This window comes from Rhizobium sp. Leaf262 (assembly GCF_001422245.1).
Lineage (GTDB): Bacteria > Pseudomonadota > Alphaproteobacteria > Rhizobiales > Rhizobiaceae > Agrobacterium.
Genome location: NZ_LMMM01000019.1, coordinates 169748 through 226834 on the forward strand (window position 1 = coordinate 169748; position 57087 = coordinate 226834).

The window sequence follows — 57087 nt, forward strand, 5'->3', positions numbered from 1 at the left end:
GCGCAAGGCGAAGGCAAACGTCATCGGCGTCATCGGCCTTGTGGAAAACATGCCCGACGGTAATGCGCAACGTCCGGGCGATATCGTCACCTCAATGTCCGGCCAGACCATAGAGATCATCAACACCGATGCCGAAGGCCGCCTCGTGCTGGCGGACGCGCTCTGGTACACCAATGATCGTTTCAAGCCGAAGTTCATGATCAATCTGGCGACGCTGACCGGCGCGATTACCGTGGCACTTGGCAATCTTCAGGCGGGGCTCTTCAGCAACGACGACGCATTGGCGCAACAGTTAACCCAGGCGGGCGAAACGACCCAGGAGAAGTTGTGGCGCATGCCGCTCGGCAAGGACTACGACAAGATCATCGACTCGAAATTCGCGGACATGAAGAACAGCTCGGGTCGTCTGGCCGGTTCCGTGACTGCTGCCCAGTTCCTGAAGCGTTTTGTGGGCGATACCCCGTGGGCACATCTGGATATCGCCGGCACGGCCATGGGATCGCCGCTGACCGAGATCAACCAGTCCTGGGGTTCTGGTTACGGCGTGCGTTTGCTCAACGAACTCGTCCGCGCGCATTATGAGGATTGAAGAGTGACGCAGAAGCCGGTACGGGCGTTCTGATGACAGAGATACTGTTTTACCATTTGACGGAATCGAAACTGGAAGACGCCCTGCCGCCTCTTCTGGAGAAGTCGCTGGAACGTGGCTGGAAGGTCGCGGTTCAGACGGCAGGCCAAGAGCGACGCGATGCCCTTGATGTTCATCTTTGGACCTATCGTGACGACAGTTTCATGCCACATGCCACCGACGCTTCAGAACGGGCCGCCGATCAGCCCGTTTTGCTGACGGCTGCGCCCGAAAATGCCAATGCCGCGAATGTCCGCTTCATCGTCGATGGCGCCGAGCCGCCGGCGCTCGAAAGTTATGAGCGGATCGTCTTCATGTTCGATGGCTATGATGCAGGCCAGCTTGAGGGCGCGAGGGCACAATGGAAAAGGCTGAAAGCCGAAGGTCATGTGTTGACGTATTGGCAGCAGTCACCCGAAGGTCGCTGGCAGAAGAAGGCGTAAGTGAAAGCAAAGGCGTGGTACTGGGGGGAAGCATAATGGGGCAAGTGACACCATTTTCGAATGATGAAGCCACGCGCCTGATGGTCGTGCGCGAAATATTGCCCTTGTCCGGTGAACCGGCAGAGGAACTGGCAGCGCTCTCCGGCCTCGCCAAAGACATGTTCGGGACGTCGCGGGCAGCCGTTCATATTCTCGATGACCACTGGATGCACATCGTCCATCAGGCTGGCGAACAGATCGGCGAATGCGCGCGTGATATTTCCGCCTGCAATGTCGTCGTCATGAACAACGAGACGGTGGTCATTCCCGATCTTGCTGTCGATCCGAAATGGCGTGCCATGCCTTACGTCGTGGCGAGCCCCAATATCCGGTTTTACGCAGGTACACCGATCGAACTGGAGCCGGGACTGGCCGTCGGCGCCTTCTGCCTGACGGATACCAAGCCCCGCCAATTCAGCGAAGAAGAGCAGATGAGCCTCAAGCGGTTTGCAACGCTCGCCGGTGCGTTGCTGAGACTGCAGCGCGCGAACTTCACGATGAGCCTTGCACAACGCGAGTTACGGGATGCGGCTATGACCGATCCGCTGACGGGTTTCTTCAATCGCACGGCACTGGAGCTTGTTGTCGACGACCAGCTTGGCGAGGCGCTTCGCGGCAATGGCACATTCGGTGCGCTCTATCTCGATATGGATGGCTTCAAAGCCATCAACGATACACTCGGACACGCTGCAGGTGACGCGGTTCTACAAGAATCGGCAAACCGCATCCGCGCATCGATTCGGACGCAGGATACCGTCGTCCGCATGGGCGGAGACGAGTTTGCGATCTTCGTTCCCAATCCCCAGGCACCGGAAACGCTTGAGAAAATAGCCGAACGGTTGTTGATCGCGTTTCGCGATCCCTTCCACATCGACGGCAGTCAGGTCGTGGCAAATCTGAGTATTGGCGGTGCACTTGCGCCGCAGGCAGGCGCGGACAGATCCACATTGTTGCAGCGAGTGGATGAGGCGCTTTATCAAGCCAAAAAAGAAGGGCGCAACCGTTTTATCAGTCGCACCCTCTGATATTTCCAGTCGAACCAGATCAGTCGAAGAACGAGTCCACGAATTTGTGGCGGCCGAGAAGGAAAGCGTCGGCAACGTGCATGAGGGGCGCGAGGTCCACGTCGGACGTGCCAGATTTGATGATCTCGGCGAAGCGTTCGTAAAGGGCAGGGTACTCACGCTCCGGCTCAGCCATTTTCAGGTCACCATTGATGGAAAGCTTCGCGCCGCCTTCCGACAGGACCATCTGCCCGGCGTCGGTTTCAGCGATGATGTCCCAGCTCTGTTTGCCGGTCTGGCGCCAGTCGAATTCGGCATGGACCTGCAACTGCGTCACGTCCGAAAAGCGGATATCGGCAGCAATCGGCGCATCGCGATTCTCAGGGAATTCAAGCGTCGCCTTGGTGATGAACAGCGCGCGCGGCAAGATGTGGGTGATGATCGACAGGGCATTGATGCCGGGATCGAACACACCGAGACCACCCGCCTGCCAGATCCAGTCCTGATTGGGATGCCAGTGTCGAACGTCTTCCTTCCAGATGACGTGGACGCTGTTGATTTTGGTCGAAGCCAGAAAGCTTTTGGCGGCTTCTACGGCAGGCGCGTAACGTGAGTGCCAGCTGGCAAACAGCGAAAGTCCCTTGGAATCGGCCAGACGCACCAGATCCTGAACTTCCGACAGCGTCGCACCCGGTGGCTTTTCAAGGAAGACATGCTTGCCAGCGTTCAAAGCAGCGAAGGCAGCGGTGTAGCGATACTGCGGCGGCATGCAGAGCGAAACGGCCTGCACATCCGGCGCTGCGTCCAGCAGCGCTTCGATAGTGCCGTAGGATGGAACGCCATCCACCGTGCCATGGCGGCTGGCGGTGGCGACCAGATCGAAATCCGGATTGGCTGCAATGGCTGGAAGGTGCTGATCGCGAACGATTTTGCCAACGCCGACGATGGCGAGCTTGGTAGCTGACATGAAAAGAGAACCCGTCTGAATGTTTCACTCGAATAATAGTACTTTATCGAGTTCTAGCAGAAACCCAGACGTCGGCAAGGGTGCTGCGTATAGTAGGTGACGCTGCGGATTCTAAAGGCTGTGGGCTGATATCATCCTCCCTCATTCCTGTGCTTGTCACGGGAATCCAGCCAGCCCAAGTCGTGGGCTGAAAAGACTTCTCTCCGCCGCGCAGACGCGCGACGACTGGATTCCTGTGACAAGCACAGGAATGAGGGAAGTCGTGATTCTGGCTTGTGTCGTCTACCGCGGCAACGTAACGGCTTCCCGCTTTTCAGTCCAGCGAGGCAACAAGCAGCGGTTTGTGGGCCGGTTTCTTGTAGATCAGATGCACGACCTTATATCCTTCCGCCTTCAACTGCGTCAGCAGGGCGGGCAGCATGGAAGCTGTGCGTCTATGGATATCGTGCATGAGAATGATGCCGCTGCCGCGATGGCGAAGGGCCGCCATGGTGCGGGAGGCGACGACGGCGGGCGAATCCTTGAAGTAATCTTTCGAATCGATCTGCACATCCATGATGACCATGCCGTGATCCGTGATCAGGCTGCGCAGGCGACCATTATCCGCGAGATAAGGGAAGCGGAAGAAGGACGCGTCGGTGTCCGTGGCCTTGGCAACGGCATTGGCACCCTTGGACACTTCCGCCAGAGCGCGGTCGAACGAGACGCTGCGCAGGTTGGCGTGGCTGAATGTGTGGCTACCAACGCTGTGACCCTCGGCCACGACCTTTTTGGCGATGGCCGGGTGCGCCTGAGCCATCTCGCCCACCATCAAGAACGTCGCTTTGACACCAAACTCATCCAGCGTCGCCAGAATGCTTTCCGTCCGGCCCGGCACCGGGCCATCATCGAAGCTCAACACCACTTCCTTATTGGCAAGCGCAATGTCCTTCAGCGACGAAACCTCGATATCCCGCCCGGCAAGACCGGTGGGGTTGCGAGGGCGCATCCATGCCGCTGGCGAAAGCGCCACGGGATCATTCGCCTTGAGCGACTGGCCAGCGGGCATGGTCGCTGCAAAGGCTGTCTTCAGCGAGCCATCGGGCTGTGGTTTGCCAGCACAGCCAGCGAGACATGCGGCAATAGCTGCGGGAAACAGAAGGGAAAAACGCATGGCGAGGCTCGCAGCAAATCAGTGTGGGATTGCAACGAGCTTTCGTTGATTATGGTTAATAGGCGGTTACTGGCGGCAGGCCACGCCTAGAGAACGTCAATTTTGTCCAGAAGTCTCACGCCACTGCCTCGGATGATCTGGACAGGAAGGTCCATATCGACCTCTTTCGCTTTGGCGCGAAGTCTCCCAAAGGCAACGTCGAACCTTCTGCTGAATGGGTCGCCCGGCGCGGGATCGTAGAATTGCAGAACATCCATGCGGGAGATGGTTCGCGAATCATGCTGCGCGAAAAACTCCATGAGAACTGTTTCCTTGCCGGAAAGCTGTATGCCCGTGCCGTCGGGTGCCACCAGTCTTTGTCGTTTTCGATCCAGCAACCAGTTTGAAGCACGGCTGCTTGACCGTGAAGGAGGGAGCGCTGCCGAACCGTCATGCCTTACGCGTTTGACGAGATTGGATGCTGCACTCGCCAGTTCTTCGCTGTCCACCGGTTTGGTAAAATAGAGATCGGCTCCGCTGCTATAGCCACGCAACTTATCCTCCCGCGTGCACAGGGCTGTGAGCATGATCACGCCGATGTCTTTCCGCTCCGCAAGTGAGGCAGCAAGATCAAATCCGTTCACGTCAGGGAGATTGACATCGAGAATGGCGACATCGAAGCTGTTTTCGGCAAGCAACCCCCTGAATTCCGCACCGCTGGATGCCTCGGTGACGTCGAATTCCCGCAATCTCAGGTAGTCGGCAAGACCTAACCTTAAATCCCTGTCATCCTCAACCAGAAGGAGTTTGGGTTTGCGTTGGGCTACTATTTCTTTCATAATGACGAATACCAATATCAGTCTTCAAATATTGAGGATACCCTCAAGGTTTAAATTTACGGCTGATGTCCATCAGCTAAGTCCATACGATGGGGTTTCAATCCCGGGCGATGTTCAAAGTGCCGATCCATAATAAAATCAATTAAAAATCATAAGATGAAGCTGTGTTTATGACTGCCTGCCGACGCAAAGACAAGCTCCTGTCTATATCGTTTTCGGCGTTGCTTCAAATTTTGTTGATGATGTGCGTCTTTTGCCTTGTGAATGATGCGTATGCCCGTGACGAAGCTTCACCCACGTTGCCGCCGATCGATGGGCACCTCTCCATTCTGGAAGGCAATATGGAGCCTCTCGCATTTTCCGACATGCTGATGCCCGAAAACCAAGCGAGATTTCGCTTGGTCGAAGGTCGAGGTATAAATCGCGGTTACACGACGAAGCCACTCTGGCTGAAACTGGATTTGCCAGCGGTCACCGATGGCCGCGCCATCCTCAGCTTTTCGCCAAACTTTCTGGATTTCGTAGATGTCTATGTGCAGCCGCCCGGACAGGGTGGCGGCGCAAACACCTTCGAGCATTACGCCTTCGGTGACCATCGCCCCCTGCCGGTGGATGGTATTTCTTCCGTTGCGCCTTCTGTCCGACTTGATTTCAAGGCCGGACAATCGACACTGGTTTACGTCCATATCCTCAACACGAACTCCTTCACACAAGTCAACATGCGGCTGGATCCGGTCGAAAGCCTGTCTCTGCGACAGGTTGCGGGCGGCCTGGTTTTTGGCCTGTGGTTCGGAGCCATGGCAGCGTTGATGCTGACGCAACTCGTCTTTTACCACTTTGACCCGAAAGCGCGGTATCTGCTGCTGGCATTGAGTACGCTTGGCGTCATGCTGGTCTATGTCGCAAATCTCGGCCTCAGCCGTGTTTTTCTCTTTCCGAACAACGGGCCGGGCAACGACGTCTTCCTGGGGGTAACGGCTTGGGGTGGGTTCAGCGCCAGTGCGATGGTATACGCCTCCATTCTGTCTTTGCGGAGCAGAGCCAGAATGCTTTATCCGGTCTATGTGCTTTTTACTCTTATCGGTCTCGTCGGGATGGGCTTTGCGCTGGCGGGCAAAAACATACTGTTTGGTCCATTTGGAACCGTCGCAGGCGTGCTGGGCGCGTTGCTGACAATGATTATCGGTATCCGGCAGATGAATGTGGATGGACAGGCCAGCAGACTGGCTGCCGTGGCCTTTACGCTGGTGGGGCTGGGCGCATCCATTTCCATGCTCCAACGGTTTAGCATGACCAGGCTGCCCGATTGGGTGTTTTATGCCTACGGCCTGTCTGCGCTTATCCAGACGCTGCTGCTGACAGGAGCCAAGGCGATCCGCCTGCGCAATGCGGAAAGCCTGAACAAATCGCTGCAGATGAAAGCCCTTCATCAGGCGCAGGCATCGGAAAAGGCGGCTGTGAAGCTTGTTGAGGAGCGGACACGAGAACTGGTGGTCGCCCGACAGGTTGCCGAGGATGCCCTCAAAGCCGAAACGGACTCACAACTGCGGCAGGTTCGTTTTCTGGAGGTCGTCTCGCACCAATATCGCACGCCGCTTGCTTCCATACGGTCGAATATCGATGGTATTGCGCTGTCCTTGGGCGATGGTGATGGCGCGAACAAAAACAGGGCCGAACGCATCCGTCGCGCCGTTACGCGTCTGGTCGAGGTCCTGGAAATCAACGTCGCGCGCAGCCGCCTTCAAGGGCCATCATTTCGCCCGCAGATGGAACAGAAAAGAGCTGGCGAAATCGTGGAGGCAGCCTTGCAGCGTGCGCACGATCTTCTGAACGCCCCCGACATCGATCGGAATGTCGAGCCGGCCGCCGCTGAGACGTATCTGTATGTTGACGCCGACATGCTTGAACTCGCAATCGTCAACCTTCTGGAAAACGCTGTCAAATACAGCGCGAACAACGGGGCTGGCAGCATAAATCTGTCGCTTGTAAAACGGTCAGACGATATCGAAATCAGCGTTGAAGATCACGGCGTAGGTATTCCGGCGGCAGATTTGCCGCATGTCTTTGACAATTCCATACGCGGCGCAAACGTCGGACATGTCGAAGGATCGGGACTGGGGCTGTTTCTGGTTGCCAAAGTCGTTGACGCGCATCAGGGCCGTGTTGAGGTAAGCAGCCACGAAGGCCAAGGCACCGTGATTCGAATCATCCTGCCAACATTGCGTGTATGATCCCGATTTAAGGTTGCTGCGGGTTGCGGATAGCATGCCTTCCGTCGCCAGAGCCGCAGCAAAACACACTCTCTTTATAAGTGTAACTTCCGCGACACGGTTTTTGTTACATGGCGTTACGTAGCGTTACGTAGCGTTACACTAAATATCTGCGCCCCGAGCCAGAATTCATTAAATTTGCTCGTAATGCGCGAGGGGATTTGCGCATGCGGCAAGAGGCCGTTTCGACTTTTGAATTCAGGGGATATGGATGCGCGGAAATTCAGTATTATCGGCCAATGCTATGCGGCGGTCCAAGGGTGTGGGTGCCATAAGCCGCGGTGCCCTGCTCGCTTCTACGGTGCTGCTGACGATGCCGCATCTGGCGATGGCGCAAACCTACGATACGACCGGGAATGTTATCCCTGATGGAACAAGCTTTTCGACAAATGTATTCGTTGGCCAAGCAGACGGAGCCATTGCAGATATTATCGTGAACAGCGGGACACTTACCAGTCCTTATGGTGATATTGCATGGGGCATTAATAGTATCGGAACGGCGACTGTTACTGGTGATGGCTCGGTCTGGACGAACACGGGCTATCTCAATGTCGGTGTCACCGGTACCGGCACGCTCAATATCGAGGCGGGCGGTCAAGTAACGAATGCTTCTGGTTTTATCGGGGACAAAAATAGCAGTGTGGGTACCGTTAATGTAACGGGTGAAGCGTCGTCATGGACGAATTCCGACGATCTCATTGTTGGCAACAGTGGCGCGGGTACTCTCAATATCGAAGCTGGCGCTCATGTCGGAAGTGCGACGAGTTATATTGGTTCAAGAACTGTTGGTAATGGAACGGTAAACGTCACAGGGCAAGATGCTACATGGGCCAATTCTGGTAACTTGTTCCTTGGCTCTAGTGGGACGGGCACACTGACGATTGCCGATGGCGGCGTTGTATCCGTGGGAACGGAGCAGCCAGAAAGCGGTTTCAACGGCACTGTTTTCATCGCGGATCAAACTGGTTCGTCTGGAACGTTGAACATCGGCGGGGCCTTTGTTGAAACTGCTGGTACCGCAGGTACTTTGAATGCTGCTGCCGTTCAGTTTGGTGCGGGTACAGGGCAGATTTTCTTTAATCATAGTAATGAAGTCTATGATTTCTCTGCCGATATCATCGGTAAAGGCGATATCTTCCACATGTCCGGTGTAACGACGCTTTCAGGCAACAGCTCCGGTTTTACGGGGCTGACTTACATTGACGGGGGGAAGCTCCACGTCACCGGTTCGCTGGGCGGACAGGATGGTTCTATTGGACACCAGAGCGACAGCACTGGGCAAGTCGTAGTCTCAGGTGCAGGATCAACCTGGTCTAATTCCGGTGGTCTGATCGTCGGCACTCACGGTTCGGGTACGCTGACCGTTGCCAATGGCGGTGTCGTATCAGTTGGAACAATGCAGCCCAATTCCGGCCACGACGGTACTCTTACTATCGCAAATCAGACTGGGTCGACCGGAACGCTAATTATCGGTGCAGCTGCTGACGAGGATGCCGCTGCCGCGGGGACACTGGAAGCCGCTGGTGTCTCTTTCGGGGCAGGGACGGGTAAAATAGTGTTCAATCACACCAATGGTGGATACGAGTTCTCGTCCGACATCTCGGGCAACGGTACCATCAATCATATTCACGGTAATACCAAATTCACTGGCGATAACACGCAATTCACCGGAACGACGAATGTAGAGGGTGGAACTCTCCATGTAGTTGACGTGCTGTCAGGGACGACGAACGTCAATGGCGGCGAGTTGGATGTTACGGGTCAACTCCGAGGTGGATTGAATATCACTGCCGGTGAGGTAACCGTTTCCGGCACTGGCAGTATCGAGACTGAGGGTTCGATTACTATCGGCAGCAACAGCAACTCAAATATTTCCACCGGGTTGGTCGTAGGCGGACGCGGTGAAATTCCAGTGGCCCCTGGTAGCGTGACGGCACAAAGCATAGATTTAGTCGGTCCTAACTCTTTTATTCTGTTCAACCACGCGGACCAAAATTATGATTTCGACACTCCCATAACCGGTAACGGCACTATTGCGCATTTGGCAGGCGTCACGACCCTGTCGGGTAACAATAACGATTTTTCTGGCACCACATACGCTTATGGCGGGACGCTTGTCGTGACTGAGGCACTTGGAGGGCAGGTTTCCGTTTATGGCGGAACGCTGGCCGGAACGGGCCATGTCGGCGAGACTACTGTTAAAGCAGGCGGCATTCTCTCGCCTGGTCTGGTTTCCGCGATGGAGATGAGACGTGATAGTGGTTCTTCCTCCAATTCGTACAAAATTGGCACATTGCATGTGGATGGAAACCTGACGTTCAACGCCGGCTCTACCTACGCAGTCGATCTGAGCTCAGAGCCATCGGATGACGTGATAGATAACGCTAACTCATCGAAAATCGTATCAAAAAGTGATAGGGTCATCGTTAATGGCAATGTCACAATAAATGACGGCGCTAAGCTCAAAGTAACGGCTCTTGACGAGGATACAAGCTACAAGACCGCCAAGAACTATCGAATTATCGAGACCTTGAACCACAGTTTGACGGGTGAGTTCACCGATATCGATAAGACCAATTCACCCTTCCTCAATGTCACTACGACATACGAAAACAATAACGCGTATCTGACTGTGAAAACGTCGGATTTCGTGTCGGTCGCGAAGAATCCCAACCAGCGTTCGCTTGGTGCCGCGCTGGATTCGCTCGACCAGTCTGGTGAGTCCCTGAAGCTTTATAACAGCCTCGCCGTACTGGATGAGAGTCAGGTTCAGAAAACCTATGAGCAGCTTTCCGGTGAAGTCTATGCCACGGCGCAAGGCGCTTTCACGCAGACCAATCGTGCGGTCAACACGGCCCTCAACAGCCGTGTTCGCTCGGTAACGGACGGAGTGGCGGCTCCGTCCTCCCTGGCGCTCGGTTATGCCGAGGAAGAGAAAGGCCCGGTCAAGGACGATCGTTTCGCTGCATACGAAAACAAGAAGTCGTTCGACACGGACCGTTTCGCGACCTGGGTCAATGGCTTCGGCTCGTGGGGTAAGGTCAGTGGCGTCGATGGCAGCAGCGATACGGATGTTTCCAATGGCGGCGTGCTCGTCGGTGGCGATGTCGGTTTCGGTGAAAATACGCGCGTCGGCGTTCTCGGTGGTTACAGCCGGTCGTTCTTCAGCACTGACAGCAGCAGCGGCAACAGCACCAACTATCATGTCGGCACCTATGCAGGCACGAAGATCGGCGCGGTTTCGTTGCGCACCGGCGCGAACTACACATGGCACGATGTCGACACCATGCGCTCCATCACGGCGCTCGGCCAGTCGCTCTATGGTGACTATGATGGATCGAGCTTCAACATCTATGGCGAACTCGCGTATCGCATCGAGGCAGGCAAATCTGCATTCGAGCCCTTCGCAGCACTCGCTTATAGCCGCACGAAGACGGACGGCTTCACCGAAACCGGCGGCCCTGCTGCATTGACGGTGGAATCCTCGGCGATGAACACGACCTACACCACGATGGGTCTGCGCGCATCCTCTGACTTCGAGGTCGGTGGCGTTGCCTCTGTCGCTCGCGGTACGCTCGGCTGGCAGCATGCCTTTGGAGACATCGATCCCGTTTCCACGGCGCGGTTTGCAACCGGTGACAGCTTCTCCACATCCAGCACGCCGATTGACCGTAACACGGCTCTGCTGGAAGCTGGCTTGGACTTCACTGTCACGCCATCCTCCACCGTCAGCGTCAGCTATAACGGCCAGATCGGCTCCAACGCCTACGACCACGGCATGAACGCCAAGTTCCGCCTGAAGTTCTGATAGGGCTGCGGCACAGAGGCTCGACGAGCTTCACGACATTCTCCACGACCGCCTGTTCAGCGAGCGGTCGTGGAGACCTTGTAGCCGGGTCGACACAGTGCGATTGTCGATCTAAGTTTGCATAAGAAAAGGGGCGGTGCTTTTGCGCCGCCCCTTTGTCGTTTGGGGTATAGGAAACGGATAGTCGGGTCCTATCCCGCCATTGCCTCTTCATACTCGCTGGAAAGCATCAGCCACTGTTCTTCGGCGTCCGCCAGCTTGCTGGCTGCTTCGCCCCGTTCCTTGACCTTTTGCGCGGCCTTGGCAGGTGCCTTTTCGTAAAGGGCTGGGTCGCCAAGCTCTTTATCGAGTGCCTGAATCAGCTTCTCAAGCTTTGCCGTCAAGGATTCGATATCGTTGATCTTTTTCTTGAGCGGGGCGAGTGAGGCGCGTTTTTCGGCATTCGCCTTGCGTTGATCTGCTTTCGACGCGCCGTCTACGACGATTTCAATTTTTTCGTCTTTTTTTTTACCCGAGGACACGATGAGATCGCGGTACTCATCCATGTCGCCTTCGAAGGTCGTGACCGTGCCGTTGTTGACCAGCCAAAGGCGGTCAACGGTGGCTTCGATGAGGTGGCGATCATGCGAGATGAGGATGACGGCGCCGTCGTAGTCGTTCAACGCCTCGATCAGCGCGCGGCGGCTGTCGATATCAAGGTGGTTGGTCGGTTCGTCGAGGATGAGCAGGTTTGGCGCGTGGAAGGCGGCAAGACCCATCAGCAGCCGCGCCTTTTCACCACCCGACAAATCCTTGGCGGGCGTTGCCATCTTTTCCGTGGCCAGACCCATCTGCGCCACGCGGGCGCGCACCTTGGCTTCCGGTGCCTGCGGCATCAGCTTGCGCACATGCTCGACAGGGTTATCTTCCGGCACCAGATCGTCCAGCTGGTGCTGGGCGAAGAAGCCGATTTTCAGCGATGGCGCCAGCCGCAGATCGCCCGCTTCGGGCGCAAGACGACCTGAGATGAATTTGGCGAAGGTGGACTTACCGTTGCCGTTGGAACCCAGCAGCGCGATGCGGTCGTCGTTGTCGATGCGCAGGTTCAGGCCCTTGAGGATCGGCTTGCCGGGCTCGTAACCCACGGAGCCACCATTTATGGCAACGATGGGTGAGGCTGGCTGCTTTTCCGGTTCCGGGAAGGTGATTGGCTGGACGTGGTCCTCGATGACGGAAGACACCGTACCCATGCGCTCCAGTGCCTTCACGCGGCTCTGCGCCTGCTTGGCCTTGGATGCCTTGGCCTTGAAGCGGTCGATGAAGCTTTGCAGATGCTTGCGCGCCGCATCGTTCTTGGCTTTCGCCTTTGTCTGCAATTCGTCGGCTTCGGCCTTCTGGCGCTCGAACTGGTCATAGCCGCCGCGATAGAAGGTCAGCTTCTTCTGGTCCAGATGCACGATTGCGTTGACGGCGTTGTTGAGCAGATCGCGGTCATGGCTGATGATGATGACGGTGTAGGGATAGCGGCGGATATAATCTTCCAGCCACAGGGTGCCTTCAAGGTCGAGATAGTTGGTCGGTTCGTCGAGCAGCAGCAGGTCCGGTTCTGCGAAGAGAACGGATGCCAGCGCCACGCGCATACGCCAACCGCCGGAGAATGAGGAGGCCGGGCGAAGCTGGGCATCCTGATCGAACCCCAGACCGGCCAGAATGCTGGAGGCGCGGGCTTCCGCCGAATGCGCGTCGATATCCACAAGCCGCATCTGGATTTCTGCGATGCGGTGCGGGTCCGTCGCCGTTTCCGATTCAAGCATCAGCGCCGCGCGTTCCTTGTCGGCAGCCAGAACGATGTCGATCAGGCTTTCTTCCGTTGCCGGAGCTTCCTGCGCCACCTGGCCCATGCGGGCGTTCTTCGGAATGAAGACTTCGCCGGTCTCGGCCCCAAGGTCACCGGTGATGACGCGAAACAGCGTGGACTTGCCCGCGCCATTGCGGCCGACAAGCCCAGCCTTCGTGCCCGCTGGAAGCGTCACGCTGGCATGATCGAGGAGGAGGCGCCCGGCAATACGGGCGGAAACGTCTGAAATCGTAATCATGGCGCCGTTTTGGCCGAACTCACTGCTGAACGCAAGAGCGCGAAAGCCACAGTTTCAACGGTTTATCCGCCGATCTGCATGAGGTAGCTGTTGCGTGAGCGTTGGGCCACTTCGCGGCAATAGGGAATGACGCAATTGCGTGCGCCGCTGCGGGCCGCCAGAAGAGCCAGCTCCGCATGGCCGTATAACTCCGCAGCGCTGGCAGTGCCCTCGGATGCGGCCACGCCCATGGAAACGGTCAGATGTTCACCGTCACCTTCTTTCGTGGCGAAACGCAGATTTTCAACCGTATGACGCAACCGTTCTGCAATGCTCTGAGCCGTGCTTTGCGAGACGCCGGAAAACAGAAAGGCGAAGTCATTGCCGCCAATGCGAGCGACGAAATCATCCTTCTTGATCGACTTGCGGAACAGCGCAGCCAGCCGTCGCAACGCCTTGTTGCCAGCGGCGGTGCCGTATTTCTCGTTGATGTCCCGGAAGCGGTCGACATTCACCAGCACGAGGCAGTTGGAGGCCTCGGCTTCGCCCTGAAAGATTTCGGCAAGTTTTGCCAGAAACGCGGCGCGATTGGGCAGGGTGGTCAACGCATCCTTCAGGGATGCCGTTTGCAGCCTGCGTGCGCTGTTTTCCTGCTCACGGATTTTCTCCAGCCCGTGGCGCACGAAATTATGCAGGCTTGCCTGTTCGTGATGAATATCCAGAAGAAGTTCCGCAAGATATTCCTGAGTGGTGGCAGAGGCTGGGCGGTCGGAAATGGAGGCGAGCAAAGCTTCGGAGCGTTCCAGAGATGCGGCAAGCCGCGCGGAGATCTGCTCGATTGTGCCGGCCACTTCCGTTGCCGCGTGGGCGGCGGCCATGCGCGAAAAGCCGGGAAGGTTATGCTTCTGGCCGATCATATCGACATCATGCTGCTGCGGCGAATTACCCAGCGCCAGAATATCGCGGCCCATGGCGGCATTGTGCCCGGACAGGACTTCGAAGAACAGCTCGTAATTGCGTGGTAGCGGCGCAAGATTCATCTTGGCAATGAACTGCGTGATCTTGGTGACGATCAGGCCGCTTCTGGATGTATCCCGGCTTTTATTGCTGGCTGGTAGTGTCATGCCCCCGCATCTCCATACGTGCCATTCGCCGCAAGCGCCCGGCGATCTCAAGCTCATCAGCATCTATTGTTCGAGACACTTTAAAATACCCTAAATGAGGCATACCAATTGTAGGTGGTGGGAGCATCTGCAACGGTGATGCGTCCCATCAGTATTCGTCATTTGATTGTGCGCCGACCCGCTGATTTGATGGCGCAGAACTTCACAATGGAAGGACCGGTCATGACATCCAGAACGCTCTATTCTCTCTGCGGCAGCGACGACACACGCCCGTTTTCTCCCCATTGCTGGAAGACGGTTCTGTCACTAGCGCATAAGGGGCTGGACTTCGAAGAACGTCCGCTGGCGTTCACGGCCATTCCGGGCGTGGAAAATGGCTTTTCCACAACGGTGCCGATCCTTCGCGATGGTGACCAGTTGGTCAAGGACAGCTTCGAGATCGCACTTTATCTCGATGATGCCTATCCGGATGCGCCATCGCTGTTTAACGGAGAGGGTGGAAAATCACTGGCCCGTTTCGTTGAAAGCTGGTCGCAGACCACGCTGCACCCGGCCATCGTCAAAATAGCGGTTCTCGATATTCACGACATGCTGGACGAAACCGACCGTACCTATTTCCGCGAAAGCCGCACCAAGGCACTGGGTCGCACGCTGGAAGAGGTCATCGCCCATCGCGATGCGGAAATCGCCGCTTTCCCGGCAAAGCTAGAGCCGATCCGTCGTATGTTGAGCTTCCAGCCCTTTATTGGCGGCGAAAGCCCGCTGTTTGCGGATTACATCGTCTTCGGCGCCCTGCAATGGGCGCGGGTGACCTCCGGCATCGATCTGTTTGCCGAGAAGGATCCGGTGCGGGACTGGTTCGAACGCTGCCTGGATTTGCATGGCGCGAAGGGACGAAGTGTGACAGCGGCGTGAAATGTGACACGCTGTTGGTCAAATCCAGCCATCCCCCTTGTTTTCGGGCCTTCGGGCGGGTAAACACCGCCCACTTTCTTCAAGAATAAGGAAACGGACATATGGCGATTGAACGCACATTTTCGATGATCAAGCCGGACGCAACCAAGCGTAACCTCACGGGTGCCATCACCAAGGTATTCGAAGACAACGGCCTGCGCATCATCGCATCCAAGCGCGTCTGGATGAGCAAGCGCGAAGCAGAAGGCTTCTACGCCGTTCACAAGGAACGTCCTTTCTTCGGCGAACTGGTTGAAGGCATGACATCTGGCCCAACCATCGTTCAGGTTCTGGAAGGCGAAAACGCAATCCTCAAGAACCGCGAAATCATGGGCGCAACAAACCCTGCCAACGCAGACGAAGGCACCATCCGCAAGCAGTTCGCGCTGTCCATCGGCGAAAACTCCGTTCACGGTTCGGATGCTCCTGAAACCGCTGCTCAGGAAATCGCCTACTGGTTCGCAGAAACCGAAATCGTCGGCTGATTCAGTTTGCGAGGCGGCGGAATCGGTTTGTGAGACGGCTGCTTTAAGTTGATGAAATGAATTGGAAAACGGGGCCGAGAGGCTCCGTTTTTTTGTTGTCGTGTGCGTTTGTTGTTGGGCGTTTTGCCGTGTGGCTTACCCCCCTCTGGCCTGCCGGCCATCTCCCCCTCAAGGGGGGAGATCGACTCGTGGCAACGCTATCGGCAATCTTGAGCGTTGCATGCAAGGTGGCGAAGGAACGTCTTGCTGATCTCCCCCCTTGAGGGGGAGATGGCCGGCAGGCCAGAGGGGGGTAAGCCACACGGCAAAACGCCAGCCAATTTCAGCCAGCCGGACACCCCTCAACCGCCCCCATATCCACACTCCCATCCGTCTTGAACACCTCCGGGTTGGGCGTATAGAGCGGCCCCACCACCAGCGGCTTTGCGGGCAGCAGCGACTGGTCCGTATCGGACGTGATGCTCGTTTCTATCGTCTGCATGACATGCCCGTCCGGCGCTTTCAGCTTTATCGTCACCTTATACGGACGACCTTCTTTCACGCATTCCACCGGCAGGCTTTGCAGGACGATTTTTGGGCTTTTGGGGAACAGCTTCTCCGTCACGGCAAAAGCCTCTCCACCGCGCGGGTTCTCAAAGCTGGCTTCTATGGTGCTTCCGTCTTTGATGGGGGATGTCGGCTGAAGCGTCACCAGATAGGTCGCCGTGGCCACGCGATAGTTGAAGACGAACATGCGGCCGGACAGGCTAACCACGTCTCGCTGATCCTCCCGGTGGCAGGCCGACAGCAAAAGGGCGGCGGTGATGAGAGTGGCGAGCCTCTTCACGATGCCGTCTCCTTCTTGCGCCGATAATGCTTGGCCGCCTTGTGGCGGTTGCCGCAGACCGCCATGTCGCACCAGATGCGGCTGCGGTTCTTGCTGCGGTCTATGAACAACCAGCCGCAATGGCCGCAAATCCGCAATCGCGTGCGATCCGGCCCGGCCATGAGGTTCAGCACGGAACGGGCCGTGGCGGCTTGAAGGCTGTGCGTGTCCGGCGCGTTTTTGAGGGCCGTGGCTGAGGTGGTGAGGAGATCGGCAAGCAGGGCATTGTCGTCCTGTCCGGTTTCGATCAGTTGACGGAAATACCGATCGGTCGCTTCCCGAAGTTGGATCAGATGTCCTCGACTGGCTGCGGATGGCGGGGCAAGGGTAGGGAAGATGTTCCGTTCCGCCGAAAGCCGCGTTGCCGCTTCACAAAAACTCTCCAACTGCTCGGGCACAGCAAAGCGGTCCACGGATTTCTCGTGGTCGAAGCGCAGGATGACGCTGTTGGCGACATCGAGCGCCAAAGCTCCTCCGACAAAACGATGTGGTGTCCAGTTGAACGTCATATCGCAATTATAACTATCAAAAGCAATTTTACCAGTTATAATAAATGCGGGAGAGGGTTGGGCATGGCTTACTTTCTACAGCAGCTTTTGAATGCGGCTCCGGTGGCTGCGCTCTATGCGGCCCTGGCCTTCGGCTATGCCATCGCCTTTTCCATCACCAAACGGGCGGATGTGACTTACGGCGCCATATTCGCCTTCGCGGGTCTGACATGCCTGTTGTTTGCGGATTTTGGTTGGAACCAGCTATGGCTCATCCTACCTGCGACTTTGGCGCTTGGTGCTGCGGCGGGTGTTTTTGGTGGCTTGTGGGCTGGCGTTTTCATCGGGCGCGTGGTCATGCGTCCGCTGGCCAGTGCATCCCCCAATGCGGTCACGGTCGCGTCCATCGGGGCGCTGATTGCGCTGATGGAAAGCGCGCGGCTGGCGGCAGGCACGCGCTCGCTCTGGCTGCCACCCATTCTCAATGATCCGATTTACGTCTGGCGCAGCGCGGATTTCGCCGTGACCACAACGCCGATGCAGATCATCAATTCTGCAGCGTTTCTGATGTTGGTCGCCGTTGGATATATTGTTCTGCAAAAATCCAGCGCAGGACGGCACTGGAAGGCCGTATCAGAAGATCCCTTCGCCGCCTCGCTTCTCGGCGTCAATGCGGGGCGCGTATTCCTGGTGTCCTACTGCGCAGCCGCATTCGTCGCCTCCATCTGCGGTGTGCTGGCAACGTTCTATTACGGCAATATGGATTTCGGCGCTGGACTGGTGTTCGGCCTGAAGGTGGTGCTGATTTCCGCTGCGGGTGGCTATACCAGCCCGCTGAAATGCGCAGTTGGGGCCGCGGTCATCGGCTTTGCCGAAACATTCTGGGCGGCTTACGGACCTGTCGCTTGGCGAGATGCGGCGGTGCTGTTGATGCTGGTTCTGTGGCTCATCGCCATGAGAAGCGAGCAGGAAGCGCCTTAGCGCCACTTATCCTTGGCGCTTTCATCGACATCCTTGGCGGATATCCACTCGCCAGATTTTCCGTCCTTGCCGTGCTCCTTCTTCCAGAAGGGCGCGGAGGTCTTGAGATAGTCCATCATAAAATTAGCGCCATCAAAGGCGGCCTGCCGGTGGCGGGATGCGGCGATGACGAGGACGATGTTTTCGCCGGTCGCGATCTTGCCATAGCGATGGATGGCGGTGAGGCCGAGAAGCTGGAAGCGTTCGATGGCGAGCCTGGCGATGCGTAGCATCTCCGCTTCGGCCATGCCGGGGTAATGCTCCAGTTCAAGAGCAGAAAGAACCCCGCCATCATCGCGGCACAGGCCGGTAAAGGTCACGACCGCACCGATGGTCTTGTCTGTCTGCGTCAGCGTCCTCGCCTCGGCAGCGGCATCGAAATCCTCAGCCTGAACGCGGATGATTGGCTCAATCGTCACGGCTTAACCACCCGTCATCGGCGGAAAAATGCCGATCTCGCGGGCGCCTGCAATGCTTTCGTCGTGATCGATATGTTCTTGATTGACGGCAACGCGGATGACATCGGGAAACTGCAGGGCGGCTTCATAGTCTTCGCCGAGCGTCGCCAGATATTGAATGAGTTCGCCCGCCGTCGTCACGCTTGGCGGCAAATCAAGCTCTTCCTCGGACTTGCCGATCCGCTCCCGAACCCAGGCGAAATAGACGACACGGACCATCACTCTTCATCCACGATGTGCTTGAGGCCCGCTTTGAAATAATCATAGCCGGTGTAGATCGTCAGCGCCGCTGCGACCCACAGCAGGGTGATGCCGATTTCCGTCGTATAGGGCAAAATCTGGTCGCCTGCCGGGCCTGCGAGCAGAAACGCGATCGACACCATCTGTATCGTCGTCTTCCACTTGGCAATCTGCGTCACCGGCACGGAAACCTTCAGCGCGGCCAGATATTCGCGCAGACCGGAGACCAGAATTTCACGGCAAAGAATGGTGATGGCGGCCCAGAGCGACCAGCCGGCAATGGTGCCGTCTGCGGCCAGCAACAGGAGAATGGATGCGATCAACAGCTTGTCGGCGATCGGGTCCAGCATGCGGCCAATATTGGACGTCTGGTTCCAGATGCGGGCGAGATAACCGTCCAGAAAATCCGTCAGCGAGGCGATAACGAACAGCCACAGTGCTGTCCAGCGCGCGAAATCCGAACTCTCAAGCTTTCCCTCGACGAAGAAACACAGAACAATGACCGGCACGGCGAGGATGCGGCCGTAGGTCAGAAGATTGGGGATGTTGTAGGTGCGCGAAGCCATGGGGAAACCTGTCAGTCGATATAAAGCGTTGATGCAGCCCTAAGCAGCAAGCGTCAACACCCTATTATGTTTTTTTGCGGGTGCCGCGTGAAAGCGCAGCCTTACTCCCGGCCACTCTCGTGGAAGTGATTGTAAACCTGTTTGGCCACCGCCTCGGAAATACCGCCCACCGCCATGAGATCGCTGAGCGCCGCCCGCGACACTGCTTTTGCTGTTCCGAAATGCTGCAGCAGCGCCCGCTTGCGGCCGGGGCCAATGCCGCTGATCTCGTCCAGCGGGTTTTTCACCAGTTCCTTCTTCCGGCGCGCGCGGTGCGAGCCGATGGCAAAACGGTGAGCCTCGTTGCGCATGCGCTGGATGAAGTAGAGAACGGGGTCGCGCGGCGGCAGGGAGAAATCGCTGCGGCTGTCGGTGAAAAAGCGCTCACGCCCCGCATCGCGGTCGACGCCTTTGGCCACACCGATGGCCGTTACGCAATCGCGGATACCCAGCTCGTCAAGAATGGTCCGCACCGCGGTCATCTGCCCTTGTCCACCATCGATGAGGATGACATCAGGCCATGCGGGGAAAGGCATGTCGGCTGCATCTTCGGGCGCGGCGGTGCCGCTGCGGTCGGGCTTTCCCTCTTCTTTCAGGAGGCGGGAAAAGCGCCGCGTCATGACTTCCCGCATCATGCCAAAGTCGTCGCCGGGGGTAATATCCGTCGATTTGATGTTGAACTTGCGATAGTGGCTTTTGGTAAAGCCGTCAGGCCCCGCCACCACCATGCCGCCTACGGCATTGGTGCCCATCATGTGCGAGTTGTCATAAATCTCGATACGGCGCGGCACGTAGGGCAGGGCGAATGTTTCGGCAAGCCCTTTCAGGAGGCGTGCCTGAGACGATGTTTCCGCCAGCTTGCGGCCATGTGCTTCACGCGCATTGCCCAGAACATGGCCGACGACGTCCTTCTTCTCGCCCCTTTGCGGTACTGAGATCGTGACCTTGTGGTTAGCCTTTTCGCTGAAGGCAGCGGCCAGAAGCTCCTGCTCCTCGACCACTTCCGATAACAGAATCTGCTTCGGCACGGGCTTGTCATCGTAGAACTGCGCGAGAAAGGCGCTCAGAATTTCAGAGCCCGGCAGCGATGGATCGGCCTTGGGAAAATAGGCGCGGTTGCCCCAGTTCTGCCCGGTGCGGAAAAAGAACACCTGTATGCAGGAGACGCCGCCTTCGTGGTGGATGGCAAAGACATCCGCCTCATCGATACCCGCCGGATTGATACCCTGATGGCTCTGCACATGGGAAAGTGCGGCCAGACGGTCGCGGTAGACGGCGGCGCGTTCGAAATCGAGGTCTTCCGACGCCTCGTTCATCTGGGAAGCAATCGTCGCCTTCACGCTCTGGCTTCTGCCGGAGAGAAAGTCCTTCGCCTCTTTCACCAGCTCCGCATAGCCCTCATCGCTGACCTCGTGGGTGCAGGGGCCGGAACAGCGTTTGATTTGATACAGCAGACAGGGACGCGTACGGCTTTCGAACACGCTGTCGGTACAGGTGCGGATGAGAAAAGCGCGTTGCAGCGAGTTGATCGTGCGACCCACGGCGCCTGCCGAGGCGAATGGCCCGAAATAATCCCCCTTGCGCGCCCGCGCGCCGCGATGTTTGAAGATGGCCGGGGCGCGGTTGTCTGCGGTAATCAGAATGTAGGGGAACGACTTGTCGTCACGAAGCAGCACGTTAAAGCGCGGGCGTAAGCGCTTGATGAGATTCGCTTCCAGCAACAGCGCTTCGATTTCCGTGCGCGTCGTCACAAATTCCATATGGGTCGTCAGCCGTACCATTTGGCCGATGCGGTTGGAGTGGAAACGACCCTGCGCGTAATTGCTGACGCGTTTCTTCAGCGAGCGCGCCTTGCCGACATACATCACGTCGCCGGCATCATTGAACATGCGGTAGACACCGGGGCTGTTGGGCAGATGTTTGACGAATTCGCCGATGAGATCCATGCCTTTGAGGCCGGATTCATTCTTCCACCCGGCATTCCAGTCCATATTCGCGGGCGCGTATTCACCAACCGCATCAATGGCGGCGGGGGCTACATCTTCTTCATCTTCTTCATTATCATCGAAGAGAACACCGCCATCCGGCAGCTTCTTTCCGTTCATTCAGGTATCTCCGCCACATCAGGGGTTTCCCAGCCAAGGTGCTGGCCCCCGTCGAGTGCGATCATCTGGCCGGTGATCGACGGGGAATCATATAAAAAGCGAATGGTCCGACCGAATTCGTCCGGTTGCGGCCCACGCTTTAATATAAGGGCGTCGATCTGCGCCTGAAAGTGCTCAGGCTCCTGTCTTTCACTTTTAAAGGACGGGCCGGGGCCGATGGCGTTCACCCGCACACGTGGTGCAAAGCTCTGCGCCATGGTTTTCGTGGCCGTCCACATGGCGGATTTGGATAGCGTATAGGAGTAGAAGCGTGGCGTCAGCGCCAGCACCCGCTGGTCGATGATGTTGACGATCAGACCCGATGCCGTTTCCGGCAGTTGCCGCACGAGTGCTGCACCGAGAATGGACGGCGCGCGAACATGAACGGCAAAATGTGCATCGAAAGCCGCGCTATCGAACTCTTCGGCAGTGTCGTGACGGAACACAGATGCGTTATTGACTAGGATTCCGATGGGTCCGAGCGCAGAATTTGCGCTTTCCATCAATGCCTCAGTCGATTCCGTATTTTCCAGGTCCGCCTGAACAACGGCGGCTTTTCCACCATTTTGCCTTATTGTGTTAGCGAAATCCTCCGCTTCAGACAGCGAAGAACGTGCGTGCAGGCCAATCGCAAAGCCTTTCGCAGCAAGATACTCTGCCATCGCCCGGCCCATGCGGCGGGCGGCGCCGGTAATCAATACGGTCTTTGGTATATTCTCGTTCAAAGCTGACCTGCGCCCTGCCTATGTCGTGTTAGGCATTCGATATAAATCGAAACGGCAAGTTTTGCACAGGGCGCGCGCCATTTATACAGAGTTATGCCTGCGCGATGCCTTTGAAGTAATTAGATTTAAATACATGTAAAATTGCAGTGTTCTTCAGTTAACGGCTCATTATCCTTAATAGATTTTTGTGTCATTTTAGCAACGTCCCATTTCTGTCACGTCGCTGCCCCAATCAATTCACATTTTGGCTGTGTGATCTCCTCATTCACCCATCATTTTGATCATCAGTCGGGCAAGGGAACAAACTGTTTTACACCGCGTTTGGGAACAAGTGTTTGAGCACCCCGCGGGTATGAAAAGGAGAATAGCATGCGTACTATCGTTGCAACACTTATGGCGACCACTATGGCAGCTGCAGCATTTTCGGCAGCCAAGGCAGCTGACGCCGTGAACGAAGTGCCGCAGGCACCTGTCGCTTACGAGCAGCCAGCGCCTATCAGCAACTGGTCTGGCGCGTACCTCGGTGCGACTGCCAACTACGACTGGGGTCGTTTCACTGGCAACGGCGGCGACCGTGATGCTGACGGCTTCGGCGGCGGTCTCTACGGTGGTTACAACTGGCAGAGCGGCCAGCTGGTCTACGGTGCAGAAGCTGACGTTAACCTAGGCGACAACAAGGGTTCTGCTGGTACTGGTAACTTCGGCGAATCGCTCGAAGGCAAGCAGGGCGTAAACGGATCTATTCGTGCCCGCGTTGGTTACGACATGAACCCGTTCCTGATCTACGGTACAGGTGGTCTCGCCATTGCTGACCAAAAGGTAAGCAACGCGGTATCCAGCGACAGCGCAACGGCACTCGGCTACACGGTTGGTGCCGGTGTTGAAGCGATGGTGACCAACAACATCACCGCTCGCGTCGAATATCGCTACAGCGACTACCAGGACAAGGACTACTCGTTGAGCTCCGGAACCGTATCTCGCGGCTTCGACGATCACAGCGTTAAGGCTGGTATCGGCGTAAAGTTCTAATCCCTAATCGGATTGACTGTTCAAAGCCGGGGTTCGCCCCGGCTTTTTTCGTTTTGGTGCGTTCGTTGATAGGAGATGCATCGGCATCATGTCGACGAAATGCGAGGGGGCTGATTGCCAGCCCCGCTATGATCTTTCTTCAGGCAGGCGCCTTCATTTCTGAGTATTCCTTGAAACGCGTGCCGAACTTGTCAGGCCATTGCGCCAGTTTCTTACGCCCCTCTGCCCATTCACCCGCAAAACGCAGGTCGAGATAGCCGATCATGGCGGCAAGTGCGAAATGTCCACCATGCAGCTTTTTGCCGGTTTTGGGCAGGTTGGCGTTCAGATAGTCGAGAGCCCGAACGACCTTGCCCCACTGCTTGTCGATCCACGGCTGATGGATTCTGTCTTCCGGGCGGAAGCGGCGCTCATAGACGATGGCAAGGAGGCAATCCATGATGCCATCGCAAAGGGCTTCCAGCACTTCTGCTTCGGTGCGCTTCGCATGTTTTTTTGGATAGAGCTTTCCGCCGGCTTGCCTGTCGAGATAATGCATGATGGCGACGCTATCGTAGATCGAGCCGCCATCGTCCAGAAGCAGGACAGGGATTTTGCCCAGCGGATTGTTGTCCATCAGCGTCGCAGGTTCGGCGCTGGTATCGACGCGAACATCGGTGATGCCGATGTCTAGGTAGCGCGCTGCCATGCGGACCTTTGCAGAGTAGGGAGAAGCGGGGGAGTAGAGCAATTCCATATGTATTGACCTTTAAGGGTGGCTGATGGGGAGAATTTCGGTGGTGCCTGCGCGACAACCCCTGCGATCGACCTCGGGGCAATCACGAAAGCTCAAATCTTTGTTCATGCAGATGCGAACCTCTTCAAGTTTTGGTCCTTCGCAACTGATGGCAACGCCGCTCTTTGATAGGTCGGGGTTGGACGCGACGAATGCGCTTTCGATGGCATCGGCGGACATCTTCCGCGCGGTTGTACCTCCAGCGATTTCAACAGGCAGTCTGACGCGCTCGTAGGCGTTGCGAATGGTCGAGAGATAATCTTCTTGCGAAAGCCCGCTGCACGTGCCGTGTTTGCGCCATTGATGACCGATGAGCCCCATGGAAGGCATGATATCGAACATCGTGCGCCCAAGGCTCTGGGGAACACGTTCTTCCCGATTCTTTCCGCAAAACTCTGGGTAACCCTGCTCGTTTTGCGGCCATAGGCCGTGGACGATGAAGCCGTATTTGCGATCGGTTCCGCATTGCTGCTTGCTGTTTGCACCCGCATCGCTGGCGCAAAAGGCTGGCGACCACGATAGAGACAGAACGTAAAAATCAAAACCGGAACCTTGCACCGGTTGGGCAGTTCGTGTTGGGGAGGGTGAATTGGAAGACGGACGCACGGTTTCGTGAGAGGTATCCAGGACCTGTCCGTTCAACAGCATCCATCCGGCGGCAGCCAGCGAAAGCACGGCCAAAGCGATAAAACCGGCATATTGTTTCATCGGGCCAACCGTCTTTCCATGAGGCGATGACAAAGTCTTGATCGTCACCGGCTTTTATACCATCTCGCGCCTGTGGCAAACAGTCGTCCGAAAAACGAAACATAGGTTGAAACGAAGCTTATATAACGAATAAGCTCTACGAATCCGGGGTTTTGCTGCCGGAAGAGGAGTAAGCCCGGGCATGTCCGCATGAAATTGAAGAAATACATCTGGCCAGTCGTCGGGGCGGCAACGATCGGATTTTCGGTCTGGCTCCTCTATAAGGAATTACGGCATCTTTCGCTTGACGATGTCTGGGATAGTCTGGTGGCAATAGGCACCCATGACTGGCTGATGTCTGGCCTTTGCACCCTGGTCGCTTATGCCGCATTGGCTGGTTATGACCGGATTGCCTTACAACATCTCAAGCGGAAAGTCGGCTGGCTCTTCATCACGCTCACATCGTTCACGACTTACGCGCTGTCGCATAATGTCGGCGCATCCGTCTTCTCCGGCGCGGTCGTGCGTTACCGTGCCTATACGTCCAAGGGGCTGAGCGTTTCGGAGATTGGCGTTCTTGTTGCGCTTTGCTCCTTCACCTTCGTCATCGGCACCATCATGCTGATTGGTCTCGTCCTGATCTATGAGCCTGATATCACCGAGCGTTTCGTGGGTATTCTCCCCGTCGAGGCGTCTCGAACGACCGGCTTTTTGCTTCTTGCCATCGTCGGTCTGTATGTCATCGGTAGTCTGTTGAAGCTTCGGCCGCTCAAAATCGGCTCATTCACACTGTTCTATCCGGTTCCGCGTCTTGTCATCCAGCAGCTTGTCATCGGACCCATCGAACTGCTGGGTGCCGCGGGTATCATCTATTTTGCGCTGCCGGATGCGGGGAATCCCGGCTTCATGGTGATTCTCGGCATATTCCTGATTTCGTTTTCAGCGGCCCTGATCTCGCACGCGCCTGGCGGTCTTGGTGTTCTGGAGCTCGTCTTCGTCACCGGGCTACCGGACATGAACCCGGCAGACGTCATCGCAGCGCTCCTCGTCTTTCGCCTGTTCTACCTCATCATTCCCTTCGTCATCGGCCTGTTCATCATTCTCTTCTTCGAGAGGTCGCAGCTGGCGGCTGCTGAACGGGAAGAGCGACATCTGGAACGGTAAGAGCTATTCGCCCTGGAGCCAGAACGCACGGTGCGATGCGTAGCGGTCCTGCGCCATGACGTTCTTGAGGGCGGGGAGAAGGCTGTGCAGTTCGTCCTTCAGTGTGAAGGGCGGGTTGACGATAATCAGGCCTGAGCCGCTCAGTCCATCCAGCCGGTCGCTGCGAACGGAAAGCTCCGCACAAAGCATCTTCGGGATTTCGTAGGATTGCAGCAGCTCGTGAAAATCCTTGATTGGCGCGCCTTTTTTCAGGGGATACCAAAGGCAATAGGTGCCTGTCGCAAACCGACGATAGGCCTTGTGAAAGCCTTCTGCCATGCGCTCATATTCATTCTCTTTTTCAAACGGTGGATCGACCAGCACGAGGCCGCGCTTTTCTTTCGGCGGGAGATGCGCACCCAGTGACAGCCAGCCGTCGAGTTCTGTCACACGCGCCTGATAATCACCTTCGAACAGGCGCGAGAGCGCGCGAAAATCATCCGGGTGCAGTTCCATGGCCGAAAGCCGGTCCTGCGGGCGAAACAGCATGCGCGCCAGCTTCGGAGAGCCGGGATAGTACTGGATGCCGCCGTCAGGATTGAGGTCTTTGACTGCGGTCAGATAGGGCTCCAGCAAATCCGCGACAGCTGGGGACAGATCAGCTTCCAGCAGCTTGCCGATGCCGGTCTGCCATTCGCCGGTTTTCTGCGCCTCTTCTGATGACAGGTCGTAAAGACCGATGCCGGCATGCGTATCCAGCACGCGGAAAGCCTTGTCCTTGTTTTGCAGATAGCAAACCAGCCGCGCCATGACCGCATGTTTGAGAACATCGGCAAAGTTGCCTGCGTGGTAAATGTGCCGATAGTTCATGCGCGCCGATGCCTTTTATGAATATTCGTGATGGTCTTCACTTCGGCCTTTTGGCCTTCACCGCTTTGCAATATACAAAAGCGATGAACGATGCGACCCCGATTTCCGCCAAAGCCGTGACTGGTGCTGTCAGCATCGGCCACACCGTCTGTCCCCATGACTGTCCAAGCGCCTGTGCGCTGGAGGTGGATATCAACACGGATGGCCGGATTGGCCGCGTGCGCGGGGCTAATGCGAATACGTACACGGCTGGCGTCATCTGCGCCAAGGTGGCGCGCTATTCCGAGCGCATCTACCATCCGGGCCGCCTGCTGACGCCGAAGCGCCGCAAGGGTGCCAAAGGGGCGGGCGACTGGCAGGAGATCAATTGGGAAAATGCTCTCGATGAAATTGCCGACGCTTTCGTCAAGGCGGAAGCAAAGCATGGCGCGGAAGCCATCTGGCCGTATTTCTATGCCGGAACTATGGGGCAGGTGCAACGAGATAGCATCGAGCGCCTTCGCCACGCCAAGAAATATTCCGGCTTCTTCGGCTCTATCTGCACCAATATGGCGTGGACCGGATACGTCATGGGCACCGGCGCGCTGCGCGGACCGGACCCGCGCGAAATGGCAAAAGCCGATGTCGTCGTCATCTGGGGCACCAATGCGGTGGCGACGCAGGTCAATGTCATGACCCATGCGATCCGCGCCCGCAAGGAACGCGGCGCGAAGATCGTGGTTGTCGATATCTACGATAATCCGACCATGAAGCAGGCGGATATGAAGCTGATCGTGCGCCCCGGCACGGATGCCGCACTCGCCTGCGCCGTGATGCACATTGCTTTCCGGGATGGTTATGCCGACCGCGCCTATATCGAGAAATTCGCGGATGATCCCGCTGGTCTGGAAGCGCATCTCGCATCCAAGACCCCGCAATGGGCCGCAGAAATTACCGGCCTTTCGTTGGAGGAAATCGAGGCTTTTGCAAAGCTCGTCGGCACTACGCAGAAGAGCTTCTTCCGCCTGGGCTACGGTTTTGCCCGCCAGCGCAATGGCGCGGTTGCCATGCATGCAGCGCTTTCCATCGCCACCGTTCTGGGCTCCTGGCAATATGAAGGCGGCGGCGCGTTTCACAACAATGGTGATATCTTCCGGCTCAACAAGGCTGAACTGATGGGCACGGCCTATGCCGATCCCAATGTGCGCCAACTCGACCAATCGCAGATCGGTCGTGTGCTGACCGGAGATGCCGAGGCTCTGCGTTACGGCGGGCCGGTAACGGCGCTGCTGATACAGAACACCAATCCCGTCAATGTCTGCCCGGAGCAGCGGCTGGTCAAACAGGGTTTCCTGCGCGACGATCTCTTCGTTGCCGTGCATGAGCAGTTTATGACAGAGACAGCCGAGCTTGCCGACATCGTGCTGCCCGCCACCATGTTCCTCGAACATGACGACATCTACCGCGCCGGTGGCCAGAACCACATTCTGCTGGGGCCGAAACTCGTGGAGCCGCCGGATACGGTTCGCACCAATCTCTTCGTTATCGAGGAACTGGCCAAGCGCCTCGGCGTATCGGATATGCCCGGTTTCGGCATGACCGAGCGTGAGCATATCGATCTCATTCTCGGCCCCGGCGGTTGGGGCGATTTCGACAGCCTTGCCGAAGAGAAATGGATCGACGCGCAGCCGTCATTTGAGGCCGCGCATTATCTCGAAGGCTTCGGCTATGCGGATGGCAAATTCCGCTTCAGCCCGGATTGGCAAAGCGGTCCTTCACCCAACAAGCCCCCGAAAAACGTTCCGGTCATGGGGCCAGTTACTGAGTTACCGAAATTCCCGGATCAGGTTGATGTCATCGAAGTGGCGGATGCCGAGCATCCGTTCCGGCTGGCGACATCACCCGCGCGGAACTTCCTGAACTCGACCTTCGCGGAGACGAAGACCTCCGTTCAGAAAGAGGGCCGCCCGGAACTGATGATCTGTCTGGCAGATGCGCAGCGTCTTGATATTGTCGATGGCGATATTGTGCGGATTGGCAATGCGCGCGGAGATTTGCGCATTCACGCCAAGATCGTTGAAGGGGCGAAAGCGGGTGTGCTGATTGCCGAGGGACTGTGGCCCAACAAGGCGCATCTGGATGGCGAAGGCATCAATATTCTCACCGGCGGTGACGCCGTTGCGCCCTATGGCGGCGCTGCTTTTCACGACAACAAGGTCTGGCTTCAAAAAGCGTAACACGGATTTTGGCCGTCGACATTGGATAATGGATGGAGTTTTTCATGAATGATTCGACCACAGATCAATTCGTCACGGCTGGCGACGAGGGTCGGGTACGGTTGGTTGCGAAAGAAACGGTCTGGAAACGATTCATTCACTTGCAGACATTGGTCTTCGACCAGACTACCGCCGACGGGCGGGTAACGCGCTTAAACCGCGAAGTGCACGACCATGGCTGTGCCGCCGCTATTCTGCTGTTCGACCCTAAGAAAAACGCCGTCGTTCTCGTGCGCCAATTCCGCCCCGCCGCCTTCGTGAACGGCGATCCAAGCTTCATGCTGGAAGTGCCCGCAGGCCTCATCGATGACGACCAGCCCGATGAGGCCATCCGTCGCGAGGCGATGGAAGAAACCGGCTATGCGGTAAAGGACGTACAATACCTTTTCGAAACCTACGCCAGCCCCGGCACGCTAACGGAAAAGGTCGCCCTGTTTTATGCCCGTATCGACCTGGAAGAAAAGGCAGGGATCGGCGGCGGTCTTGAGACAGAGGGCGAGGACATCGAGGTTCTCTCCATCCCGCTGGACGAAGCATTCGGGATGATCACGACGGGCGAGATATCGGACGCGAAGACGATTATTTTGCTTCAGTGGGCGATGCTGAACCGGGCGGGGTTATAAATTTTACCAACTCACCCAAAAACGACGTTCTCAGCCATTGCAGCAGCAGCGAGTTTTTTGTCATTCGTTGCCAACGGAATTGCATGTGAGGCGGCAAGCGCGAGATAGGCCGCGTCGTATGCGGAGAGGGAATGCTTTTTTGCCAGCCGCATGATGGTGATGTGGTCCCCGCCGCTGACGATGATGAGCGGCAGGCTGTTGAAGCGGAGGAGGATCGAGAAGATTTCGTCTTGGTCTATGCGTTTACGCTTTTCTGCGGAGAGCAGGATGTTCCGCAGTTCATGCGATAGAAGATCGGGCGCGATTGCGTCGTCCGTCTCCAATCTGTCCAGGGCATTATCGGCGACGTCGCTCGTTTCATCTGGTAGGAACCATGCGGCGACAATGGATGCATCGACCACGAATGGCATCAACGCCTGCCTTCGTTTTTCCAAGTCTGGATATCGTCTGCGCTGACGAGAGAGCGTTGCGCTCTTTCTGTCCGCAGGGCATGCAGCATTCGGCGGCGCTCTTGGGTATCGTTGGCCTTGATCAGGCGGGCGATGGGCTCGTTGCCGCGCGCAATGACAACGTCTTCACCGGCTTCGACTTTTGCGAGAAGCTCGGAAAGATGTGTTTTTGCTTCACCGACTTTTACCGTGAGCGTCATGATACCGAACTCCGTTGCAAGCCCAAAATATCAGGCTTGCCGACGGTTGGTCAAGTGGTTGGCCAAGTATGGGATTTATGCAGAAATAAGCTGCTGCCCCGCCTCACAGGCGTGATCACTGCGAACAGCCTTGCCGCCCTCCATCCGCACCTTGCCCTCTGCCAAAAGCTTGAGGGTGAGGGGGTAGAGTTGATGTTCCACGGTCAGAACACGGGCGGCGAGTGCGTTCGCATCATCGCCTGCCAGAACCGGCACTGCCGCCTGACCGATGACCGGGCCTTCGTCCATGCCTTCGGTGACGAAATGCACGGTGCAGCCGGTGATCTTCATGCCGCTCTCGATGGCGCGTTCATGGGTGTGAAGGCCGGGGAAGAGGGGCAGGAGCGATGGGTGGATGTTGATGATGCGGCCCGCATAGGGTGCGATGAAATCACCGGAGATGAGACGCATGTAGCCCGCGAGACAGATGATGTCAGGCGCGATTTCGCCAAGCGCCGCCAGAATGGAGGCTTCGTGTTCGGCCTTGCTGGAATAGGTCTTGCGCTCGAACACGAGCGTCGGAATTCCGAGGCTCTGTGCTTTCGCAAGCCCGCCAGCCGTTGCCTTGTCTGATATCACGCAGGCGATTTCCGCCGGAAAATCCGGCGCCTGGCAGGCCTGCGCCAGCGCCATCATGTTGGAGCCGCTGCCGGAGATGAAAACGACGACGCGTTTGCGTGCGGTGCTCATAGGGCGAGCGTGCCCTTGTAGATCGTGCCGTGTTCGCCTTCTGCCCGTGCCACCATGCGGCCCAGAGCAAAGACGGTCTCGCCTTCGGCAGTCAGGGCGTCGGTAACCTTCTGGGCGTTCTCAGCGGAGACCACGACGATCATGCCGACGCCGCAGTTGAAGGTGCGCAGCATTTCGTTGGGTGCAACGCCGCCGGTCTTGGCCAGCCATGAGAAAACGGCGGGAACCTTGATGGCGTCGAGATCGATCTCAGCGGCCAGATGCTTTGGCAAAACGCGCGGAATATTCTCGGGGAAGCCGCCGCCGGTGATATGCGCCAGCGCCTTCAACGCGCTGGTTTCGCGAATGGCCTTGAGAAGCGGCTTCACATAGATGCGTGTCGGTGTCAGCAACGCTTCGCCCAGCTTCTTGCCATCGGCGAAAGGAGCGGGGGCGTCCCAGTCGAGACCGGAAAGCGAGACGATCTTGCGCACCAGCGAGAAACCGTTGGAGTGTACGCCGGAAGAAGAGAGGCCGAGAATGACATCGCCTTCGGCAATGTCGCCCGCTGGCAGAAGCTGGCCGCGTTCGGCGGCACCCACGGCAAAACCTGCCAGATCGTAATCGCCATCCGAATACATGCCCGGCATTTCAGCGGTCTCACCACCGATCAGCGCACAGCCGGATTCGCGGCAGCCTGCGGCAATGCCGGTAACGATGGCCGCACCCTGATCCGGGTCGAGCTTGCCGGTGGCGAAATAGTCGAGGAAGAAGAGCGGTTCTGCACCCTGCACAACGAGATCGTTGACGCACATGGCGACGAGGTCGATGCCGACGGTGTCGTGATAATTCGCGTCGATGGCGATCTTGAGCTTGGTGCCGACGCCGTCATTTGCTGCCACCAGAACCGGGTCGGTAAAGCCAGCGGCTTTCAGATCGAACAGGCCACCAAAGCCACCGATTTCACCATCCGCACCGGGGCGTCGGGTGGAGCGCACGGCTGGCTTGATCTTCTCGACCATCAGGTTTCCGGCGTCGATATCCACGCCTGCATCGCTGTAGGTAAGACCGTTCTTGCCCGACTGGCTCATGGCTCTCGTCTCCACTGGTTCCGTTTGGCGTCGCCATTCGCATGAGACGGGTGACGATGCAAGTATGAGCGTGGCAAAACGCATGTTTTTCACGCCTTTTGGCTGTTTTAGCCGTATTGTTATGGGAAAGGTCAGCCGTGACGAATTTGGCAACGGTGCCTCACTTGACCAGTCCGGTCCACGCATCCTATCTCCTAACCAAGGCGTTATGAGTAAAGGCGCCCAAAGGAGCAGACGATGCAACCACATATCAGAGGCATGAATCTGAGACGCCAGATCTTTTTCTGGCTGGGTGCGCTCGTCATCTTCATCATGTTTTTGATGGTGTTCAGCTCCATTTTGCTGCCCTTCGTGGCAGGCATGGCGCTCGCCTATTTCCTCGATCCCATCGCGGATTGGCTGGAGCGGCGCGGCTTGAGCCGGATGATGGCGAGCATCATGATCCTGGTGTCCTTTGTGCTCCTGTTTGCCCTTTCGCTCATCATCATCATTCCGCTGGTCGCGGCTCAGGCATCTGAATTCATCACCCGCATTCCACAATATATTTCGTCCCTTCAGCAACTTATCGCCGGTGCCGATACCAATCTTTTGCCCGGCTGGGTCAGTGCGCAGATCGATACGGTCAAGGAGAATTTCTCCAAGGTGCTTGCCGAAGGGGCGGGCTTCATCGGAACTTTGCTGACACAGATATGGAACTCCGGCAAATCGCTGGTGGATGTCATTTCGCTTCTGGTGGTGACACCGGTCGTTGCGTTCTATCTGTTACTGGACTGGGACCGCATGATCGACAAAGTCGACAGCTGGATTCCGCGTGACCACGTGGCCACCGTGCGCCAGATCGCACGCGACATGGACGCCACCATTGCCGGGTTCATTCGCGGGCAGGGCTCGTTGTGCATCATTCTGGGTGTCTATTATGCGGTAGGTCTCTCGCTGGTCGGGCTCAATTTCGGGCTTCTGATCGGCCTTTTTGCCGGTGCCATCAGTTTCATTCCATATGTGGGTTCCATGGTCGGGCTGGTGCTGGCCGTGGGCGTGGCGCTTGTGCAGTTCTGGCCTGACTACGTGGATGTCATTCTCGTTCTCGCAGTCTTCTTCTCCGGCCAGTTCATCGAAGGCAATATTCTTCAGCCGAAGCTTGTCGGTAGTAGTGTCGGCCTGCACCCTGTCTGGCTGATGTTTGCGCTATTCGCCTTTGGTGCGCTGTTTGGCTTCGTTGGTCTTCTGGTTGCCGTACCTGCGGCGGCGGCCGTTGGCGTTCTCGTGCGCTTCGCATTGTCGCGCTACCTCGATAGCGATCTCTATCACGGCCGTGCAGCCAATCTTCCCTGGGAAGCGGAGGATGCGACAATTGAGGCCCTGCCGCCGAAGAAGATCGATTCCCAGAGCTGACCGATGAGCGACAATAATAAACCCGGTGGTGCCAGGCCCAAGGCCGAGCAATTGCCGCTTGCTTTTTCACACCAGACAGCCACGGGTCGAGACGATCTGCTGGTTGCTGCGCCGCTGAACGCCGCCGTCAGTATTGTGGATGAGTGGCCGCGCTGGCCGTCCCCTGTCGTCATTCTGGTCGGGCCGCAGGGTTCGGGAAAATCCCATCTGGCAAGCATCTGGAAAAACACCAGCGGTGCAGTCGAGATCGCGCCGGTTGCTGGTGCCGATGCCGCCCGCGCCGCAGAAAACGGCCCCGTGCTTTTCGAAGACGCAGATCGCGCCGGTTTCGATGACACTGAACTTTTCCACGTCATCAATAGCGTGCGTGAGAACGGCACCTGGCTTCTCATCACGACCCGCGAATGGCCTGCGGCATGGCCGGTGACCCTGCCGGACCTGCGTTCGCGGCTGAAGGCTGCGACGGTGGTTGAAATTGGTGAGCCGGACGAGGACTTGCTGGGGCAGGTTCTGATGAAGCTCTTTGCCGACCGGCAGCTTTACATGGATGACAAACTTGTCAGCTATATCGTCACCCGAATGGAGCGTTCGCTGAACACGGCGCAGACGATCGTCGAGCGGTTGGATCGTCTTGGCTTGTCGCGGGGAACCCGCATCAGCCGCGCCATGGCGGCAGAAGTGCTGACAGAGCTTGGTGGCGTCGCCGACGACGATTGACTGTCACAGTTCCGTCGTCAAACTGTTATACGGGCTTAGCTATCGAATCCCGCCGTTTGAAAGGGGTTCCTTGCTTTCAACAAGACTGGTGCGAGCGGGCATGAGCCCGGTTCGCGTGAAGCGGTCGGCGATTTTTAAAGGGCGGAGTTATTTGATGGATTCGGTAATGCAGGAAGGTTCGAACGAAGGCGCTCAGACGAATGCCGAGGTGCAGGACCTCTGGGATAGCCCATCGCGCTTCGTAAACCGTGAATTCTCCTGGTTGCAATTCAACCGCCGTGTTCTGGAAGAAACGCTCAATACCGCGCACCCGCTGTTGGAGCGCCTGCGTTTTCTGTCAATTTCTGCTGCCAACCTGGATGAGTTTTTTATGGTGCGCGTGGCAGGTCTTGAAGGCCAGGTCCGCCAGTCCGTCACCGTCAGGACCCCGGATGGCAAGACACCGGCCGAGCAGCTGGAAAACATCCTGAAGGAAATCGACAATCTCCAGATGGAGCAGCAGGCATCGCTCGCCGTTCTCCAGCAATATCTGGCGAAGGAAGACATCTACATCGTTCGTCCTGCATCGCTGTCGGATGAGGACCGCGTCTGGCTCGAGAGCGAATTCGAAGCCCTTATTTTCCCGGTCCTGACACCCCTGTCCATCGACCCTGCGCATCCGTTCCCCTTTATCCCGAACCTCGGCTTCTCCATGGGCCTGCAGCTGGAAAGCGTCAACGGGCGCGAACCCATGACCGCGCTTTTGCGCCTGCCGCCAGCGCTCGACCGCTTCATTCGCCTGCCGGACGATAAGAACGCCATCCGCTACATCACACTCGAAGATGTCGTCGGCCTCTTCATTCATCGCCTTTATCCCGGTTATACCGTGCGCGGGTTCGGGACTTTCCGCATTATCAGAGACAGTGATATCGAGCTTGAGGAAGAAGCGGAAGATTTGGTTCGCTACTTCGAAAGTGCGCTGAAGCGCCGCCGTCGCGGCTCGGTCATCCGCATAGAGACCGACAGCGAAATGCCGCCATCGTTGCGCCAGTTCGTGGTGCACGAGCTTGGTGTGCCCGATAACCGTGTTGCTGTTCTACCTGGCCTTCTGGCGCTGAATACAATTTCGGAGATCGTCAAGGCGCCGCGCGATGACTTGAAATTCGAGCCTTACAACGCCCGTTTTCCGGAGCGCGTGCGTGAGCATGCAGGCGATTGCCTTGCCGCCATCAGAGAAAAGGACATGGTGGTTCACCACCCGTATGAGAGCTTCGACGTTGTTGTGCAGTTTCTGCTTCAGGCTGCTCGTGATCCCAACGTTCTGGCCATCAAGCAGACCCTGTATCGCACATCCAACGACAGCCCAATCGTACGTGCCTTGATCGATGCCGCCGATGCCGGCAAGTCGGTAACGGCACTGGTCGAGCTCAAGGCCCGCTTCGATGAAGAAGCAAATATCCGTTGGGCACGCGATCTGGAACGTGCGGGCGTGCAGGTCGTGTTCGGCTTCATCGAGTTGAAGACGCACTCCAAGATGTCGATGGTCGTGCGCCGTGAAGACGGCAAGCTGCGCACCTATTGTCACCTGGGTACCGGCAACTATCACCCAGTTACGGCCAAGGTCTACACTGACCTGTCGTTCTTCACCTGCAATCCGAAGATCGCCCATGACATGGCCAACATCTTCAACTTCATCACCGGTTATGGTGAACCGGAAGAGGGAATGAAGCTGGCGGTTTCGCCGTATACGATGCGTTCGCGCATTCTCAAGCACATCCATGACGAAACCGAACACGCCAAGAATGGTGTGCCAGCGGCCATCTGGATGAAGATGAATTCGCTGGTCGATCCCGAGATCATCGATGCGCTCTATCACGCCAGCGCAGCCGGCGTCGAAGTCGATCTGGTGATTCGCGGTATCTGCTGCCTTCGCCCGCAGGTGCCCGGTCTCTCCGACAATATTCGCGTCAAATCCATCGTCGGTCGCTACCTGGAACACAGCCGTATCTTCTGCTTCGGCAACGGTTACGGCCTACCGTCCGACAAGGCGCTCGTCTACATCGGCTCTGCCGACATGATGCCACGCAACCTTGATCGTCGCGTGGAAACAATGGTGCCGCTGGTCAATCCGACGGTGCATGAGCAGGTTCTTTCGCAAATCATGCTGGGCAATCTCATTGACAACCAGCAGAGCTACGAGATACTGCCGGACGGAACGTCGAGGCGCATCGAGGTGCGCAAAGGCGAGGAACCGTTCAACGCGCAGCACTATTTCATGACCAATCCGAGCCTGTCGGGACGCGGTGAAGCCTTGAAATCCAGTGCGCCCAAACTGATTGCCGGGCTGATATCTGCCCGCAAGAAACAGGCTGAATGACACGATCAGAAGCACAGGGGCGGCTAACCGGTCTCGCCCCCGTTTCCGTCATAGATATCGGCTCGAACTCTGTTCGCCTCGTTGTATATGAAGGTCTCTCGCGCGCCCCTGCGGTGCTTTTCAATGAAAAGGTCCTGTGCGGACTGGGCAAGGGTCTGGCCCTCACCGGTCGCATGGACGAAGAGGGCGTGACGCGTGCTCTTGCCGCGTTGCGCCGTTTTCACGCGCTTTCCCAGCAGGCCCAAGCCAAGCAACTCTATGTGCTGGCGACCGCTGCGGCCCGTGAAGCGTCCAACGGTCCCGATTTCATCCGCGATGCAGAAGCCATTCTCGGCTGTGAGATCGAAGTCCTGTCCGGTGAGAAGGAAGCCCTTTACTCGGCCTACGGCGTCATCAGCGGTTTTCACGATGCAGATGGCATAGCGGGGGATCTGGGTGGCGGCTCGCTGGAACTGATCGATATCCGTGGAAAGACCTGCGGGGAAGGTATCACCCTGCCGCTTGGCGGATTGCGGCTTTCAGAGCATTCGGGCGGATCGATCGAAAAGGCGACAAGCTTCACGAAGAAGCAGGTCAAGACCGCAAAGCTTCTCGCCAAGGGCGAGGGACGCACCTTCTATGCGGTTGGCGGCACATGGCGCAACATCGCCAAGCTGCACATGGAGATCACCGGCTATCCTCTGCACATGATGCAGGGTTACGAATTGCCGTTGGCCGACATGCTGAGTTTTCTGGATGAGGTCATCGCGTCGAAGGACAGCAAGGACCCAGCCTGGCAGGCCGTTTCAAAAAACCGCCGCACGCTTTTGCCATTTGGAGCAGTCGCCATGCGCGAAGTGCTCGAGACGATGAAGCCAGCAAAAATAGCCTTTTCGGCCCAAGGTGTGCGCGAAGGCTATTTGTACTCGCTGTTGCCTGACGAAGAGAAAAACGCCGATCCGCTGCTGGTCGTGGCGGATGAACTGGCCATCCTGCGTGCCCGTTCACCAGAACACGCGCGCGAGCTGGCCGACTGGAGCGGACGCACAGTGCCTGTCTTCGGCATCGATGAAACGCCGGATGAGGCGCGCTATCGTCAGGCTGCCTGCCTGCTGGCCGATATCAGCTGGCGCGCCCATCCCGATTATCGCGGATTGCAGGCGCTCAACATCATTGCCCATTCGTCTTTCATAGCGATCACCCATCCCGGCCGTGCCTATATTGCGCTGGCCAATTATTACCGCTTCGAAGGATTGAACGACAACGGCACGACGCAGGATCTGACGACCATCGCGGGCGACAGAATGCAGGAGCTGGCCAAGTTGCTGGGTGGTCTTCTGCGCGTGGTCTACCTGTTTTCGGCATCCATGCCCGGAGTGGTGGATCACCTGCGTTTCCGCAAATCGGAAAATCCCGATCTCGATCTGGAATTCGTCGTGCCGCACGATTATTGCGATTTCGCCGGCGAGCGTCTGGAAGGGCGTTTGCAGCAGCTTTCCAAACTAACGGGAAAGCGCCTGGCTTTCGTGTTCGAGTAGCGGCAAAGCCACAGGAACAAAACCCTCCCGCAACGATTTGAGCAGCAAATCAAAGGGAGGGTCTCATGTTACCACAATCGCTGTCTGACGAGTTCGATTTCGCCTTGGCTTTACCCGCCGAGATCCTGGCGCTTCGCGTTCTGGGTGCGGCGATATTGTGCGGACTGATTGGTCTGGAGCGTGCTGTCCGCAAAAATACGGCGGGCGTGCGGACCAATATGCTGATTGGCGTCGCTTCGGTCGTCTTTTGCATTGTCACTCTGGAACTGATGCACGCCTACGATCAGACAGACAGCGTGGCGCAGATGGACCCCATTCGTCTCGTCGAAGCCGTAACGGCTGGAATCGCGTTTTTGGCCGCCGGTGTCGTCGTCTATACGAAAGGCGATGTCCAGGGTCTGACCACGGGCGCCAGCATGTGGCTTTCGGCAGCAATCGGACTTTCCGTCGGTCTCGGCATATGGCTGCTCGCCATCGTTGCCACGATGACCGGTATCGTCGTACTTTGGCTGCTGCGCAAAGTGGAGGTGGCCGCCGGGATCAAGGAGGACTCCTCCAGCAAACAAGAGAACGGCGCCGCCGGTTAGAACGGCGCCATTGGTGCTTACTTGGCGTCCAGAAGGTCCTTGACGTCGAGCAGAACGAACTCGTTGTCATCGGCCTTGTCGAGCGCACGCCCTGCGGAGAAGGGCAGGTTGTTGTCGTTGCCGACGATGATGTGCGTTGCATCGACGCGATCGACGTTCTCGATGGTGACGAAAGGCATGGTGTAGATGCCGTTCTCGCTGCCCTGCTTTGCCTTGTTGTCGGGATCGGAAATCTTCATCAGGTCGATATAGCCGATCTTGCGGGCGGCCTTGCCGACATTGGCGTCGTTGAATTCGATCTTGTAGATGCGCTTCAGCTTCGCGGGTACGGCAAAGCAGTTGGCTTCCGGCTTCTTCGGGTCGGCGCAAGCCTTGTCGGCGGTTCCGGCACCATTGTCGCGCTCGATCACCAGAGCTGTGCTGTCATCCAGCATGTTGAAGTCACCAATCGCTTCTCCGGTCTCTGCCAGCGGGTAAAGCCATGTGCGACCCGTCCATGCCTTGGAGGCGACATCGAGTTCGATGATGCGCAAACCGGTCGCGCCGTCTTCGGTCTTCTCGACCTGACCTTCCGCGCTGTAGAGTGGGCCTTCCAGAAGACCGTAGATCTTTGTGCCGTCTTTCGACATGGCCATACCCTCGAAGCCGCCGGAACGCTTCAGATTGAAGGCAGGCAGTTTCTGAGTGGGATTGCCGGGAAGGGTCAGCGTGGGATGGTCGGGCGACTTGACGTCGATGTCGCCAGCTTTTGTTGCGATGACATCCGTGAGCTTGCCGTCACGGGTGAATTTCAAGATGTAAGGCCCGAATTCTTCACCGACCCAGAAACCATCGGCAGCAGGCTGGATGGATTCGACATCGAAATCCGCACCGGTCAGATAGCGTTTTTCGGACCCTTCCATGACGATGGGGAAGGGCGCTTTCTTGTCTGGGTCGGACAGGAACACGGTTTCAAGAGCGTTGACCTTACCCGCGTCCCAGTCGAACTTAAGATGGTGCAGCATCAGCATCGAGTCGCTGGAGTTGGTCTTCGAGCCGAAACCATTGTCGGAAAGGCTCCAGAACGTGCCGTCATCCATGGTCTTGATGCCGGAGAAGCCTTGCATCGCCTGTCCGTCAAATGGCATGGATAGCCCGGTGGTACGAACGCCGTCCTTGCCGGGCACGGTGCCGAGGCCTTCGGCGCGCTCGCGATCCGCCGTCGTGAACTTCGCGGATGTCTTAAGATGCTCTGGTGCGTCGGCTGGTGCCGGGATGATGGTGTTTGCAGGCAGCACGGCCTGCGAAACGAGCTTTGCGGGAAACTCCTTATCCGCGGCAAAAGCTGAAACGGCACCAAGGGTAAAAATAGCAGCGGAGGCAAGAAGAATCGTTTTCATGGGGCACCTGTCGGTTTGCGTCTGTGACGCAGGACCGTTAGGCAAGCTTTATGACAGCGGCATAATATACCGTTGATGATTTGATGACATTTACGGCAATGGATCAGGCCGCGACAGGGGTTCGGCTAAGGGCGCACACGCCAAGCGTTTGCCCACGTCCCTTGACTGCGTGTTCGCCCAGATATTCGCTCTTGACGCCCTTGGGCAGAAGCAACTGGTGGGCAAGGTCCGAGGAGATCAGAACCGGATAGCCGAGCATCTTGCTCAGAGATTCCAGACGTGCCGTCGTATTCACCGTATCACCGAAATAGGTGATCTTGTGATGGTCGACGCCGATTTCCGCCGTGATGACAGGGCCGCCATGTATGGCAAAACGCAGCTTCGGCACCGTGCCGAACCGCGAAAGCCACGCCGCGCGGTCATTCTCTATGGTTGTCAGAATGTCGAAAACGCAGTTGATGCAGGCCGCTCGCCGAATGGCCAGATGATATGGCCATGTGATGATGGCAGCGTCGCCGATATAGTCGTCGATCACGCCGCCATGACGGCGCACGGGACCGGCATAGGTCGAAAACAGCTCTCCCAGATATTCCTGGGCTCTGAGATCGCCATGGGTCTCCGCAAAGGACGTGGATCCCACGAGATCGATGAAGAGGAACACGCGCTCCTCGCTGACGGGTCGACGATAGCGACCTAGAATGAGATCGATGAAGATATCTCGGCCCAGCAACTCGCGCACGCGCATGATGAAGACGATGATGGCGCAGACACCGAGCGTGAACAGCAATGTCTGCATTTCCGCGTGGACCGCCCGTCGCCAGCTGACGGGGAAAACACCTGTCGCCCACAGGATTGTGCCGCCAAGACCAAAGCCGCAGAACACCAGAACGGCGTAGACGACGAGGCCGATGAAAATATAGGCCGGTGTCGGCAACATGCTGATGCGCCGCGCAAGGCCGGGCATGATATAGCCCCGCTCGAAGGCGAGGATCGGCGCACAGGCAAACAGGGCGTAGGTGGCGCCGATCAGCGCTCCGCCGCCATATTCCAGAAAGGCATATGCCACCCCGCTTCCGGCTACCGCCAGAAACAGCACGACATAATCCAGCATGGCGAGGAGTTTTCTCATATACGCTCTTTGTCTGCAGCGCAGGTGAGAACCATGCCGCTATCATTGGGACCAGACATGTGATTCCCCGCGCTTGCGACTTTATTGTGGAAACCACAGGTCAGAAAGCGATGTTTGGCTCGTGCGATGACGATGGAGAAAGCCTGTGACCGGCTTGCATCGGTCTCGCCCGCTTCATCCAGCAGGCGAGTTGAGGTTCGACTGTGCCGAAAGGTCAGCCCGCGACGGGCTGCTGAGGCAGCTCCAGCGCTTCCACCTTCTTACCGGCAAAACGCAGGGCAACTTCGCCACGGATCAGCTTCAGCGCCGGTTCACCGAATAGATCGCGCCGCCAGCCGGAAAGGGCGGGGACTTCCGCCTTGTCGCCTTCGGAAGCGATCTTGTCCAGATCTTCGCTATTGGCGATGACCTTGGCGGCAACGCCGTGCTTGTCCGCCGTCAGCTTGAGCAGAACCTTGAGAAGCTCGACCGCAGCGCCGGAACCTTCTGGCGAATGGCTTTGGCGCGGTGCGTGCGGCATATCCGCCTTCGGCAGGGCCAATGCGGCGTTGACGGTTTCGATGATGGCGCTGCCTGACGCGGAGCGTTCCCAGCCTTTCGGAACAGTACGCAGTCGCGACAGTGCATCTGCATCCTTGGGCTGCTGTTGGGCGATTTCGAAAATGGCGTCGTCTTTGAGGACACGCGAACGCGGCACGTTGCGCGAGCGGGCTTCACGCTCCCGCCATGCAGCGACGAATTTGAGGATGGCAAGTTCTGTCGGCTTGCGCAGGCGTGACTTCAACCGCAACCAGGCATCGTCGGGATGCATGTCGTAAGTCTCGACCGATTCGAGAATGTCCATCTCTTCCTTCAGCCAGGATGCACGACCGTCGCGTTCCAGCTGCGCCTTCAGGGCCAGATAGACATCGCGCAGATGCGTCACGTCAGCCAGAGCATAATCCAGCTGCTTTTCGGTCAGCGGACGGCGGCTCCAATCCGTAAAGCGCGAGGATTTGTCGATCTGCACATTCTTGATTCTCTGTACGAGCTGATCATAGGAGATCGAGTCGCCGAAGCCGCACACCATGGCCGCAACCTGGGTATCGAAGATCGGATGCGGAATGAGGCCGCCCAGGTGGTGGATAATTTCGATGTCCTGCCGTGCCGCATGAAATACCTTGACGACACTGGCATCTGCCATCAGTTCGAATAGCGGCGTCAGATCGAGATCTTTTGCGAGGGGATCGACCAGCACTTCAAGCGTTGGGCTTGCCATTTGCACCAGACAGAGTTGCGGCCAGAACGTCGTCTCACGCAGGAACTCGGTATCGATGGTGATGAAATCGGATTTCGCCAGTTCTTTACAAGCTTCGGCGAGTGCTTTGGTCGTCTCGATCATTGTTTTTTGCCAGTCAATGGAAAGTAGGCAACTTACTTTCCCTTTGCAGCGCCCATGTCAATACAAAGGCAGCTGTTCTTGGTCTTCTGTCCCGTCTTTCTGGACTTCCAAGCTGTGTTGCTTGCCGTTTTCGCCTTTGGGCACCGATGTAAGTCCCAGCGCGACTGCCCGGCTTGAGGGCGAACGACGACGATCACAGATGGCTTGAAACGTGACAAAATCGTGCTTTGCCTTGACAAATCGGGCAGGCCATGCGCTTTTCCGCCCGATTTAGAATATGCGATCCGTATGGTGATCGCCGTTATGTTTCAGGATAACAAAATGCATCGTTACCGCAGCCACACCTGTGCCGCTCTCCGCAAGTCGCATGTCGGCGAGACCGTTCGTCTTTCCGGCTGGGTTCATCGTGTGCGAGATCATGGCGGCGTTCTCTTCATCGACCTTCGCGACCATTACGGCATCACGCAGGTCGTAGCAGACCCGGACAGCCCGGCCTTCAAGACGGCGGAAGTCGTTCGCGGCGAGTGGGTCATCCGCATCGATGGTCTGGTCAAGGCCCGTTCGGAAGACACCGTCAACAAGGGCATGGCAACAGGCGAGATCGAGCTTTACGCGCAGGAAATCGAAGTGCTGGCCGCTTCCAAGGAACTGCCGCTGCCGGTCTTCGGCGAGCCGGATTATCCGGAAGACGTGCGCCTGAAGTACCGCTTCCTCGACCTGCGCCGTGATACGCTGCATAAGAACATCGTCAAGCGCACGCAGATCATCTCCGACATGCGCCGCCGCATGGGCGATATCGGCTTTGCCGAATATTCCACGCCGATCCTGACGGCCTCCTCGCCGGAAGGCGCACGCGACTTCCTCGTGCCGAGCCGTATCCACGAAGGCAAGTTCTTCGCTCTGCCGCAGGCACCGCAGCAGTACAAGCAGCTTCTGATGGTCGCCGGTTTCGACCGCTACTTCCAGATCGCACCGTGCTTCCGCGATGAAGACCCGCGTGCAGACCGTTTGCCCGGCGAATTCTACCAGCTCGACCTCGAAATGAGCTTCGTGACACAGGAAGACGTCTGGGAAACCATGGAGCCGGTCATTCGCGGCGTGTTCGAGCAGTTTGCCGAAGGCAAGCCTGTCACCCAGAACTTCCGCCGCATCGCCTATGACGATTCGATCCGCACCTATGGTTCCGACAAGCCGGACCTGCGTAACCCGATTGAAATGCAGGCTGTGACCGACCATTTCGCCGGTTCCGGCTTCAAGGTCTTCGCAAACATGATCGCGTCCAACCCGAAGGTCGAAGTCTGGGCAATCCCGGCCAAGACCGGTGGCTCCAGAGCATTCTGCGACCGCATGAACGCATGGGCGCAGGGACAGGGTCAGCCCGGCCTTGGCTATATCTTCTGGAAGGAAGAGGACGGCAAGGTTGTCGGTTCCGGCCCGCTTGCCAAGAACATTGGCGAAGAACGCACCGAGGCGCTGCGCGTGCAGCTTGGTCTGGAAGCGGGCGATGCGTCCTTCTTCGTGGCCGGTGATCCTGCCAAGTTCTACAAGTTCGCAGGCGAAGCCCGCACCCGTGCAGGCGAGGAACTGAACCTCGTTGACCGCGACCGTTTCGAGCTGTGCTGGATCGTCGACTTCCCGTTCTTCGAATACAACGAAGAAGAAAAGAAGATCGACTTCGCGCACAACCCGTTCTCCATGCCGCAGGGCGGAATGGACGCGCTGGAAAATCAGGACCCGTTGACGATCAAGGCCTACCAGTACGACATGGTCTGCAACGGCTACGAAATCGCCTCCGGCTCCATTCGTAACCAGTCGCCGGAACTGATGGTCAAGGCCTTCGAGAAGGTTGGTCTGAGCCAGCAGGACGTGGAAGACCGCTTCGGCGGCCTCTACCGCGCCTTCCAGTATGGCGCACCTCCGCATGGCGGCATGGCTGCCGGTGTGGATCGCGTCGTGATGCTGCTGACCGGCACGAAGAACCTGCGCGAAATCACGCTGTTCCCGATGAACCAGCAGGCACAGGATCTGCTGATGAATGCACCGGCACCGGCCACGCCAACGCAGCTTCGCGAACTGGCGCTGCGCGTCGTTCCGACGCCGAAGAAAGACTGATAGGGATGCTGCAGGGGCTGCTTGACCGCGCTCGTGCAGCCTTCACCCATGTATTGGCGGCGGCTTTGGCTGCCGCCTTTTCTTTTTGGGTCGCCCGTCATCTGCTCGGCCACCCGCAGCCGGTCTTTGCCGCCATTACCGCGCTGATCTGCCTCGCTCCCAATATTCCCAACCATTTCCGGCAGGGCATCAACCTGCTGATCGGCGTTACCACCGGCATCGTCATCGGTGAAATCGCGTTGATGTTTCCCTATGAAATGGGCGAAGTCAGGATGGCTGTGGCGATCTTCATCGCCATGCTCACGGCGGCATCCTTGAGCAACGCACCGATGGTGGCGATACAGGCAGGCGCATCCGCCATGCTCGTTCTCTTACTGGGACCGCAGAGCGCCGGTTTCGTCCGATTTCTGGATGTCATAGTCGGGGTCGCCACCGGACTTTCCATCGCCTTCCTTTTCTTCAGAAAGAAACCGGATGCCTGAAAACCAAAAAGCCCCGGCGCATTCCTGCGCCGGGGCTTTTCGAGGTAATTGACGACTACTCGTTCGCCGTGACCTTCACGCCCAGTACCTGCGGAATGGTGTTCGGCGCGCCCATGGCCGCACCCATGATCATGGGGAAGGGGACGGGCTTTGCCGGTTCGGCAGTGATGGTGAAGTTCTTGGGGTCGTCGATGTAAGTGTTGACGGCCGCAGATACGGCGTTCTGCAGCTCAGGTACATTCAATTGCGCCATCATGATCGGGACCATGCCCTTGATCATCTGCGCCAGCTGATCCGATGTGGTACCCTGTTCGGATGCCGCGTAGGAAATACCGCGCTTGGTGATACCCGCATCGTCGAAGCTGATTTCTGCGCTGTTGAAGGTCAGCTGTTGCATAAGACCAAGCATGGCGAGGCCCGCTGCCTGATCGGCCTGTTCCTTGTTGGGGTTGGCTGCCTGTGCCTTGACGGCTTCCTGCATCGACTTGATGAAGTTGAGCGTGTAGCCGGAGAAGCTGAAGGCCATGTTGAGGCGTCCGACATCCTTCAGGTCGATGGAATATTCATCGATCGTGAACGTGCCGGGCGCGACTTCCCATGAGCCGTTGATGGCCAGATCGCCGGCGACGTTCTGCATGTTGAGCTTTTCGAGAGCTTCGCGGCTCTTCGGATCGGGCACATCCTTGAGGTCTGCCTTGAAACCGCTGGCGTTGACGTCAAAGCTGATCGTGCCCTTGTCTTCGCTGCGGGTCATCGTGGCGGTGGATTCCTCGAAGGAGAAGGTTTCCTTACCGTCGATGGAGACTTTGGCGGGGCCGCTATGAGCTTCCTCATAAAACAGGAGAGCATCGACCGTGCCGGTTGTGGCGTCAGCAGGAACGGTAACGCCGGACATGTAGATATCGGTCACGTCGATGCCGATATTTTCATGCTTGTAGTTGACGTTGTCGAAGCTCATCTTGTCGATGTTGTAGCCGCCATTGTCTTCTTCGACGCCTTCCAGCGTGACCTGACCAACGGGGAAGACCTGTTCCTTATTGCCATAGGCACCGAAGGTTACGCCGGTGAGGGTGACGGTCGAACCATCCACCGCGATGGACTTCGCTTCGATTTCGCCGCCCTGTGCGGCATAGGCGGCATTGATCTTCTTGAGCACGTCTGCGCCATCGAGCGCAAAAGCAGGCGACGCGAATGCGATGACGGCGGCGCTGGCAAACAGAAAATGCCGTGTAGTTTGAAGTCTCATCCTATCTCTTCCCTCACATTATGAAAACTGACGATCGGTAAACCGGAATCATGCATTTATATCCGAGGCATAGCGACGGTCTACTGCATTCGTACTTTGCAACGGATGGCCGAATTGCGGCATAAAAACAAGATTAACGAAAAATATACGTCTGACCAACGTCATCCACAGCGCAGAAGCCGTGATTCCTTGCCGGAAATCTGCATTTCCGCTAGTCAAGCGCTATGGGAAAAAATCTTCTTCCTCCGTCCGGCGGAGACGACGACAACGTATTACCGATCGACCTAAAGGCAGCGCTCGAAGAGCGCTATCTGGCCTATGCGCTGTCGACCATCATGCACCGTGCGCTGCCGGACGTGCGCGACGGCCTCAAGCCCGTGCATCGCCGCATCATTCACGCCATGAGCGAGATGGGCATTCGCCCCAACTCCGCGTTCAAGAAATGCGCCCGTATCGTCGGTGACGTCATCGGTAAGTTCCACCCGCATGGCGACCAGTCGGTCTATGACGCGCTGGTGCGTCTGGCGCAGGATTTCTCGCAGCGTTACCCCATCGTCGACGGTCAGGGCAACTTCGGTAACATCGATGGCGATGGCGCTGCCGCCTATCGTTACACCGAAGCGCGCATGACGGAAGTCGCTGCCCTGCTGCTGGAAGGCATAGAGCAGGACGCAGTCGATTTTCGCCCGACCTATAACGAGGAAGACGACGAACCGGTCGTCATGCCCGGCGCCTTCCCGAATCTGCTCGCCAATGGCTCGTCCGGCATTGCGGTGGGCATGGCAACCTCCATTCCGCCGCACAACGCCCATGAACTGTGTGATGCAGCCCTTCGGCTGATCAAGAACCCCGAGGCAACCGTCGAGGACCTGATGTTCGATCCCGCCCACCCGGAAAAGGGCGGCATCGAGGGACCGGACCTGCCGACGGGCGGTGTGATCGTCGAGAGCCGCGAAAGCATGCTCGAGGCCTACAAGACCGGCCGCGGCGGCTTCCGCGTTCGTGCGAAGTGGGAGATCGAAGACCTCGGCCGTGGCGGCTACCAGATCGTCATCACCGAAATTCCCTATCAGGTGCAGAAATCGCGGCTGATCGAGAAGATCGCCGAGCTGCTGCTGGCCCGCCGCCTGCCGCTGCTGGAAGATGTCCGCGACGAATCCGCCGAGGACGTGCGCGTGGTACTGGTGCCGAAGAACCGCACCGTCGACGCCACGCTGCTGATGGAATCACTGTTCCGTCTGTCCGATCTGGAAAACCGCATTCCGCTCAACATGAACGTCCTGTCCATGGGCCGTGTGCCAAAGGTCATGGCGCTGAACGAAGTGCTAAAGGAGTGGCTGGACCACCGCCGCGACGTGCTGCTGCGCCGCTCGCGCTTCCGCCTGGCCGCCATCGATCGCCGCCTTGAAGTCCTCGGCGGCTTTCTTATCGCCTATCTCAACATCGACGAGATCATTGCCATCATCCGCGAGGAAGATGAGCCGAAGCCGGTCATGGTTGCCCGCTTCAACCTGACGGATGTCCAGGCAGAAGCCATTCTCAACATGCGCCTGCGCTCCCTGCGCAAGTTGGAAGAATTCGAAATCCGCACGGAATTCGATGGTCTGAGCAGCGAAAAGGCCGAGATCGAGTCGCTGCTGGCATCGCCCGACAAGCAGTGGAAAACGGTTTCTTGGGAAATCGAAGAGGTCAAGAAAAAATACGCCAAGGCCACCAAGCTGGGTGCGCGCCGCACCCTGTTTGCCATGGCGCCGACCGCCGATGTCGATGCCATCCAGCAGTCGATGATCGAAAAAGAGCCCGTGACCATCGTCATTTCCCAGAAGGGCTGGATCAGGGCGCTTAAGGGCCACATGGCCGATACGTCTGCACTGACCTTCAAGGAAGGCGACGGCCCGAAGCTGGCTTTCCCGGCGCAGACGACAGACAAATTGCTGCTGGTGACGACAGGCGGCAAGGCCTACACGCTGGGCGCAGACAAGCTGCCGGGCGGACGCGGCCATGGCGAGCCGGTGCGCATCATGGTGGATATGGAAAACGATCAGGACATTCTGACCGCCTTCGTCCACGACCCCTCGCGCAAGCTGCTGCTGGCCTCGACCGCAGGCAACGGCTTCGTCATTGCGGAAACGGAAATGGTGGCCAATACCCGCAAGGGCAAGCAGATCATGAACGTGGCCATGCCCGATGAGATGAAGATGGTCGTGCCCGTGACGGGCGACCATGTCGCCGTGGTCGGTGAAAACCGCAAGATGCTGACCTTCCCGCTCTCGCAGGTGCCGGAAATGTCACGCGGCAAGGGCGTGCGCCTGCAACGCTACAAGGATGGCGGTATTTCGGACGTGAAATGCTTTGCGCTCGCAACCGGCCTCACATGGGAAGACAGCGCCGGGCGCTCCTTCTCCAAGGTTGGCGACGAACTGCTGGAATGGATGGCCGACCGCGCCACCGCAGGCCGCACCGTGCCGAAGGGTTTTCCGCGTAGCGGCAAGTTCGGCGGGTAAGGGCAGGCGGTCCTCTCTCGACGTCATCCTCGGGCTTGACCCGAGGATCTAACCACATCACCGCGAGAAAAACGGCGATATACCATTTTCCCGTGCAGCCAAGTTCCACAGCTACACCCACAAAAAAGCCCACCGACGATTGGAAGAACCAACCATCGGTGGGCTTGAAGACTGGCGGAAAATAACCGCCTATCTCGATGGATCAGTCGTCCAGCTTGTCATAGTCAAGCTTCGGCGCCGCTGTCAGCGCATCCTTCGTCGTGTCGACATAAGCCTTCCACGTGCCGTTATCATTGTTGATGGCAACGGAGGCCGGGTCGAGAACGACATAGCTCTTGTCGATGCCGAGGAAGCCGCCGACGCTGGCGACCAGACCGATGACGGACTTGCCATCGCCGATCACGACATCTTCGATCTCACCGATTTCCTCATTCTGCGCATTGTAGATGTCCATGCCATCCAGCTGCGAAGCGGTGAGGTCGGTCTTCTGCACGTTGACGAACTTCAAAGGGCCGCTTGCCTTGGTGCCCATGGTGATCCCCGGACCCGAAAGCGCCGCATCGGCACCAGCAGCCGGTGCTGCCGAAGGAGCCGTCGTCGCTGTCTGCGCAAACGCAACAGAAGATGTCAGAACTGCCGCAGCAGCCAGTGCGAAAACCTTGTTTTTCATAGTGTTTCTTCCCTTTCAGTATCGGACATGGTGTCCGGGGGAAGAACGGGTGAGGGTGGGTTTGGTTCCTAATACAGACTTGGAAATATGCAAAGCATCTTATGGGCGCTGGTTGTATTTTGAGTCAGTCTAATGGCATTGTACGATCAGACGTTGAGAGTTGATTCGATCCTCGAAAGTGTTTTGGTGAAGCATAATCATCATATTGAGACTGATAGAGATCATTTCTGGGTAGCCAGTTGCTTAGGATGTCTATTCGGGGGATGGATGTCTGCTTCTTTTTGTATCATTGCTTTCGCATCGGACGGAACTGTTGGAGGAAGTGCCTTGGCTTTCGAAAGTGCGATCTCAATAATTCTCTCGGCTCTTTCTGTAATAATTACAGTTCTTGCAATAATAATCGCTGTAGTGGGAACTATAGGATTTAATACTTTGAGGCGTGCGGCTTTTGATGCGGGAATGAAACATGCTGTAGCGCAAATGAATGACGGCGGGGAACTTCGAAAAATACTGTTAGCTCGAGTAGATGAGCTGGCCGCTAATGCTGGCTTTAAGCCTATACCTGAAAGTGAGTGGGGCAATAAAGAGGGAGAATATGGCGAATGAAGAAGCCATCAAGGGAGTGGGAAAGCTTAGACCCATCTGAGAGAGATGTGATCGCGTCACATCAATCAGAAATACCAGTCAAGGTTGGTGAATTGGCAGCATCATTTGGTGTAACGGTTAAAGTTACCACTCTAGATGTTGGAATCTCGGGAATGATTGAACCGTGCCAGACCTCTCAGAGCGGTTATAAAATCACCATCAATAAACATGAGCCGAAGCACCGTCAGCGATTTACTCTCGCCCATGAGATCGCTCATTTTCTGTTGCACAAAGAACTCATAGGGGTCGGTCTGACAGACAACATTTTGTATAGGTCCAAGTTATCGGATGAAAGAGAAGCAGAGGCTAATCGATTGGCATCAGATATTTTAATGCCTCGCTCAATATTACGGGAATCCATAAAGCAATATGGGCAAAAGAAAGCAGCCGACTATGTCGCTCCAATCTCGATGAAATTTGGGGTGTCTGAAGACGCAATGCGTATTTCTCTGGGACTCAAATAATGACCGTGAATTATCTTCCCGTTATGAGTGTTCGCCCATCAGAAATTATCGCTCTAACAGAGGTTCCAGATGTTGCTAAGGACAGGATGCTCCCGCTTTTCTTGGTCCGTCCTTGGTTGGGGAAGGGCTCGTTGCGGAGAGCGACTGATCGTGTTCAGCATGCATTGGGGGGACGGAGGTGGATTGCGAACTTAGATGTTTCATATGAAGGTGAAGATGAAGGCAGCTCAGCAGAGATGGCGCATCTACAGATTTCAGAAGGGGCATTCGAAAATTGGAAGATTTTTATTCAAGAGATGCCAAACTGTATTCCAGCAGCTATAGTCTGTCCTGAAATCGAGGATTTTGCACTTCAAATTAATTCGTTAATTGAACTTGGCAGAGGGTTAGCCGTCCGCTTTGATAGGCGGCAGATAAGCGACATCAACCCATATGTTTTAGAGCTCTCTAAGCTAAATCTGGCAGAGCTTTACATAGTTCTTGATTATGGCCAAAGAGATGCTCGTATCATGCGAGATGTTGGAGTAGCGGTTGAGGATTGCAAAATAGTCATGGAAAACCTGCCTGAGGTTAATCTGGCGATATCTGCAACAACGTTTCCCGGTACGTTCGAAGCAGATAACGAAACTATTTACGAGCGGACTTTTCATTCAAGCGTTGCACAGGGTATTCCGTCCAATACTCTAATTTACAGCGATCATGGTAGTACCCGAGTAAGAGATGACAAGGGTGGCGGAACGCCGAGACCGAGAATCGATTTGCCGCGAGACAACGTATGGCATTTTTTCAGAAGCGAGCTGGTTCGGAAAGAAGACATGTCCAAAAGCGAGTATATCGCTTTGCGAGATGAAGAATACAGAAATATGGCAGATTCGGCCGTTAAAAGTCGAAATTGGGATCCCAACTTGAATATTTGGGGTACGCAATTCATAAAAATTACTCAGTTGGGGTCAGACTACGGTATCAATTCACCTGCGAAATCCACTGCATGCCGAATAAATATTCATTTGACCCGCCAAGCTTTATATGGCTCCACGCTGACTTCGAGTGACTTCGAGGAGGACTGGGTAGACTAGTTAACTGATAGACCTGATATAATCGCTTTTCGCCGTTTATTTGCAAATTAGGCCACGATCTAGCGTGATTTATTTCAGTCATTAATGGGTGAAGCAGTATTTATCCCCACTCCCCATCCACAAACTTCAGCGCATCGATAATCGATACCTGCCACACATCCCAGACATGATCCCCATCCGTGATCCGTAGTTCGGATTTGCGGTTGTCGGCTTGCAGGGTTTCGTGGAGGGCGATGGCGCCGCGCCAGAGGGAGAAGCCGTCGTCGTCGCCGACGGTGAGGTAGGTGGCGGGGAGGTCCTGTTTGTTGGCGACGTGCTGGGCTACCGTCGTGAAGATGTTCTGGTCGTTGAAGCGTCTGGCATCGAAGGGTTTGCCGAAGGAGCCGGAGAAATGATCGCCGGTGGAGGGCAGCACGATGCCGCTGGTGATGGTGGCGCGGTCGACGCGGTGGAAGAAGGCGCTGTCCTGAATGAGTTTCAGCTCGGCGGGCGTCTTGTCGAGATCGCTGGCGGGCACGTTCTGCCAGATTGCGCCTGAGAGGCTGGCGACGGCGGCATAGAGGTCTTCATGAGCATAGGCCAGATGCAGCGCGCCGAAACCGCCCATGGACAGACCGATGATGGCGCGGCCCTGCCTGTCCTTGCGCACGGGCAGCGTCTTTTCCACATGCACCCGCAGATCGCCCGTCAGCGCCGTCTCGTAATTGCCGGGACCGCCGACATCGGCGGAATCCACATACCAGCTGTTTTTCACGCCGGGCATGACGACGACCACGGGGCGGATCGTGCCTGACGCAATCATGCCATCCAGCGTTTTCTGGATATTGCCCAGATCGCGCCAGCTGTTCTGGTCGCCATCATGGCCATGCAGCAGGTAGAGCACCGGCCAGCCATTTTCCGGCGGCTCGCCATCCGGGCGGTAGATGTTGACGGGCAGGTCGGCATTCAGCGCCTTGCTGTGAAAGGTGGCATCGGCAAGGGTGCCGGCAATGCTGGCAGAGGCTGCCGATACGAAGGTCATGACGGATAATGCCAACATTACAGCGTGCATGCTCACCTCACTCCTTCACCTTCAGTCCGCGCTCGCATCCATGCCGTTTCAAAGTACGGCGAGGACCTGAAAACAGCCATGACGAGCCGGGGGCTTACCGCCCCGGCCTGCCGGTCTTGCCCTTCGTGCGTCCCTTGCGCTTCTGCTCGCCGGGGTCTTCGTAAGAGCCGACGCCGACCTTGCCGCGTGCGATGGGTCGGGGGTCGTCCTTGCCTCCCGCTGCGCGTTCCGGCTGGCCTTCCAGCAGAGGCGAAACGCGCTTGCCGGGCTCGGTCGCTGGCTTTGCGGGGACGGCACCTTTGACGGGCTTTTCCGTGCGGCCCACCGTCATTTCGTCGAGCGAGTTTTTGCGGAACAGGGGTTTTGCGGTATCGGTGCCAGGGCCCATGTTGTCGAGGCTGGGTTTGGCGAAGAGGGATTTGGAGGTACCGCCCTCGTGGTTCGAGACGGCCCCTTGGGCCTCCTCACCATGAGGGCTCATTGTCGCGTGGTCTTCATCATGAACGCTCCGAGCGGCACCGTTTTCTCCATGAAAACCACCGGCACCACGGTCCTCATCCTGAGGGCGGAGCCTCGAAGGATTGGCTTTACCCTTCTTGCCACCGCTCTCCAGCGACTTCGCCTCTTCCTTGGCGATGGGGTCGTCCATGGCGGCGAGTTCGGCGGCTTTGAGGCGTTTGATTTCGTCGCGCAGGCGGGCGGCCTTTTCGAAGTCGAGATCGGCGGCGGCGTCGCGCATGGATTTTTCCAGCGCGTTGAGGTGCGCCTGAAGATTGTTGCCGACCATGTGGCCGCCATCGGCAAAGCCCTTGCCGGATGCGCCTGAAATATCGGCGCGGACGTGGTCGCGCTCATAGACGCTGTCGAGAATATCCGAAATGCGGGCCTTGACTGATTCGGGCGTAATGCCGTGTTCGGTGTTGTAGGCCACCTGCTTTTCGCGGCGGCGGCTGGTTTCTTCCATCGCCCGCTTCATGGAGCCGGTGATGTTGTCCGCATAGAGAATGACCTTGCCATCGACGTTACGCGCCGCACGACCGATGGTCTGAATAAGCGACGTCTCCGAGCGCAAAAAACCTTCCTTGTCGGCATCGAGAATGGCGACGAAGCCGCATTCGGGAATGTCGAGACCTTCGCGCAGCAGGTTGATGCCGACGAGCACGTCGAACGCGCCGAGGCGCAGGTCGCGGATGATTTCGATGCGTTCCAGCGTATCGATATCCGAGTGCATGTAGCGCACGCGCACGCCCTGTTCATGCAGATATTCGGTGAGGTCTTCGGCCATGCGCTTGGTCAGCACGGTGACGAGGGTTCGGTATCCGGCCTGCGCCGTTTCGCGGATTTCGCCCAGCACGTCATCCACCTGGCTGCGGGCGGAGCGGATTTCGACCGGCGGATCGATGAGGCCAGTGGGGCGGATGACCTGTTCGGCAAAGACGCCGCCGGACTGTTCCATTTCCCAATTGCCGGGGGTGGCCGAGACGGCGACCGTTGGCGGGCGCATGGCATCCCATTCTTCGAAGCGCAGCGGGCGGTTGTCCATGCAGGACGGCAGGCGGAAGCCGTATTCGGCCAGTGTCGCCTTGCGCCTGAAGTCGCCCCGGTACATGCCGCCGATCTGGCTGACGGAGACGTGGCTCTCATCGATGAACAGCAGGGCGTTGTCGGGGATATATTCGAACAGGGTCGGCGGCGGCTCGCCGGGATTGCGGCCCGTCAGATAGCGCGAATAGTTCTCGATGCCCGCGCAGGAGCCGGTGGCCTCCAGCATTTCGATATCGTAACGCGTGCGCTGCTCCAGCCGTTGGGCTTCCAGCAGGCGTCCGGCCTTTTCCAGCTCGGCCAGGCGGCCTTTCAGCTCTTCCTTGATGGAGCGGATAGCGCCGTTCAGCGTGGGGCGCGGCGTGACATAGTGCGAGTTGGCGTAAATCTTGACCGATTGCAGATCGCCCGTCTTCTGGCCGGTGAGCGGATCGAATTCGGTGATCGAGTCGATCTCGTCTCCGAACATGGAGATGCGCCAGGCGGCATCTTCCAGGTGAGCGGGGAAGATTTCGATGGTATCGCCGCGCACGCGGAAGGAGCCACGCTGGAAATCCATATCGCGACGTTTATATTGCTGGGCCACGAGATCGGCCAGAAGCTGGCGCTGGTCCAGCCTGTCGCCAATGGCCATCTGGAAGGTCATGGCGGTGTAGGTTTCTACCGAGCCGATACCGTAGATGCAGGAGACCGATGCGACGATGATGCAATCGTCCCGCTCCAGCAGCGAGCGGGTGGCGGAGTGGCGCATGCGGTCGATCTGTTCGTTGATCGAGGATTCCTTCTCGATGAAGGTATCCGAGCGCGGCACATAGGCTTCCGGCTGATAATAATCGTAATAGGAGACGAAATATTCCACCGCATTGTCGGGGAAGAAGTTTTTGAACTCCGAATAGAGCTGCGCCGCCAGCGTCTTGTTGGGCGCGAGAATGACGGCCGGGCGCTGGGTGGCCTCGATGACCTTGGCCATCGTGAAGGTCTTGCCCGAGCCGGTGACGCCGAGCAGAACCTGGCTGCGTTCGCCGGAATTGATGCCTTCAACCAGATCCTTGATCGCGGTGGGCTGGTCACCTGCCGGTTCGAAATCCGAGGCCATGCGGATGGTGATGCCGCCTTCGGATTTGGGAGGACGGGCAGGGCGGTGCGGCGTCCACATCTTGCCGTCCTTGAAGAGCGGATTGCCGCTTTCGATCAGCGCCGACAACGCCTCGACGGTTGCCGTTACCGCGCCGGTGGCGAGGTTTTCGGCATCCTCGAGGCTGACATCCATGCCCGCGACGGGATTGAGACCTGCGGCCGCACGGGTCTTCGGATCGTTGGAGGCACCGATGGACACGCCGCGCGAGGTCTTCTGGGCGGTGGCCTTCTTGTTGACGCTGCCGCCGCTCTTGGCCTTCTCGGCTTCCTCGATGGCTTGTTTGCGCGCCTCGATCTCGATCTTCTTGCGGTGCTTGCCCGCTTTCGACGCGACCTCGCGCTGGGTCTCCACCGAAGACGCCTCAGCCTCGGCCTCCAGCTGCTTCACCCAATCGGAAACGCTGCCGGAGAGCGGCGCGCCCTCAAAAGGAGCTTGCGGCATTTCTGCGAAGCCATCGGAGCGGGAGGTTTTGTCGGAGGGTTTTTTCGGTGATCTTGCCATGGTCGGAATATGGAGGGAGTCCTGTTGAAAGTGAAGGGGCGGGGTTTAAAAAATGAGTACAAACAGGAAACGTTCTGCGCGCTGGAACCTCTTTCGATGTCTTGCGTTCTTCACGCGCTCTCACCATCCGGTAAAGGGCGCGTCAAAAATCCTGTTCCCGTTTGCTGCGTCCTGCGCTAAGCAATACGCCGCAAGCCGGAACAGGTTCCCCTCTTGCACGATTATTCCCTCCCATTTTCAAAGGTCTGTCATGCCTTTTTCCATAACCCCTGCGCACATCTGGCCGGTTGTCATGTTGATTGCCTCGAATGTCTTCATGACTTTCGCATGGTATGGACACCTCAAGCACAAGGGCAGCGTGCTATTCTTCGCGATCTTGACGAGTTGGGGCATCGCTTTCTTCGAATACTGCCTTGCCGTGCCCGCCAACCGCCTGGGCTCCGAGGTCTACTCGACGGCGCAGTTGAAGACGATGCAGGAAGTGATTACGCTCACCGTGTTCGCGCTGTTTTCGGTGTTCTGGCTGAAGGAAAGCCTGACGATCAACCACGTGATCGGCTTTGCGCTGATCGCCTTCGGCGCGTCGTTTCTGTTCCGGTCCTAACGGGAGGACTTCAACATTGCATATCACGTCTGTTACGGCGGTTCTCGCCACCGCGATAGCCCTCTCTATTGTCGGTCCGTCACTGGCCAAAGAGACGGACCCGCGCATATCTGCTGCTTTTGGACCGCAAGTCGCCGCTTGCTGGAGCATGCCGAGCGAGACTTCGGTGGTGCATCCTATTCTTAAGGCCGAACTCAACAGGGACGGATCGGTCAAGGCCGTGTCTGTGGCCAATCACTCGGAAGAGCCGGTGTTCAAAGTCTACGCGGAGACGGCACGAAGAGCTGTCTTGCGCTGCTCTCCCTACGACTTGTCCGCCTTTGCGGATAAGTATGAGGACTGGCGGGAACTGACCCTGAATTTCGAGGCGAATACCGATCTGGGCCCGCCCAAATGGCAGAACAAGGCCACCGGCGCGACCTCGCTTCTTCCGAATTTCACGAGCGGCGGTAGAGTTGGAAGCGGCCTGACG

The 57087-nt window shown here is 57.3% G+C and carries 51 protein-coding genes (2 of these 51 only partly in view); 25 read left to right on the top strand and 26 right to left on the bottom strand.

The features are described 5' to 3' along the window. The 3 genes from ASF29_RS20800 to ASF29_RS20810 form a co-directional block, all read left to right on the top strand. Window positions 1-589, top strand: the final stretch of a protein-coding gene (locus tag ASF29_RS20800) for a leucyl aminopeptidase (RefSeq protein ID WP_062452643.1). Its footprint begins 902 nt before the window's first position; only the last 589 of its 1491 coding nucleotides appear in the window; the start codon falls outside the window, past its left edge; it ends in the stop codon at window positions 587-589. A gap of 32 nt (window positions 590-621) precedes the next feature. Then, window positions 622-1071 carry a DNA polymerase III subunit chi gene (locus ASF29_RS20805; RefSeq protein WP_062452644.1) on the top strand — a complete coding sequence of 150 codons (450 nt, stop codon included), beginning with the start codon at window positions 622-624 and terminating at the stop codon, window positions 1069-1071. An 80-nt stretch (window positions 1072-1151) separates the two neighbouring features. Then, a complete protein-coding gene (locus ASF29_RS20810) occupies window positions 1152-2135 on the top strand; it encodes a sensor domain-containing diguanylate cyclase (protein WP_244473618.1) in 984 nt (327 codons plus the stop codon). A 19-nt stretch (window positions 2136-2154) separates the two neighbouring features. Here the strand turns inward: ASF29_RS20810 and ASF29_RS20815 are convergent, their stop codons facing one another. The 3 genes from ASF29_RS20815 to ASF29_RS20825 form a co-directional block, all read right to left on the bottom strand. After that, window positions 2155-3081 (bottom strand): Gfo/Idh/MocA family oxidoreductase, encoded by a 927-nt coding sequence (locus tag ASF29_RS20815; protein ID WP_062452574.1) that lies wholly within the window; start codon window positions 3079-3081, stop codon window positions 2155-2157. Between the two features lie 313 nt (window positions 3082-3394). After that, entirely contained in the window at window positions 3395-4234 is an 840-nt protein-coding gene (locus tag ASF29_RS20820; protein ID WP_062452575.1) for a polysaccharide deacetylase family protein, read from the bottom strand. Window positions 4235-4320: 86 nt separating this feature from the next. Next, entirely contained in the window at window positions 4321-5052 is a 732-nt protein-coding gene (locus ASF29_RS20825) for a response regulator transcription factor (RefSeq protein ID WP_062452576.1), read from the bottom strand. Between the two features lie 242 nt (window positions 5053-5294). Between ASF29_RS20825 and ASF29_RS20830 the strand changes: the two genes are divergently transcribed. Beyond that, entirely contained in the window at window positions 5295-7283 is a 1989-nt protein-coding gene (locus tag ASF29_RS20830; protein ID WP_280136437.1) for a sensor histidine kinase, read from the top strand. Between the two features lie 250 nt (window positions 7284-7533). Then, window positions 7534-11130 carry an autotransporter domain-containing protein gene (locus tag ASF29_RS20835; protein ID WP_082453651.1) on the top strand — a complete coding sequence of 1199 codons (3597 nt, stop codon included), beginning with the start codon at window positions 7534-7536 and terminating at the stop codon, window positions 11128-11130. Window positions 11131-11321: 191 nt separating this feature from the next. On the opposite strand, the gene ASF29_RS20840 is transcribed toward ASF29_RS20835, so the two are convergent. Together ASF29_RS20840 and ASF29_RS20845 are read right to left on the bottom strand one after the other, a co-directional pair. Beyond that, the gene (locus ASF29_RS20840; RefSeq protein WP_062452579.1) at window positions 11322-13205 is read right to left on the bottom strand and encodes an ABC-F family ATP-binding cassette domain-containing protein; all 1884 of its coding nucleotides are present in this window, start codon (window positions 13203-13205) and stop codon (window positions 11322-11324) included. 62 nt (window positions 13206-13267) lie between these two features. Continuing rightward, complete coding sequence (locus ASF29_RS20845) at window positions 13268-14308, bottom strand: GGDEF domain-containing protein (RefSeq protein WP_062452580.1); 1041 nt, start codon at window positions 14306-14308, stop codon at window positions 13268-13270. 222 nt (window positions 14309-14530) lie between these two features. On the opposite strand from ASF29_RS20845, the gene ASF29_RS20850 reads away from it, so the two are divergent. Together ASF29_RS20850 and ndk are read left to right on the top strand one after the other, a co-directional pair. Continuing rightward, window positions 14531-15223, top strand: coding sequence for a glutathione S-transferase family protein (locus ASF29_RS20850; protein WP_062452645.1), 693 nt, complete (start codon window positions 14531-14533; stop codon window positions 15221-15223). 101 nt (window positions 15224-15324) lie between these two features. Further along, window positions 15325-15747 carry a nucleoside-diphosphate kinase gene (gene ndk / locus ASF29_RS20855; RefSeq protein ID WP_042618581.1) on the top strand — a complete coding sequence of 141 codons (423 nt, stop codon included), beginning with the start codon at window positions 15325-15327 and terminating at the stop codon, window positions 15745-15747. A gap of 322 nt (window positions 15748-16069) precedes the next feature. On the opposite strand, the gene ASF29_RS20860 is transcribed toward ndk, so the two are convergent. Both ASF29_RS20860 and ASF29_RS20865 read right to left on the bottom strand, forming a co-directional pair. After that, window positions 16070-16573, bottom strand: a complete 504-nt coding sequence (locus tag ASF29_RS20860; protein ID WP_062452581.1) for a hypothetical protein — start codon at window positions 16571-16573, stop codon at window positions 16070-16072. Beyond that, window positions 16570-17121, bottom strand: a complete 552-nt coding sequence (locus tag ASF29_RS20865; RefSeq protein ID WP_062452582.1) for a CGNR zinc finger domain-containing protein — start codon at window positions 17119-17121, stop codon at window positions 16570-16572. The genes ASF29_RS20860 and ASF29_RS20865 overlap by 4 nt, the downstream gene beginning before the upstream one ends. A gap of 63 nt (window positions 17122-17184) precedes the next feature. Here ASF29_RS20865 and ASF29_RS20870 point away from each other — a divergent pair, with 63 nt between their 5' ends. Continuing rightward, window positions 17185-18081 (top strand): branched-chain amino acid ABC transporter permease, encoded by an 897-nt coding sequence (locus ASF29_RS20870; protein WP_062452583.1) that lies wholly within the window; start codon window positions 17185-17187, stop codon window positions 18079-18081. Here the strand turns inward: ASF29_RS20870 and ASF29_RS20875 are convergent. The 5 genes from ASF29_RS20875 to ASF29_RS20895 form a co-directional block, all read right to left on the bottom strand. Further along, window positions 18078-18533, bottom strand: a complete 456-nt coding sequence (locus ASF29_RS20875) for a molybdenum cofactor biosynthesis protein MoaE (RefSeq protein ID WP_062452646.1) — start codon at window positions 18531-18533, stop codon at window positions 18078-18080. The genes ASF29_RS20870 and ASF29_RS20875 overlap by 4 nt on opposite strands. A 9-nt stretch (window positions 18534-18542) precedes the next feature. Next, on the bottom strand, window positions 18543-18797 hold the full coding sequence (moaD, locus tag ASF29_RS20880; protein WP_062452584.1) for a molybdopterin converting factor subunit 1: 255 nt from the start codon (window positions 18795-18797) through the stop codon (window positions 18543-18545). After that, window positions 18797-19384 carry a CDP-diacylglycerol--glycerol-3-phosphate 3-phosphatidyltransferase gene (pgsA, locus tag ASF29_RS20885; RefSeq protein WP_062452585.1) on the bottom strand — a complete coding sequence of 196 codons (588 nt, stop codon included), beginning with the start codon at window positions 19382-19384 and terminating at the stop codon, window positions 18797-18799. The genes moaD and pgsA overlap by 1 nt, the downstream gene beginning before the upstream one ends. Window positions 19385-19485: 101 nt before the next feature. Next, window positions 19486-21528 (bottom strand): excinuclease ABC subunit UvrC, encoded by a 2043-nt coding sequence (gene uvrC / locus ASF29_RS20890; protein ID WP_062452586.1) that lies wholly within the window; start codon window positions 21526-21528, stop codon window positions 19486-19488. Beyond that, a complete protein-coding gene (locus ASF29_RS20895; protein WP_062452587.1) occupies window positions 21525-22292 on the bottom strand; it encodes an SDR family oxidoreductase in 768 nt (255 codons plus the stop codon). The genes uvrC and ASF29_RS20895 overlap by 4 nt, the downstream gene beginning before the upstream one ends. A 369-nt stretch (window positions 22293-22661) precedes the next feature. On the opposite strand from ASF29_RS20895, the gene ASF29_RS20900 reads away from it, so the two are divergent. After that, window positions 22662-23321, top strand: a complete 660-nt coding sequence (locus ASF29_RS20900) for an outer membrane protein (protein WP_062452588.1) — start codon at window positions 22662-22664, stop codon at window positions 23319-23321. Window positions 23322-23460: 139 nt separating this feature from the next. Here ASF29_RS20900 and ASF29_RS20905 read toward each other — a convergent pair whose 3' ends face one another. Both ASF29_RS20905 and ASF29_RS20910 read right to left on the bottom strand, forming a co-directional pair. After that, entirely contained in the window at window positions 23461-24057 is a 597-nt protein-coding gene (locus ASF29_RS20905) for a glutathione S-transferase (protein WP_062452589.1), read from the bottom strand. A gap of 12 nt (window positions 24058-24069) precedes the next feature. After that, entirely contained in the window at window positions 24070-24804 is a 735-nt protein-coding gene (locus ASF29_RS20910; protein WP_062452590.1) for a ribonuclease, read from the bottom strand. A gap of 189 nt (window positions 24805-24993) precedes the next feature. Here ASF29_RS20910 and ASF29_RS20915 point away from each other — a divergent pair, with 189 nt between their 5' ends. Continuing rightward, window positions 24994-25947: a lysylphosphatidylglycerol synthase domain-containing protein gene (locus tag ASF29_RS20915; RefSeq protein ID WP_062452591.1), complete on the top strand. Its 954-nt coding sequence runs from the start codon at window positions 24994-24996 to the stop codon at window positions 25945-25947. A gap of 3 nt (window positions 25948-25950) precedes the next feature. Here ASF29_RS20915 and ASF29_RS20920 read toward each other — a convergent pair whose 3' ends face one another. Further along, complete coding sequence (locus ASF29_RS20920; RefSeq protein WP_062452592.1) at window positions 25951-26796, bottom strand: 23S rRNA (adenine(2030)-N(6))-methyltransferase RlmJ; 846 nt, start codon at window positions 26794-26796, stop codon at window positions 25951-25953. A gap of 17 nt (window positions 26797-26813) precedes the next feature. Between ASF29_RS20920 and ASF29_RS20925 the strand changes: the two genes are divergently transcribed. Further along, entirely contained in the window at window positions 26814-29012 is a 2199-nt protein-coding gene (locus ASF29_RS20925) for a molybdopterin oxidoreductase family protein (RefSeq protein WP_062452647.1), read from the top strand. 44 nt (window positions 29013-29056) lie between these two features. Next, complete coding sequence (locus tag ASF29_RS20930; protein WP_062452648.1) at window positions 29057-29674, top strand: NUDIX domain-containing protein; 618 nt, start codon at window positions 29057-29059, stop codon at window positions 29672-29674. An 11-nt stretch (window positions 29675-29685) separates the two neighbouring features. Here ASF29_RS20930 and ASF29_RS20935 read toward each other — a convergent pair whose 3' ends face one another. The 4 genes from ASF29_RS20935 to purM all read right to left on the bottom strand — a co-directional run bounded on the left by ASF29_RS20935 (window position 29686) and on the right by purM (window position 32122). After that, a complete protein-coding gene (locus ASF29_RS20935) occupies window positions 29686-30084 on the bottom strand; it encodes a type II toxin-antitoxin system VapC family toxin (protein ID WP_062452593.1) in 399 nt (132 codons plus the stop codon). Then, window positions 30084-30323, bottom strand: a complete 240-nt coding sequence (locus ASF29_RS20940) for a type II toxin-antitoxin system prevent-host-death family antitoxin (RefSeq protein WP_062452594.1) — start codon at window positions 30321-30323, stop codon at window positions 30084-30086. Before ASF29_RS20940 ends, ASF29_RS20935 begins: the two co-directional genes overlap by 1 nt. Window positions 30324-30398: 75 nt before the next feature. Then, window positions 30399-31052, bottom strand: a complete 654-nt coding sequence (purN, locus tag ASF29_RS20945) for a phosphoribosylglycinamide formyltransferase (RefSeq protein ID WP_062452595.1) — start codon at window positions 31050-31052, stop codon at window positions 30399-30401. Then, a complete protein-coding gene (gene purM / locus ASF29_RS20950; RefSeq protein ID WP_062452596.1) occupies window positions 31049-32122 on the bottom strand; it encodes a phosphoribosylformylglycinamidine cyclo-ligase in 1074 nt (357 codons plus the stop codon). The genes purN and purM overlap by 4 nt, the downstream gene beginning before the upstream one ends. A 237-nt stretch (window positions 32123-32359) precedes the next feature. Here purM and ASF29_RS20955 point away from each other — a divergent pair, with 237 nt between their 5' ends. From ASF29_RS20955 to ASF29_RS20975, 5 genes are all read left to right on the top strand, one after another. Next, a complete protein-coding gene (locus ASF29_RS20955; protein ID WP_062452597.1) occupies window positions 32360-33514 on the top strand; it encodes an AI-2E family transporter in 1155 nt (384 codons plus the stop codon). A gap of 3 nt (window positions 33515-33517) precedes the next feature. Further along, complete coding sequence (gene hdaA, locus ASF29_RS20960; protein WP_062452598.1) at window positions 33518-34231, top strand: DnaA regulatory inactivator HdaA; 714 nt, start codon at window positions 33518-33520, stop codon at window positions 34229-34231. Window positions 34232-34385: 154 nt separating this feature from the next. Beyond that, window positions 34386-36587 carry an RNA degradosome polyphosphate kinase gene (locus ASF29_RS20965; RefSeq protein WP_062452599.1) on the top strand — a complete coding sequence of 734 codons (2202 nt, stop codon included), beginning with the start codon at window positions 34386-34388 and terminating at the stop codon, window positions 36585-36587. Continuing rightward, the gene (ppx, locus tag ASF29_RS20970; protein ID WP_062452600.1) at window positions 36584-38104 is read left to right on the top strand and encodes an exopolyphosphatase; all 1521 of its coding nucleotides are present in this window, start codon (window positions 36584-36586) and stop codon (window positions 38102-38104) included. The genes ASF29_RS20965 and ppx overlap by 4 nt, the downstream gene beginning before the upstream one ends. 65 nt (window positions 38105-38169) lie before the next feature. After that, on the top strand, window positions 38170-38691 hold the full coding sequence (locus tag ASF29_RS20975; protein ID WP_062452601.1) for an MgtC/SapB family protein: 522 nt from the start codon (window positions 38170-38172) through the stop codon (window positions 38689-38691). 17 nt (window positions 38692-38708) lie between these two features. Here the strand turns inward: ASF29_RS20975 and ASF29_RS20980 are convergent, their stop codons facing one another. The 3 genes from ASF29_RS20980 to rnd all read right to left on the bottom strand — a co-directional run bounded on the left by ASF29_RS20980 (window position 38709) and on the right by rnd (window position 42580). Next, a complete protein-coding gene (locus ASF29_RS20980) occupies window positions 38709-40070 on the bottom strand; it encodes an esterase-like activity of phytase family protein (protein WP_062452602.1) in 1362 nt (453 codons plus the stop codon). A gap of 103 nt (window positions 40071-40173) precedes the next feature. Continuing rightward, the gene (locus ASF29_RS20985) at window positions 40174-41199 is read right to left on the bottom strand and encodes an adenylate/guanylate cyclase domain-containing protein (protein ID WP_062452603.1); all 1026 of its coding nucleotides are present in this window, start codon (window positions 41197-41199) and stop codon (window positions 40174-40176) included. Between the two features lie 214 nt (window positions 41200-41413). Next, window positions 41414-42580 carry a ribonuclease D gene (rnd, locus tag ASF29_RS20990; RefSeq protein ID WP_062452604.1) on the bottom strand — a complete coding sequence of 389 codons (1167 nt, stop codon included), beginning with the start codon at window positions 42578-42580 and terminating at the stop codon, window positions 41414-41416. 321 nt (window positions 42581-42901) lie between these two features. Between rnd and aspS the strand changes: the two genes are divergently transcribed. Continuing rightward, the gene (aspS, locus tag ASF29_RS20995; protein WP_062452649.1) at window positions 42902-44692 is read left to right on the top strand and encodes an aspartate--tRNA ligase; all 1791 of its coding nucleotides are present in this window, start codon (window positions 42902-42904) and stop codon (window positions 44690-44692) included. Between the two features lie 5 nt (window positions 44693-44697). Then, window positions 44698-45174: an FUSC family protein gene (locus ASF29_RS21000; protein WP_062452605.1), complete on the top strand. Its 477-nt coding sequence runs from the start codon at window positions 44698-44700 to the stop codon at window positions 45172-45174. Between the two features lie 55 nt (window positions 45175-45229). On the opposite strand, the gene ASF29_RS21005 is transcribed toward ASF29_RS21000, so the two are convergent. After that, window positions 45230-46420: a hypothetical protein gene (locus ASF29_RS21005; RefSeq protein ID WP_062452606.1), complete on the bottom strand. Its 1191-nt coding sequence runs from the start codon at window positions 46418-46420 to the stop codon at window positions 45230-45232. 224 nt (window positions 46421-46644) lie between these two features. Here ASF29_RS21005 and parC point away from each other — a divergent pair, with 224 nt between their 5' ends. Beyond that, window positions 46645-48924: a DNA topoisomerase IV subunit A gene (parC, locus tag ASF29_RS21010; protein WP_062452607.1), complete on the top strand. Its 2280-nt coding sequence runs from the start codon at window positions 46645-46647 to the stop codon at window positions 48922-48924. 202 nt (window positions 48925-49126) lie between these two features. Here the strand turns inward: parC and ASF29_RS21015 are convergent, their stop codons facing one another. After that, window positions 49127-49594 (bottom strand): PRC-barrel domain-containing protein, encoded by a 468-nt coding sequence (locus tag ASF29_RS21015; RefSeq protein WP_062452608.1) that lies wholly within the window; start codon window positions 49592-49594, stop codon window positions 49127-49129. Between the two features lie 132 nt (window positions 49595-49726). Here ASF29_RS21015 and ASF29_RS24550 point away from each other — a divergent pair, with 132 nt between their 5' ends. From ASF29_RS24550 to ASF29_RS21030, 3 genes are read left to right on the top strand one after another with little or no spacing between them, the layout of a single operon-like run. After that, window positions 49727-50200 carry a hypothetical protein gene (locus ASF29_RS24550; protein WP_156462768.1) on the top strand — a complete coding sequence of 158 codons (474 nt, stop codon included), beginning with the start codon at window positions 49727-49729 and terminating at the stop codon, window positions 50198-50200. Then, on the top strand, window positions 50197-50703 hold the full coding sequence (locus ASF29_RS21025; RefSeq protein ID WP_062452610.1) for an ImmA/IrrE family metallo-endopeptidase: 507 nt from the start codon (window positions 50197-50199) through the stop codon (window positions 50701-50703). The genes ASF29_RS24550 and ASF29_RS21025 overlap by 4 nt, the downstream gene beginning before the upstream one ends. Continuing rightward, window positions 50703-51779: a hypothetical protein gene (locus ASF29_RS21030; protein WP_062452611.1), complete on the top strand. Its 1077-nt coding sequence runs from the start codon at window positions 50703-50705 to the stop codon at window positions 51777-51779. The genes ASF29_RS21025 and ASF29_RS21030 overlap by 1 nt, the downstream gene beginning before the upstream one ends. A gap of 100 nt (window positions 51780-51879) precedes the next feature. Here the strand turns inward: ASF29_RS21030 and ASF29_RS21035 are convergent, their stop codons facing one another. Then, window positions 51880-52830: an alpha/beta hydrolase family protein gene (locus ASF29_RS21035; RefSeq protein WP_062452612.1), complete on the bottom strand. Its 951-nt coding sequence runs from the start codon at window positions 52828-52830 to the stop codon at window positions 51880-51882. Window positions 52831-52924: 94 nt separating this feature from the next. Continuing rightward, complete coding sequence (gene uvrB, locus ASF29_RS21040; protein WP_062452613.1) at window positions 52925-56011, bottom strand: excinuclease ABC subunit UvrB; 3087 nt, start codon at window positions 56009-56011, stop codon at window positions 52925-52927. A 250-nt stretch (window positions 56012-56261) separates the two neighbouring features. On the opposite strand from uvrB, the gene ASF29_RS21045 reads away from it, so the two are divergent. Continuing rightward, window positions 56262-56615, top strand: a complete 354-nt coding sequence (locus ASF29_RS21045; RefSeq protein ID WP_062452614.1) for a DMT family protein — start codon at window positions 56262-56264, stop codon at window positions 56613-56615. A 16-nt stretch (window positions 56616-56631) separates the two neighbouring features. Next, on the top strand, window positions 56632-57087 hold the 5' portion of the coding sequence (locus ASF29_RS21050) for a hypothetical protein (RefSeq protein WP_062452615.1). The gene runs 354 nt beyond the window's last position; only the first 456 of its 810 coding nucleotides appear in the window; it begins with the start codon at window positions 56632-56634; the stop codon falls past the right edge of the window.

Excerpts from the sequence above, each read along its gene's own strand:
- ASF29_RS20805 (WP_062452644.1), top strand. The coding sequence starts at position 622 with ATGACAGAGATACTGTTTTACCATTTGACGGAATCGAAACTGGAAGAC.
- ASF29_RS20810 (WP_244473618.1), top strand. The coding sequence starts at position 1,152 with ATGGTCGTGCGCGAAATATTGCCCTTGTCCGGTGAACCGGCAGAGGAA.
- ASF29_RS20815 (WP_062452574.1), bottom strand. The coding sequence starts at position 3,081 with ATGTCAGCTACCAAGCTCGCCATCGTCGGCGTTGGCAAAATCGTTCGC.
- ASF29_RS20820 (WP_062452575.1), bottom strand. The coding sequence starts at position 4,234 with ATGCGTTTTTCCCTTCTGTTTCCCGCAGCTATTGCCGCATGTCTCGCT.
- ASF29_RS20825 (WP_062452576.1), bottom strand. The coding sequence starts at position 5,052 with ATGAAAGAAATAGTAGCCCAACGCAAACCCAAACTCCTTCTGGTTGAG.
- ASF29_RS20830 (WP_280136437.1), top strand. The coding sequence starts at position 5,295 with ATGTGCGTCTTTTGCCTTGTGAATGATGCGTATGCCCGTGACGAAGCT.
- ASF29_RS20835 (WP_082453651.1), top strand. The coding sequence starts at position 7,534 with ATGCGCGGAAATTCAGTATTATCGGCCAATGCTATGCGGCGGTCCAAG.
- ASF29_RS20840 (WP_062452579.1), bottom strand. The coding sequence starts at position 13,205 with ATGATTACGATTTCAGACGTTTCCGCCCGTATTGCCGGGCGCCTCCTC.
- ASF29_RS20845 (WP_062452580.1), bottom strand. The coding sequence starts at position 14,308 with ATGACACTACCAGCCAGCAATAAAAGCCGGGATACATCCAGAAGCGGC.
- ASF29_RS20850 (WP_062452645.1), top strand. The coding sequence starts at position 14,531 with ATGACATCCAGAACGCTCTATTCTCTCTGCGGCAGCGACGACACACGC.
- ndk (WP_042618581.1), top strand. The coding sequence starts at position 15,325 with ATGGCGATTGAACGCACATTTTCGATGATCAAGCCGGACGCAACCAAG.
- ASF29_RS20865 (WP_062452582.1), bottom strand. The coding sequence starts at position 17,121 with ATGACGTTCAACTGGACACCACATCGTTTTGTCGGAGGAGCTTTGGCG.
- ASF29_RS20870 (WP_062452583.1), top strand. The coding sequence starts at position 17,185 with ATGGCTTACTTTCTACAGCAGCTTTTGAATGCGGCTCCGGTGGCTGCG.
- moaD (WP_062452584.1), bottom strand. The coding sequence starts at position 18,797 with ATGGTCCGTGTCGTCTATTTCGCCTGGGTTCGGGAGCGGATCGGCAAG.
- pgsA (WP_062452585.1), bottom strand. The coding sequence starts at position 19,384 with ATGGCTTCGCGCACCTACAACATCCCCAATCTTCTGACCTACGGCCGC.
- uvrC (WP_062452586.1), bottom strand. The coding sequence starts at position 21,528 with ATGAACGGAAAGAAGCTGCCGGATGGCGGTGTTCTCTTCGATGATAAT.
- ASF29_RS20900 (WP_062452588.1), top strand. The coding sequence starts at position 22,662 with ATGCGTACTATCGTTGCAACACTTATGGCGACCACTATGGCAGCTGCA.
- ASF29_RS20905 (WP_062452589.1), bottom strand. The coding sequence starts at position 24,057 with ATGGAATTGCTCTACTCCCCCGCTTCTCCCTACTCTGCAAAGGTCCGC.
- ASF29_RS20910 (WP_062452590.1), bottom strand. The coding sequence starts at position 24,804 with ATGAAACAATATGCCGGTTTTATCGCTTTGGCCGTGCTTTCGCTGGCT.
- ASF29_RS20915 (WP_062452591.1), top strand. The coding sequence starts at position 24,994 with ATGAAATTGAAGAAATACATCTGGCCAGTCGTCGGGGCGGCAACGATC.
- ASF29_RS20920 (WP_062452592.1), bottom strand. The coding sequence starts at position 26,796 with ATGAACTATCGGCACATTTACCACGCAGGCAACTTTGCCGATGTTCTC.
- ASF29_RS20925 (WP_062452647.1), top strand. The coding sequence starts at position 26,814 with ATGAATATTCGTGATGGTCTTCACTTCGGCCTTTTGGCCTTCACCGCT.
- ASF29_RS20930 (WP_062452648.1), top strand. The coding sequence starts at position 29,057 with ATGAATGATTCGACCACAGATCAATTCGTCACGGCTGGCGACGAGGGT.
- ASF29_RS20935 (WP_062452593.1), bottom strand. The coding sequence starts at position 30,084 with ATGCCATTCGTGGTCGATGCATCCATTGTCGCCGCATGGTTCCTACCA.
- ASF29_RS20940 (WP_062452594.1), bottom strand. The coding sequence starts at position 30,323 with ATGACGCTCACGGTAAAAGTCGGTGAAGCAAAAACACATCTTTCCGAG.
- purN (WP_062452595.1), bottom strand. The coding sequence starts at position 31,052 with ATGAGCACCGCACGCAAACGCGTCGTCGTTTTCATCTCCGGCAGCGGC.
- purM (WP_062452596.1), bottom strand. The coding sequence starts at position 32,122 with ATGAGCCAGTCGGGCAAGAACGGTCTTACCTACAGCGATGCAGGCGTG.
- ASF29_RS20955 (WP_062452597.1), top strand. The coding sequence starts at position 32,360 with ATGCAACCACATATCAGAGGCATGAATCTGAGACGCCAGATCTTTTTC.
- hdaA (WP_062452598.1), top strand. The coding sequence starts at position 33,518 with ATGAGCGACAATAATAAACCCGGTGGTGCCAGGCCCAAGGCCGAGCAA.
- ASF29_RS20965 (WP_062452599.1), top strand. The coding sequence starts at position 34,386 with ATGGATTCGGTAATGCAGGAAGGTTCGAACGAAGGCGCTCAGACGAAT.
- ppx (WP_062452600.1), top strand. The coding sequence starts at position 36,584 with ATGACACGATCAGAAGCACAGGGGCGGCTAACCGGTCTCGCCCCCGTT.
- ASF29_RS20975 (WP_062452601.1), top strand. The coding sequence starts at position 38,170 with ATGTTACCACAATCGCTGTCTGACGAGTTCGATTTCGCCTTGGCTTTA.
- ASF29_RS20980 (WP_062452602.1), bottom strand. The coding sequence starts at position 40,070 with ATGAAAACGATTCTTCTTGCCTCCGCTGCTATTTTTACCCTTGGTGCC.
- ASF29_RS20985 (WP_062452603.1), bottom strand. The coding sequence starts at position 41,199 with ATGAGAAAACTCCTCGCCATGCTGGATTATGTCGTGCTGTTTCTGGCG.
- rnd (WP_062452604.1), bottom strand. The coding sequence starts at position 42,580 with ATGATCGAGACGACCAAAGCACTCGCCGAAGCTTGTAAAGAACTGGCG.
- aspS (WP_062452649.1), top strand. The coding sequence starts at position 42,902 with ATGCATCGTTACCGCAGCCACACCTGTGCCGCTCTCCGCAAGTCGCAT.
- ASF29_RS21000 (WP_062452605.1), top strand. The coding sequence starts at position 44,698 with ATGCTGCAGGGGCTGCTTGACCGCGCTCGTGCAGCCTTCACCCATGTA.
- ASF29_RS21005 (WP_062452606.1), bottom strand. The coding sequence starts at position 46,420 with ATGAGACTTCAAACTACACGGCATTTTCTGTTTGCCAGCGCCGCCGTC.
- parC (WP_062452607.1), top strand. The coding sequence starts at position 46,645 with ATGGGAAAAAATCTTCTTCCTCCGTCCGGCGGAGACGACGACAACGTA.
- ASF29_RS21015 (WP_062452608.1), bottom strand. The coding sequence starts at position 49,594 with ATGAAAAACAAGGTTTTCGCACTGGCTGCTGCGGCAGTTCTGACATCT.
- ASF29_RS24550 (WP_156462768.1), top strand. The coding sequence starts at position 49,727 with ATGGCATTGTACGATCAGACGTTGAGAGTTGATTCGATCCTCGAAAGT.
- ASF29_RS21025 (WP_062452610.1), top strand. The coding sequence starts at position 50,197 with ATGAAGAAGCCATCAAGGGAGTGGGAAAGCTTAGACCCATCTGAGAGA.
- ASF29_RS21030 (WP_062452611.1), top strand. The coding sequence starts at position 50,703 with ATGACCGTGAATTATCTTCCCGTTATGAGTGTTCGCCCATCAGAAATT.
- ASF29_RS21035 (WP_062452612.1), bottom strand. The coding sequence starts at position 52,830 with ATGCACGCTGTAATGTTGGCATTATCCGTCATGACCTTCGTATCGGCA.
- uvrB (WP_062452613.1), bottom strand. The coding sequence starts at position 56,011 with ATGGCAAGATCACCGAAAAAACCCTCCGACAAAACCTCCCGCTCCGAT.
- ASF29_RS21045 (WP_062452614.1), top strand. The coding sequence starts at position 56,262 with ATGCCTTTTTCCATAACCCCTGCGCACATCTGGCCGGTTGTCATGTTG.